The organism is Corynebacterium sp. BF-R-2, from assembly GCF_024586525.1.
GTDB classification, from domain to species: Bacteria; Actinomycetota; Actinomycetes; order Mycobacteriales; family Mycobacteriaceae; genus Corynebacterium; species Corynebacterium singulare.
The window spans coordinates 1-47,460 of sequence record NZ_JAMFTP010000019.1 but is presented as its reverse complement, the minus strand read 5'-3'; the positions used below and the strand labels follow the sequence as shown (position 1 = coordinate 47,460).

At 59.7% G+C, this 47,460-nt stretch carries 41 protein-coding genes and 1 pseudogene; 11 read left to right on the top strand and 31 right to left on the bottom strand.

From position 1 onward, the window contains the following. The first annotated feature begins 154 nt into the window (after positions 1-154). On the top strand, positions 155-598 hold the full coding sequence (locus M5J09_RS12800; protein ID WP_070536666.1) for a hypothetical protein: 444 nt from the start codon (positions 155-157) through the stop codon (positions 596-598). A 147-nt stretch (positions 599-745) separates the two neighbouring features. Here M5J09_RS12800 and M5J09_RS12795 read toward each other — a convergent pair whose 3' ends face one another. The 9 genes from M5J09_RS12795 to M5J09_RS12755 form a co-directional block, all read right to left on the bottom strand. Further along, on the bottom strand, positions 746-5,734 hold the full coding sequence (locus M5J09_RS12795) for a DEAD/DEAH box helicase (RefSeq protein ID WP_257158127.1): 4,989 nt from the start codon (positions 5,732-5,734) through the stop codon (positions 746-748). A 79-nt stretch (positions 5,735-5,813) separates the two neighbouring features. After that, a complete protein-coding gene (locus tag M5J09_RS12790; protein WP_070536670.1) occupies positions 5,814-6,428 on the bottom strand; it encodes an ATP-binding cassette domain-containing protein in 615 nt (204 codons plus the stop codon). Beyond that, positions 6,425-8,359: a hypothetical protein gene (locus tag M5J09_RS12785; protein WP_257158126.1), complete on the bottom strand. Its 1,935-nt coding sequence runs from the start codon at positions 8,357-8,359 to the stop codon at positions 6,425-6,427. Before M5J09_RS12785 ends, M5J09_RS12790 begins: the two co-directional genes overlap by 4 nt. 149 nt (positions 8,360-8,508) lie before the next feature. After that, positions 8,509-9,633: a cysteine desulfurase family protein gene (locus M5J09_RS12780; protein WP_257158125.1), complete on the bottom strand. Its 1,125-nt coding sequence runs from the start codon at positions 9,631-9,633 to the stop codon at positions 8,509-8,511. Further along, positions 9,633-10,592: an electron transfer flavoprotein subunit alpha/FixB family protein gene (locus tag M5J09_RS12775; protein WP_070536676.1), complete on the bottom strand. Its 960-nt coding sequence runs from the start codon at positions 10,590-10,592 to the stop codon at positions 9,633-9,635. The genes M5J09_RS12780 and M5J09_RS12775 overlap by 1 nt, the downstream gene beginning before the upstream one ends. A gap of 12 nt (positions 10,593-10,604) precedes the next feature. After that, positions 10,605-11,405 (bottom strand): electron transfer flavoprotein subunit beta/FixA family protein, encoded by an 801-nt coding sequence (locus tag M5J09_RS12770; protein ID WP_257158124.1) that lies wholly within the window; start codon positions 11,403-11,405, stop codon positions 10,605-10,607. 34 nt (positions 11,406-11,439) lie between these two features. Beyond that, positions 11,440-12,588: an SAM-dependent methyltransferase gene (locus M5J09_RS12765; RefSeq protein WP_257158123.1), complete on the bottom strand. Its 1,149-nt coding sequence runs from the start codon at positions 12,586-12,588 to the stop codon at positions 11,440-11,442. Between the two features lie 12 nt (positions 12,589-12,600). Continuing rightward, complete coding sequence (locus M5J09_RS12760) at positions 12,601-13,428, bottom strand: NUDIX domain-containing protein (protein ID WP_257158122.1); 828 nt, start codon at positions 13,426-13,428, stop codon at positions 12,601-12,603. A 55-nt stretch (positions 13,429-13,483) separates the two neighbouring features. After that, entirely contained in the window at positions 13,484-14,296 is an 813-nt protein-coding gene (locus tag M5J09_RS12755; RefSeq protein WP_239180744.1) for an ABC transporter ATP-binding protein, read from the bottom strand. Positions 14,297-14,389: 93 nt separating this feature from the next. Between M5J09_RS12755 and M5J09_RS12750 the strand changes: the two genes are divergently transcribed. From M5J09_RS12750 to M5J09_RS12730, 5 genes are all read left to right on the top strand, one after another. Beyond that, complete coding sequence (locus M5J09_RS12750) at positions 14,390-16,396, top strand: maltotransferase domain-containing protein (protein WP_257158121.1); 2,007 nt, start codon at positions 14,390-14,392, stop codon at positions 16,394-16,396. A 48-nt stretch (positions 16,397-16,444) separates the two neighbouring features. Then, positions 16,445-18,565: a 1,4-alpha-glucan branching protein GlgB gene (gene glgB / locus M5J09_RS12745; RefSeq protein WP_257158120.1), complete on the top strand. Its 2,121-nt coding sequence runs from the start codon at positions 16,445-16,447 to the stop codon at positions 18,563-18,565. Between the two features lie 648 nt (positions 18,566-19,213). Beyond that, on the top strand, positions 19,214-21,088 hold the full coding sequence (locus M5J09_RS12740; RefSeq protein WP_257158119.1) for an LGFP repeat-containing protein: 1,875 nt from the start codon (positions 19,214-19,216) through the stop codon (positions 21,086-21,088). A gap of 25 nt (positions 21,089-21,113) precedes the next feature. Continuing rightward, positions 21,114-21,797 (top strand): hypothetical protein, encoded by a 684-nt coding sequence (locus M5J09_RS12735; protein ID WP_257158118.1) that lies wholly within the window; start codon positions 21,114-21,116, stop codon positions 21,795-21,797. Between the two features lie 46 nt (positions 21,798-21,843). Beyond that, positions 21,844-22,275: an alpha amylase C-terminal domain-containing protein gene (locus M5J09_RS12730; RefSeq protein WP_374982128.1), complete on the top strand. Its 432-nt coding sequence runs from the start codon at positions 21,844-21,846 to the stop codon at positions 22,273-22,275. 91 nt (positions 22,276-22,366) lie between these two features. Here M5J09_RS12730 and M5J09_RS12725 read toward each other — a convergent pair whose 3' ends face one another. The 21 genes from M5J09_RS12725 to rho form a co-directional block, all read right to left on the bottom strand. Then, on the bottom strand, positions 22,367-22,765 hold the full coding sequence (locus tag M5J09_RS12725) for a low molecular weight phosphatase family protein (protein ID WP_257158117.1): 399 nt from the start codon (positions 22,763-22,765) through the stop codon (positions 22,367-22,369). 47 nt (positions 22,766-22,812) lie between these two features. Then, a complete protein-coding gene (locus M5J09_RS12720; RefSeq protein ID WP_257158116.1) occupies positions 22,813-24,390 on the bottom strand; it encodes an ABC transporter substrate-binding protein in 1,578 nt (525 codons plus the stop codon). 203 nt (positions 24,391-24,593) lie between these two features. Beyond that, positions 24,594-25,517, bottom strand: coding sequence for a tetratricopeptide repeat protein (locus M5J09_RS12715; protein WP_257158115.1), 924 nt, complete (start codon positions 25,515-25,517; stop codon positions 24,594-24,596). After that, complete coding sequence (locus M5J09_RS12710) at positions 25,514-25,822, bottom strand: MTH1187 family thiamine-binding protein (protein WP_042533203.1); 309 nt, start codon at positions 25,820-25,822, stop codon at positions 25,514-25,516. Before M5J09_RS12710 ends, M5J09_RS12715 begins: the two co-directional genes overlap by 4 nt. 10 nt (positions 25,823-25,832) lie before the next feature. Further along, positions 25,833-26,117, bottom strand: a complete 285-nt coding sequence (locus M5J09_RS12705) for a hypothetical protein (RefSeq protein ID WP_083280786.1) — start codon at positions 26,115-26,117, stop codon at positions 25,833-25,835. Next, positions 26,117-26,809 (bottom strand): endonuclease NucS, encoded by a 693-nt coding sequence (gene nucS, locus M5J09_RS12700; RefSeq protein ID WP_042530488.1) that lies wholly within the window; start codon positions 26,807-26,809, stop codon positions 26,117-26,119. The genes M5J09_RS12705 and nucS overlap by 1 nt, the downstream gene beginning before the upstream one ends. Before the next feature lie 24 nt (positions 26,810-26,833). After that, on the bottom strand, positions 26,834-27,310 hold the full coding sequence (locus tag M5J09_RS12695; RefSeq protein ID WP_042530486.1) for a DUF2550 domain-containing protein: 477 nt from the start codon (positions 27,308-27,310) through the stop codon (positions 26,834-26,836). 192 nt (positions 27,311-27,502) lie between these two features. Next, positions 27,503-27,871, bottom strand: coding sequence for a F0F1 ATP synthase subunit epsilon (locus tag M5J09_RS12690; protein ID WP_042530484.1), 369 nt, complete (start codon positions 27,869-27,871; stop codon positions 27,503-27,505). 10 nt (positions 27,872-27,881) lie between these two features. Beyond that, on the bottom strand, positions 27,882-29,330 hold the full coding sequence (gene atpD, locus M5J09_RS12685) for a F0F1 ATP synthase subunit beta (RefSeq protein WP_042530482.1): 1,449 nt from the start codon (positions 29,328-29,330) through the stop codon (positions 27,882-27,884). Between the two features lie 3 nt (positions 29,331-29,333). Next, entirely contained in the window at positions 29,334-30,317 is a 984-nt protein-coding gene (locus tag M5J09_RS12680; protein WP_257158114.1) for a F0F1 ATP synthase subunit gamma, read from the bottom strand. A gap of 55 nt (positions 30,318-30,372) precedes the next feature. Further along, positions 30,373-32,013: a F0F1 ATP synthase subunit alpha gene (gene atpA, locus M5J09_RS12675; protein WP_042530478.1), complete on the bottom strand. Its 1,641-nt coding sequence runs from the start codon at positions 32,011-32,013 to the stop codon at positions 30,373-30,375. A 60-nt stretch (positions 32,014-32,073) separates the two neighbouring features. Continuing rightward, a complete protein-coding gene (locus M5J09_RS12670; protein WP_042530476.1) occupies positions 32,074-32,889 on the bottom strand; it encodes a F0F1 ATP synthase subunit delta in 816 nt (271 codons plus the stop codon). Between the two features lie 6 nt (positions 32,890-32,895). Continuing rightward, positions 32,896-33,468, bottom strand: a complete 573-nt coding sequence (locus M5J09_RS12665) for a F0F1 ATP synthase subunit B (RefSeq protein WP_257158113.1) — start codon at positions 33,466-33,468, stop codon at positions 32,896-32,898. 45 nt (positions 33,469-33,513) lie between these two features. Continuing rightward, positions 33,514-33,756 (bottom strand): ATP synthase F0 subunit C, encoded by a 243-nt coding sequence (locus M5J09_RS12660; protein WP_257158112.1) that lies wholly within the window; start codon positions 33,754-33,756, stop codon positions 33,514-33,516. 104 nt (positions 33,757-33,860) lie between these two features. Beyond that, positions 33,861-34,673, bottom strand: a complete 813-nt coding sequence (atpB, locus tag M5J09_RS12655; protein WP_257158111.1) for a F0F1 ATP synthase subunit A — start codon at positions 34,671-34,673, stop codon at positions 33,861-33,863. Between the two features lie 455 nt (positions 34,674-35,128). Next, on the bottom strand, positions 35,129-35,563 hold the full coding sequence (locus tag M5J09_RS12650) for a hypothetical protein (protein WP_239180713.1): 435 nt from the start codon (positions 35,561-35,563) through the stop codon (positions 35,129-35,131). A gap of 16 nt (positions 35,564-35,579) precedes the next feature. Next, on the bottom strand, positions 35,580-36,755 hold the full coding sequence (locus M5J09_RS12645; RefSeq protein WP_239180711.1) for an MraY family glycosyltransferase: 1,176 nt from the start codon (positions 36,753-36,755) through the stop codon (positions 35,580-35,582). 13 nt (positions 36,756-36,768) lie between these two features. Then, entirely contained in the window at positions 36,769-37,443 is a 675-nt protein-coding gene (locus M5J09_RS12640) for an L-threonylcarbamoyladenylate synthase (protein WP_257158110.1), read from the bottom strand. Positions 37,444-37,503: 60 nt separating this feature from the next. Next, on the bottom strand, positions 37,504-38,379 hold the full coding sequence (gene prmC / locus M5J09_RS12635) for a peptide chain release factor N(5)-glutamine methyltransferase (RefSeq protein ID WP_257158109.1): 876 nt from the start codon (positions 38,377-38,379) through the stop codon (positions 37,504-37,506). A 9-nt stretch (positions 38,380-38,388) separates the two neighbouring features. Continuing rightward, positions 38,389-39,465 (bottom strand): peptide chain release factor 1, encoded by a 1,077-nt coding sequence (prfA, locus tag M5J09_RS12630; protein ID WP_042530460.1) that lies wholly within the window; start codon positions 39,463-39,465, stop codon positions 38,389-38,391. Then, positions 39,465-41,456 (bottom strand): transcription termination factor Rho, encoded by a 1,992-nt coding sequence (gene rho, locus M5J09_RS12625; protein WP_257158108.1) that lies wholly within the window; start codon positions 41,454-41,456, stop codon positions 39,465-39,467. The genes prfA and rho overlap by 1 nt, the downstream gene beginning before the upstream one ends. A 405-nt stretch (positions 41,457-41,861) precedes the next feature. On the opposite strand from rho, the gene M5J09_RS12620 reads away from it, so the two are divergent. The 5 genes from M5J09_RS12620 to M5J09_RS12600 are packed head-to-tail and all read left to right on the top strand — an operon-like array spanning position 41,862 to position 47,055. Next, on the top strand, positions 41,862-43,601 hold the full coding sequence (locus tag M5J09_RS12620; protein WP_257158107.1) for a long-chain fatty-acid--CoA ligase: 1,740 nt from the start codon (positions 41,862-41,864) through the stop codon (positions 43,599-43,601). A gap of 46 nt (positions 43,602-43,647) precedes the next feature. Continuing rightward, entirely contained in the window at positions 43,648-44,754 is a 1,107-nt protein-coding gene (moaA, locus tag M5J09_RS12615) for a GTP 3',8-cyclase MoaA (RefSeq protein WP_257158106.1), read from the top strand. A gap of 10 nt (positions 44,755-44,764) precedes the next feature. Further along, positions 44,765-45,967, top strand: a complete 1,203-nt coding sequence (locus tag M5J09_RS12610; RefSeq protein ID WP_257158105.1) for a molybdopterin molybdotransferase MoeA — start codon at positions 44,765-44,767, stop codon at positions 45,965-45,967. Positions 45,968-45,996: 29 nt separating this feature from the next. Then, positions 45,997-46,482: a cyclic pyranopterin monophosphate synthase MoaC gene (moaC, locus tag M5J09_RS12605; RefSeq protein ID WP_042530450.1), complete on the top strand. Its 486-nt coding sequence runs from the start codon at positions 45,997-45,999 to the stop codon at positions 46,480-46,482. Between the two features lie 3 nt (positions 46,483-46,485). Further along, positions 46,486-47,055, top strand: a complete 570-nt coding sequence (locus M5J09_RS12600; protein WP_070537100.1) for a molybdenum cofactor guanylyltransferase — start codon at positions 46,486-46,488, stop codon at positions 47,053-47,055. Here M5J09_RS12600 and M5J09_RS12595 read toward each other — a convergent pair. Further along, positions 47,042-47,329 (bottom strand): annotated as a pseudogene (locus M5J09_RS12595) (hypothetical protein); the annotation flags it as partial. The gene M5J09_RS12600 and the pseudogene M5J09_RS12595 sit on opposite strands and share 14 nt — an antisense overlap. Between the last annotated feature and the right edge of the window lie 131 nt (positions 47,330-47,460).

The window sequence follows — 47,460 nt, the reverse complement described above, 5'->3', positions numbered from 1 at the left end:
CGCGCCGACACAAGTTGTGCCAACGCCACCTATACAATGACCGAAAACAGAGAGCCCTACCACCTATCCGGAAAACCCCGACCAACTACGCGGATTGCCCCTACCAACTACGCCGAAACGGCAGGCGATAACGACGCCAAAGAAGGACAGCGCCATGGACCACCCCTCCATCGACCCACACCTTCCCAACGACCCACAGCAGCCCGCCGACCCCGACGCACCTCAAGAGTCCCAGGAAACGGAACTTCCCCCGCGCCGCGACTTCAAAAGATTCCTTAACGAGAACCTCGCACTGAGGGGCTCCGCAATTCTTCTGGGTGGGTGGGCGCTGGGGTTACTCTCCTTGATCTTTGCAGACAGCGTTGCATCGGGCGGCGATGATGCCGCGTCCTACTTCTTCGGCTTCCTCGGCATATTCATCCTTATCGGGATGAGTTTTGCAGCGCCTTTTCTCGCACCACTCTTTGCCTTCATCGCCATCGCGTCGCTCAACACTGACGCGCCTAAAAGCAAACGAAAAGCCATCATCGCAATCGTGCTTTCGGTAGCGTCGTTGATTCCCGTTGTCGCGTACTTCGGGCTGGACCTTTTGTCTTAGGTCCCAACGCTCGGCGCCAACTCCATAGCTCTGCCTACCACGCTGTGCTTGGCGACGCCCCACCCAAGCTTGCGGACTCAGTTCATCCAGGAATTCAGGGCAGGATGCGCCACAGCCACGAATACCGTGGCTCAGCTTATTGCATCGCTATTCAGAACCCAGCCCATCCACAATCCGTACCGTCTCCATCGCCACGCGCACCACTTTCCCAATGAGGTCCACGATGTAGCGCGGGTTGCCCACCTCGTCAGCCCAATCATTCGGGTCGTTGACGATGCCAGAGGCCTTATCTTTCTTGACCTGGTAACGGTCAATCAGCCAAGCGACAGCTGAGCGCGAACCCAGCATGTACTCATCCGCCTCGGCCGGAATGCCAGCAATGGTCACGCGCTTGTTGTAGATCAGCTTGGTCACGTCATTGACGTTCTTTCCCGTCTCCGGGTCCTTGCGCTTGGCCCACTTCATTTTGAGCACACGCCACGTCTCTCGGTCGGACTCATCACCCTTGACCTGAATGTCTAGTGACCACGGCTCCACGGATTCATAGCCCACGTGCAGGTCCATCAGTTCTTTACCAGCAGCGGCAAACTTGTCGAACTCCCCACGTGACGTTGGCGTCTCAATATGCGGCAGCATCTTCTTTAAGTCAGCCGCGTACTTCGTGCGGTAGACGGGGTCATGCAGCTTGCCGTAGACAAAGTGGAAGATGTCATCACCCGTGATGTCAGCACCCAGCGCATCGCGGTAGAGAGCCTTAATCTCATCAGTGATGTTGTCCACGCGCACGTACCCATCAACAACCTCACCAATCGAACCGTAGATGCTGGCTTCGCCCTGCTTGGCGACGCTCCCCTCACCAAACAACCCACCATCGTCGGCCGAAACGGCTGCCCAGGTGAAGCGGGGGAAGTATTGGCCCGGAACACCCCAGAAGTTCAGATCAATCAAATTTTCAGATGACAGCACTGCAAACTTTGCCCTATCAGCAGCAGCTGTTCCTATGATTCCTATATTCCGATGTTCCGGGGTTGGATACATCGAAGGGAGTTGATACGTCATATCGTTAAGTGACTGTTCGAAGTAGACCCGCTGCTCCATAAATGGGCGATAGAGCGAACGATATACCCGACTACGGCGTACCGGAATCTCCGTGTCCTTAGCTGCAAGGTTCTTCAGCGTCCGATTCCAGGAAACTTTAGTAGTGTCTGCAAAATGCTGATGCGTCTGTAGGAATGCAGTCACGTCCCTTTCCCGGGGTTTTGAGATTCCTTGTTCAGTGAGCCAATTGTGCAGCGCCGCGGTTGCTTCGGCATAAGTACCGGCCAGAACTCCGAGATTCGATAGCAGCCTGTTTTCTGTCTGAGCATACGCCCATGTGTCTCGTCCAGTCTTTAAACCCGCTGAAAACTGCTCAAAAAACGTTGTCGATGTGCCTCTTTTCTCGCCTATGACTGGCCAGGTCGAGAATTCCTCAGAGCGCTGGTTTAACCAGTCGCCGTCCCTATTCGGCGTGAGTTCTTGCCATTTCATGTGTTTAACAGTTGATCTTTCAACTATCTCAAGCTTCTCGTCACGCGTTGCACCATCAGGAGTTTGTATATAGTGCAAGCTGAAATTGGTCTTGTTCGGGTCCTTTACTCCGATGAACACTGCAATAGTGGTCTGCGATCCTGCACCGAAAATCTGACCTCCTTCCGCTCGCCAGTTGGAGTTACGCATATTGCCGCGAAGGTTGAACACATAGAGATCCGTGAAATCCTCAGCCATCGACAGACGTACTCCATCTCCGGTATTGCCGTCGATCCAGCCGCCGTTTGAGACGAACGCGACCACGCCTTGGTCGCCGATACGGTCAGTGGCCCAGCGGAAAGCTCTTAGGTAGGAGTCGTACAGCGAGTTCTTATTGGTCGCAGTGGACTTTGCGGCGTACGTTTCCGCAATGCGCTTATCCAAGCTCGGATACTTCAGATTAGCGTTGAGGTCGTTCGCGGACTTCTGCCCTGCTGAGTACGGCGGGTTACCAATCACCACGTTGATGGGCGCCTTCTTCTGACGCTCGATGGTCTCATTGTTCTCGCGGAAGATGTTGAGATCCGGGATGTCGCCTTCCTCGTGGATTTGGAAGGTATCCGCTAACGCGATGTTGGTGAATGGGACGTACTCGGGTGCGGGCTCGCCATTGCGGAGAGCTGCTTCTTCGCGCAGGGCGTTGAAAGTGGTCTCGATGTTCACCGCTGAGACGTAGTACGCAAGCAGCATGATCTCGGTGGCGAAGAGTTCGTTGGCGTACTTGCGGGCGAGGTCTTCCGGTTTGATGAGGCCGGACTGCAGGAGGCGAACCGTGAAGGTGGAGGTACCGGCGAAGGGGTCGAGGATGCACACGCCTTCGTCGGTAAGCCCCTTACTGAAGTGCTTCTTGGATACGTCGTCAGCAGCGCGCAGGATGAAGTCGACGATTTCGACTGGGGTGTAGACGATGCCAAGGGCTTCTGATTGCTTCTTGAAGGCCTTGCGGAAGAAGCGCTCGTACAGTTCCTTGATGACCTGCTGCTTACCGGAGGCAGAGTTCACCTCAGAGGCGCGAACACGAACGGACTCGTAGAACTTCTCCAGGGACTCGGTTTCGGTATCGAGGTTCGCCTTGGACAAAGCCTTAACCATCTTCTCCATGACTTGCGCCACCGGGTTGTGGGTGATGAAGTCATGGTTTTCAAAGAGCGCGTTAAAGACCGGTGCCGTAATGAGGTGCTGCGAGAGCATCGAGATGGCATCTTCGTCACTGATGCCATCGTTGAGGTTATTGCGCAGGCCTTCGACGAAGCTGTCGAACTCGGTGCGCAGGGTTCCATCGGCGCCGTCGAGAAGCGCCTTAATGCGGGTGATTTGGTTCTCCGCGATGGTGGCGACGTCGTCTGCCCAGTCCTCCCAGTAGGTGCGGGTGCCGACTTTGTCCACCAGCTTGGTGTAGATGGCTTCTTGCCACTGCTCCAGTGAGAACAAGGCAATCTGCTGGGTCACGGTTGAGTTATCAGCCAGTGCTTCTGGGGTTTTGGTTTCATCCGCTTCCCTGAGCTTCTCAGCGTCGCTTTTCTCGTCGTCCCCTGGGACGTGAACGACGTCAATCGGCAAGTCTTCCTGTCCGGCCGTGCCGTTGAGGGCGATGGAGTTAATCTTCGCGTTGAAGCGATCATCGTGAGCGCGCAGCGCGTTGAGGATCTGCCAGACAACCTTGAAGCGTTGGTTGTCGTTGAGTGCTTCAGCTGGGGAGACGTTGCTGGCCACAGCCACGGGCAGGATAATGTAGCCGTAGTCCTTGCCTTCAGACTTACGCATGACGCGGCCGACGGACTGGACCACGTCCACCATGGAATTGCGGGGGTTGAAGAAGATAACAGCGTCTAGCGCGGGGACGTCGACGCCTTCGGACAGGCAGCGCGCGTTGGTGAGCATGCGGGACTCGTGCTCCCCTGCTGGGGATTCCAGCCAGGACAGCCTTGTGCCGCGCTCCATGGCGTTCATGCCACCGTCGACGTGCTGGGCGGCGACGTTGAGGTCGATATTGGTCAGGGAGACGTCGTTCAGCACTGCCTTTTCTTTGAGCAGTTCCTGGTGGGTACCGATGAGTGAAGGATAGGTCTCCGCAATGAGTTGGGAGGTCTTGATGTCCTTGGCAAAGGCCACCGCGCGCTGCATGGGCTGGGCGTCCTCGTCGAAACCGCCCTTCTTGCCTTGCAATTCGCCGGAGCGCTTGGCCAAACCATTCCAGGCGCCAATCATGGCAGAAGCTAGGGAAAGGTTGACCTGGTTGTTCTCACTCTGTGCCATGGCTTGGGCAGCCACGGATTCATCCACGGTCATGACAAGCACCTTGTAGTCCGTCAGCAGACCCTTGTCCACGGCCTCACCGAAGCCAAGGCGGTAGAACTCCGGGCCGTAGATGGCTTCATCATCCATAGAAGCCAGCTCCGCCGAGTGTTCCTTGGCCTTGCCCTTGACGGCTTCGTCATAAAGGCGCGGGGTGGCTGTCATGTAGAGGCGCTTGGCGGTCTTGATGTAGTCGGCATCGTGAACGCGGACGAAGTTGCTGGCGTCCTCACCGGCAAGAGTAATACCGGTGGTGCGGTGTGCCTCGTCGCAGATGACAAGATCAAAATCATCGAGGCCAACCTGCTGAGCCTCATGCACTGCCTGGATGGACTGGTAGGTGGAGAAGACGATGTTAAGGCCCTTGGCACGCTTGCCGGATTCAAAGCGTGTGGTGATGTCCCTGCCCTCGGTAGAAACGGGAACCTCAAGGTCATAGACGGCGATGTCCTCAGCCTTCTTGGAGACCTTGCTATCGGAGCACACCGCGAAGGCGCGCATGTCGAGGCGGCCCTGAGCAGTCCACTCCTTCAGGGTTTGGGAGAGCAAGGAAATAGACGGCACGAGGAAGAGGATGCGGGCTTTACCGCCGTTGTCCTCAGCGACGCGCTCCGCTAGGCGCAGGGCGGTAAAGGTTTTGCCGGTACCGCACGCCATGATGAGCTTGCCGCGGTCATGGGTTGTGAATCCTTCGATGGCTTTGTCGATCGCCGCCTGCTGGTGCGGACGGGGCTCAAAAGTCTCGCGCTGGGAAAGGTTGATCTGGATAGTCTTATCCCGCACCTCCGAGCCAGGGAACGCCACGTCCCAGTTGATGGGTGACTCCGCAATGGCGGAGATGCCAATGCGGCTGGTCGGAATAATCTGGTTGGCCAGGGCATCCTCCGCGTGGGAGGACCAGTGATCCGTCGTCGAAATGATCAAGCGGCTGCCAAAGTGCTGGCGGCCTTCTTCAGTGTCAAAAGAATGTCCGGAAGCCTCGAAGAAGGAATCCAGGTGGGACTTCTGGATGCGCGCCTTGGAGTCGTAGAACTTGCACTGAATGGCAGTCCACGTGCCATCATCCACGCGGCGAGCTACCAGGTCAATGCCGGTATCTGACTTGCCTCCGTTGTAGCGCCAATCCGTCCAGCGGCAGACTTCATCGAATTGGTTCTTCAAGGTCGGGTCGGTCTTGAAATAGTTGACCATCAGCTTCTCAAAGGCGATGCCATACTTTGCCTTTGGTTGGTTTTCACGCAGCTGTTCTAGGACCTCAGAGAACTTCGACATGACAACATTGTGCCTGACGGACCCTAGCCGCTGTGGCGCAACACCGAAGCAATTCTTGCCAGCTGCATTCCCCGCTAGGTCAGAGCTTCACCACCGTATCGGCATTTTCAGCAATATACGCAGAGTGCGTGGCCACGACAACCACGGCACCATTCTGCGCGAACTGACGCAGTTTCATGAGGACGAGGTGCGAATTCTCCTCATCAAGAGCGCCCGTGGGTTCATCAGCCAGGACAATCTTCGGCTCTGCGAGAATCAATCTGGCTAAAGCAATGCGTTGTTGCTCACCGCCCGACAGTTCACTGACCGTTCGCTTTTCTGTTCCACCAAGCCCAACATCAGCCAATACTGCGCCTACTGCTTCGCTGGAGACACGGGGAACAGCAATCTTGATGTTGTCCTCCACCGTCAGGTCTGAGACCAATCCATAGTCCTGAAACAGATATCCAACATTCGCCCGACGAAACTTACGGCGTTCACGCGAACTCATCGCCGCAAGGTCCTGGCCTTCGAACTCAATACTTCCTGAATCCGGAACTATAAGTCCGCCCAGCATATTGAGAAGAGTAGTCTTGCCGCTACCCGAGGCACCCGTCAGCGCGCTCAGTCGCCCCGCGTCAAAGTGTGCAGTGAAGTCCTGGATAATCGCTCGAGCTCCAAAAGCACACGATAGGTTTCGTACATAAATCGTCATTGCGGTTGTGTTCCTTCCCGTGCATCCCACCGCGATGCTGCCCGAAGCGTCAACAGCACGGAAGTTGCCAGCCATACTGAACCGAAACCGACAACCGCTGCGATAGTCAACGATGACCATTGATTCTCAAATCCGATATTCCATGTCGATGGCACGCGCAACTCGGCTTGCTGCTTGTGCTCGCGGATCTTGAATAACAGCCAGCCGATCGTCGCCACGAAAAAGGCTATCTCCATGGCTACCACCTGCTTCGACACCCACCAGGGGCTTCGACCGCAGATATATGCCACATGAATCTTGCGCCGATAGGCTATGCAAAACGTCATCACGGTGGCACCGACCAAGATTGTCACCAGCAGTACTGCGACCAAGGTATTCAATCCCCACAAAACCACGTTGTGTTCGGCCTTGCGAACGCTAGCCTGCCACGAGTCCTCGCGCGGTCTAGAAAAAGACAGCGTCGTGCCCGCACTCCCCGTCAAAAGTTGCTCTGGGACTTCAGCAGACGACGATAAGAGGACTTGTTGAGAAACCTTGGACATCAGATTATGGTCCCCCAACGGCGCTAAGCCGGGAGGGAGAATGACGAGAATCGGGTCATCGACCACTGGGCGCAGCTCCACATCGTAGGTGAACGCTGTTCCTACGCTACAAGGAGCATGCCACTCGATAGCGGGGGCAGAATTTTCGGTGTAGCTAGCCTCAAAGTCCAGCGTGTCCTCGATAGTTCTCATGGAACTCTGCGACAGTTCTTTCGGTGAGCAGACTGTTACGTTTGTGCCGTTGAGCTCGGTGACCCCGGCCCGCCGCGCGTATTCTTGGTTTACCAGCAGAACGGGTGCTTCTAATTCGATGGGCCACGTCAACCAAAAAGGGTCTACGAGTAGTAGCTTTCCTGACTCGTCGGCGGCTCGGAACGGTGCCGCAGTGTCAGAACTCGCCCATTCTTCGAAAGCAGTATTCGTATTCAACGCGAACTCTTGCGGACCGCGATGGTGATCCCAGGCCTCCTGCAAGCGGTGGCGCTCGTCGATTTCCGCGGCGAACCCCACCAACGTCGCAACTGCGCTCAAAGCTGCAATAAGGGTTATACACCGGACGGCTAACAAGGAATAAAGAATTGGCCTCGCATGGATTCTTCCCTTAATTGATTGGGGAATGGAGGTCAGGCGAACGAGGAGTTGGCCGCCGAGGTATCCAGAGAGCAGAACGACGAACAGTGTGAGGCAGACGAGGCAAAAAATACCCCAGAAGACTCCGGCCATTGCCCAACCGTTATATGCGTAGAGCAACCCAGCGGCGACCAACGGGCCACAGAGAAATGCCTTTAAAAGAACTCCTTTCTGGCGCTGAGCTTCAATGCCAACTGTTCTCAAGAGGCTCAGCCCCAGCAAGCGGTGAATACCGATCTCCCGGGATCGGGACAGAGCGTGGCCTGCTCCAAGAACGAGACACAAAAGCATGGCCAAGATAATGAGCACGGGAATTGTTGACGAAGCGAATATCTGAACCATCCGATTCTTTAGTGGAACTACGTCAAGTCCCTGGGATTCTAGCCACCGTATCAGCGCTTCTTCGTCCGCGGCAGAACCCTTGATAAAGATGTTTTGCCGTGGATCACGGTGGGGGAAGTCTTCAAGCGGATAAACCACGTCAACGCCTCCGCGCTCGAAACGCGGTCGTTCCAGCCGTTCGCTGTCTGGAGAAAGTGTGGACGAATAAACCCGGTACTCTCCACCGGAAACGGCCAGAGAGGAATAGTTTATGGCAACCTCAAAACCATTCTCGCGGGCAAAAGCACCCAAATCTCTAAAGAAATCTTCACGTCCTGTAGCGCGACTATCGGATTCGACTTCAACCCCGTATCCACCTAGGTGACCGTCGACCGAAGAGTACAGCGTTGCTGCAAGAAAAGCCACGACGGCAGCCATAATAACCGTGGTATAAACGCCCACGGCGACCAAGCCCGTGCCCAACCTACGCATGTGCTAGGCCGGTGTGATTTGTCTAACAAACTGCAACATGTCTGCTAAGAGTACACCGAAACTTCCGATGCGGTTACGTGAAAGCCGTATAGCCCCTACACCGACCGCGCGCGGCGGATAATCTCCGGAAGTTCGTTGATAACCACGTCGATGTCCTCTTCAGTGGTCATTCGTCCCAAGCTGAAGCGCAGGCTGCCGCGGCCGTGTTCCTCGTCGATGCCCATGGCTTCGAGTACATGGGACATGCGGTTAACGCCCGCGTGGCAGGCGGAGCCGGCGGAGGCTTCGATGCCGGCGGCGTCGAGAAGCATGATGAGGCTGTCGCCGTCCGTGCCAGGGAAGGACACGTGCAGGTGGGAAGCCAAGGTGGGCTCGGCGGAATTGATGATGACGTTCTCAATGCTGGATTCAATGCCAGCCTTGAGCTTGTCGCGCAGAGCGCTCAGACGTGCAGTCTCCTGCTCCATCTCATCGACGGATTCGCGCAGGGCTGCAGCAAGTGCGCTCGCGCTGGCCACATCAACGGTGCCGGGACGGATGCCGCGCTCTTGGCCGCCGCCGAAGGCCAGTGGCAGTGGCGCCGGGGTACGGCGTGCTAGCAGCAGGCCGATACCGCGCGGGCCGCCGAACTTGTGGGCGCTGGCCGCGAGTGTGGTGGCACCCAGCTCGTGGAAGTTGATGGGCAGCTTGCCGGCGACCTGCACGGCGTCGATGTGAACCGGGGTGTTCTGCGCAGCGGCGCGCTGGGTGATGTCCGCGACCGGCTGAATGGCACCGGTCTCATTGTTGGCCCACATGCAGGTAGCCAGGGCAGCCGGGGTATCCAGGGCGCTTAAGTCGCTGACGTGGCCGGTGGAATCGACCGGCAGGAGCTCCACGGTGGCTCCGTGCTCAGCGTGGAGCTTCTCCACGGTCTCGAGCACAGCTGGGTGCTCGATGGGGGTCGAAACGATGCGCGGCGTCGTGTCCGACGCCGCACGGAAAAGGCCTTGAATGGCGATGTTGTCAGCCTCCGTGCCGGAGGAGGTGAAGATGACCTCGATGGGTTCGCAGCCGAGTAGATCGGCGACGGTTTCGCGGGCGTCGTCCAGCACGGAGCGCGCCTTGCGCCCGGAGGCATAGGACGCGCCCGGGTTGAGGGAGCCCGCCGCCTGCGTCCATGCGTCAATGGCGCACTGACGCATAGGCTGGGTGGCTGCGTAATCGAGGTAGCGTGGCATTAGTTGCCGGCCTCCTTGCGCTTGGTCAGCTCCGCAGCCAGGGCCGGGGCGATCTCGTGGAGGTCACCCACCACACCGAGGTCAGCGATCTGGAAGAAGGGCTCGTCTTGGTCTTGGTTGACCACGACGATGGTCTCCGAGGTTTGCATGCCGGAGGTGTGCTGAATAGCACCGGAAATGCCCAGGCCAATGTAGAGCTTCGGGGATACGGTTGCGCCGGTCTGGCCAATCTGGTGGGCGGGGTCGTAGAAGCCCTCGTCCACGGCGTCGCGGGTGGCACCGACGGCGCCACCGAGGGAATCGGCAAGCGGCTCGACGACATCGGCGAACTTGTCGCCCACGCCGCGGCCACCGGCAACGACGACCTTGGCGGAGGTTAGCTCCGGACGAGCGGTCTTCTCCGCCGGGGTGAAGGAGGTGACAGTGACATCCTTCGCGGTGGCGGCAGGCAGCTCGAAGGGTGCAGGTGCTGCGGTGACCGGCTGCGGCTCCGCAGTAACGGTGCCGGGACGCAGGGTGTAGATGACAGAACCCGTAGCCGTCGAGGAGGTTTCGTAGGAACCACCGAAGATGGTGTGGTGCGCGGTGCCATCAGCATTGATGCCGTCGACGTTGACGAGGGCGCCAGAGCCCAAGCGAGCCGCAAGGCGGCCAGCAATCTCGTTGTTGGTCGGGGTGGCGGCCAGCACGATGGGCGCCGGGTTATTGGCGGCCAGCGCGTGGAGGGCGTCAACCTCTGGGGTGACGATGCGCTGTTCATAGTCCGCGGCGGTGGCCTGAACAACCTGGGCGGCGCCGAGGTTGCCCAGCTCGGCGTCAAAGGAGGAGGCGGTGGCCGCATCCTTGGCCACGACCACGGCGGAAACGGTGCCGAGAGCGCGGGCGGCAGTAATGAGCTCGCCCGTGACGGGGCTGAGCTGGTCTTCTTCGTGCTCAACTAGGACATAAACGTGAGACATGTGCTTTCTCCTTTAACCCTCGATGAGATTCTTGGCGGCCAGGAAATCTGCGACCTTGGCGGCAGCCACGGCCGGATCCGGATCGGTGATGACCTCACCGGCGGTACGAGCTGGGCGCTGCGCGGAGGCGGTGACCGTGGTGGTGGACGGCACGCCATCAATGCCGAGGTCGGCCACAGCGAACGTGGTCACCTCGGCCTTCTTGGCGGCCATGAGACCCTTGAAGTTGGGGAAGCGCGGCTTATCGGCCTTGTCGGTAAAGGACAGGATGGCCGGGAGATTGGTCTCAAGCTCCCAGTGGCCGTGGGCATCCTCGCGGGTGGCGGTAGCGGTAGCACCGGCCAGGGAGGCGGCTTTGAGCTCAGTGAGCGCGGGCAGCTGGCGGTACTCGGCCAGCAGACCGGCAACAAGGCCAGTGGAGGCATCCGAAGAGTTATTACCCAGGGTGATGACCTGGACCTCGCCGAACTTCTCCGCCACCTGGTTGATGGCGGCGTTGAGTACCCAGGCGGTAGCCAGGGCGTCGGCGCCGGCGAGGGCGTCGTCGACAACGTGCACGGCGTGGTCCGCGCCCATGGCCAGGGCCTTGCGCAGGGCTTCGTCGGCAGTGGCCGGTCCCATGGTGAGGGCGACGACCTCATAGCCGGCATCGGCGTTGTCGTCACGCAGGCGCAGTGCCTGTTCGACGGAGTACTCATTAACCTCGTCGATGACGTTATCCACCGACGTGCGGTCCAAAGTGTGGTCCGCCTCGAGGGTCTTTGTTGACCACGTATCCGGTACGTGCTTAACCAGAGCCACAATGACTGGCATGTGGGCACTTCCCCTTCCGTAAATTTTGAAACTATTAGGGTGCGTAATTACCTTCGGACGATACTACTCGCGGTCCGCACAGCACCGCGACTCCCTTGGCCCCAATGCGGGTGACCACGAGTGTCTTGGCCGTGGAGCCCTTGAGTTTGAGCTTCTTGCGCAGCTGGTCCGGGTCCACGTCTTGCCCGCGTACCAGGATCTCCAGGGAGCCCACATCGTGTGCAGCCATGGCCGCCTTGAGCTTCTTCATGGGGACCAACTCAATGAATTCAAATCCTGAAGTCCCCTCCGGCAGGTGGTCGCCGGTGAGATACGCGATGCGCGGGTCCAACTGGTGCAGCCCTTCCCGGGCGGCGTAATGGCGCACCAGTCCGGCGCGCACGATGGCGCCGTCGGGATCGATGAGAAAGCGTCCGATGGGGCCGGCATCGGGAAGCTCGTGTTCTGGAATGTCGTCCTCGATGACGTCTGGGGCAACCGCCGGGGACGTGGAGAGAATCACCGCACGCTTTCCCGTGCCCAGGCCGGGTGTGTATAGGCAGGTCTCTTTTACGCCGCCGTCAAGGCTCACAACACAGGCGAGGCCTTCCCACTCGGAGTGGTCGATACCTGGGGCACATTTGATAGCCATCTCGCCGTGCGTGTCTAGGAGAGCCTGCGGAGGCGGCAGGAGTTGGTCTAGGCGGGTGATGCGGGTGCCGCCTTGGCGCCGTGCGGGGTCGGCGATGCACACCTGCGCCGAGGTTGTCGTCGTGAGCGCATCGGCGCGGAAGACTGGGTGCGCGATGTTGTGCTGCGCCATGGCGACGCGCGGGGCGTCAAGGTCACTTCCCACGTAGGTGCCGGGCGCATAAGCCTGACCTTCGGTACCGATGGAACAGGTGAGGTCGTGGACAAGGTCGACGCCGCGTTCACGCAGGAACTGCGCACGGTAGGCGGCGACGGCTGGGGGCGTGGCCTGCTGTGCGGAGTCGTGGTCCATGAGCCACTCCCCCGGCAGTTTCCCTGAGCGACGGGAGTTCAGCAGCTCGGCCACCGCGCGCCCGTATTCGCCGAACTGGGCCTGGAGCTTGGCGACGTCCCTCAGCTGCGCCTTCTTTGTCCCCTCCAGGTCCGCGGCGGCTGCGTCAATAGCGCTCGTGTTTTCGCGCAGGAAGGCGACCTCGTCGAGGGTATAGCTCATGGTGTGGTGTTTCTAGATGCGGTCGATGGGGGACGTGGTGAAGTATTCACGGTAGCGCTCGTCGTCTTCGGGGTCACCGATGATGGGGCGAAGGTCGGAAAAGGAGGCGTCATCAAGAACTTCCTTGACCGTGGCATAGGAGGTCAGGCGCTTGAGCTGTGCCCAGGTGGGGATGGCTAGGCGCACGAGCCCGGCGCGCCAACCGTCAAGGACGAGCTGGGGGTCGAACCAGCCGGCATCGTCGGCTTCCCCGGTTTCGCCGTCGGGTTCTTGGCCTTCGGGGAGCACCCCGATGAAGAAAAAGGTGTCAAACCAGTGGTTCTTGAATTCCCCCGCCCAGCGAGACCACGGAAGGAGCATGTCGGCGTCGACGCGCATGCCGTTGTGGGCCAAGAACTCGGTGAAAGAGATCTCGTGGGTTTCGAGAAGCTCACGCTCTCGGTGGTAGCGCGAGGCATCGGAGACGATGCCGTCCTCGCGGATCGCCAGCAGAGTGCCGGCTTCCTCGAAGAGCTCGCGGGCGGCGGCGAAGACGAGGGCGTGGGCCTTGTACTTGGTCACTCCCATGCGTCGGGCCATCGAGATGACGGACTGCCCGGCCCAGAGCTCGCCAGAATCCCAGGATCGGGGCGGGAAATCACGAGGGTCGACTCCCCCGCCGGGAAAAACGACGTGTCCGGGGTAAGTGCGCATGGTGTGCACGCGTTCTTGAATCCACACCCGGATCCCCTCGGGACTATCGCGCAGAAGGAGAACCGTTGCGGCCAAGCGGGCACCGTTGAAGCCGGTGGTGTCGCCACTATCAATGGCGTCCAGGGCGTCGTGGTAGGGCTGGCTCATGCAACTTTCCATGTCATTGATACCGCTACTGCGCTATCAAGCGGGGGCGTGCGAACTAACGAATACGGCGGGCGAAGTACCTGTCCCCGATGCGGTCCACCTGGATGGGCTGGTGGAAAGCCGTGGAAAGGTTCTTCGATGTGAGCACCGTATTGATGAGTCCTTTGGCCACGACTTTACCCTCATCAAGGATCATCGCATGTGTAAATCCGTAAGGGATTTCCTCCACGTGGTGGGTAATCATGACGATGGCGGGGGCATCCGGGTCCATGGCCAAATCTCCCAGGTAGCCCACGAGGTCCTCGCGGCCGCCCAGATCCATGCCGGCGGAGGGCTCGTCGAGGATGAGCAGCTCGGGATTGGCCATGAGCGCGCGGGCGAGAATGACGCGCTTCTTTTCGCCTTCAGACAGCGTGCCCCATGTGCGCTTGGCCAGGTGGTAGGCGCCCACCTGCTTGAGGATGTCATCGGCGCGGGAGAAGTCCATATCCTGGTAATCCTCGCGCCAGCGGCCCAGCACGGCGTAGCCGGCAGAGATCACAAGGTCATCGACTCGCTCGCCGTCCGGGATGCGGTGTTGCACGGCGGCGGAAGAAATACCGATGGCTGCGCGCAGATCGCGCATATCGGTCTTGCCTAGGCGCTCGCCCATGAGATAAGCCACGCCGGCAGAGGGGAATTCCTCGGCCGAGGCCATACGCACGAGCGAGGTCTTGCCTGCGCCGTTGGGCCCGATGATGACCCAGCGTTCGTCGAGCTCGACCTGCCAGTCCACGGGGCCAACCAGGGTATTTCCCCCACGGCGCAGCTCGACGCCGCGGAAGTCAATCAGCCAATCCTCATCGGTGGGCTGGTTCTCAAGGTTCATGTCACCATTTTGCTCAGGAGTGTTCACAGGAACCATTGTGGCTGAATTTCTCCTTCCCCGGTGAAACTGACACAGCTGCATTATTCTATGGGCATGACTCAACGCCTTGGTATCGACGATGTCCGCCCTTCTCTCTCCGGCACAGTAGCCTCGAAAGCCGTGGTCGGTGAGGTTGTTCCTGTCACCGCACTGGTGTGGCGCGAGGGCCACGACGCCGTCGCCGCAACCCTGTCGGTATGGAACAACGACTCCCCCGCTACATCTGCCTCCACCATGACGGTGGACCCGAATGACCAAGACCGCGTCCACGGCGTTTTCACCCCAGCTACCCCCGGCCGCTGGTTCTTCCGCATCGATGCCTGGTCGGATCCCATGGCCACGTGGCGCAATGCCGTCACCAAGAAGATGGAGGCCGGCCAATCTGCCCAAGAGCTCAGCAACGATCTCCTCCACGGCGCAGAACTCTTTGAGGAGGCCGCAATTCAGTGCCCGAGCGAGAAGGCAGACCTGCTCTTCGCCGCGTCGAAGGAGTTGCGGGATGAGCAGGGGGACGTCGACAAGCGCGTGCGCACCGCACTGTCCCCCGAGGTGGCCGAGATTCTGCACCACCATCCTCTACGCCACCTGCTGGTGGAAGGTGAGATTCACGAGGTACTGGTCGAACGCCGAGATGCCCTCTTCAATTCCTGGTATGAGCTCTTCCCGCGTTCCACCGGTGGCTGGGACGCAGACGGCAATCCCGTACACGGCACGTTCGACACCACAGCGCAGGCCCTTGAGCGCGTCGCCGGGATGGGTTTCGACACCGTGTACTTCCCACCTATCCACCCCATCGGTGAGGTGCACCGCAAGGGCAAAAACAATTCCGTTGTAGCAGAGCCGGGCGATGTCGGCTCCCCGTGGGCTATCCAGGACCACTCCACCACTCACCCAGAGCTGGGTACGATGGAGGACTTCAAGAAGCTGGTGACCAAGGCCGAGGAACTGGGCCTCGAGGTGGCGCTGGACCTAGCGCTGCAGGCTTCCCCCGACCACCCGTGGGCGGAGAGCAACCCGGAGTTTTTCACCGTGCTCGCTGACGGCACCATTGCCTACGCCGAGAACCCACCCAAGAAATACCAGGACATCTACCCGCTGAACTTCGACAACGACCCAGACGGCATCTACGCGGAAATCTACCGCATCGTCATGATTTGGGTAGAGGCCGGTGTTACCACGTTCCGCGTGGATAACCCGCACACCAAGCCGGCGAACTTCTGGAATTGGCTGATTTCCAAGGTGCACGTGACCCACCCGGAGGTCATCTTCCTCTCCGAGGCCTTTACCCGCGCGCCGCGCCTGTTTGGCCTGGCCAAGGCTGGCTTTACCCAGTCCTACACCTACTTCACGTGGCAGACCTCCAAGTATGACCTGACCACGTTCGCCGAGATGCACGTGGAGCAGGCCGATGTCTGCCGCCCCAACCTCTTTGTCAATACCCCGGATATCCTCCACGAATCCCTGCAGACCGGTGGACGTGCCATGTTTGCCATCCGCGCAACCCTGGCCGCCACGCTCTCCCCGCTGTGGGGCGTCTACTCTGGCTTCGAGCTCTACGAGCACCAGGCCGTGGCGCCTGGCAGCGAGGAGTACCTCGACTCGGAGAAGTATGAGCTGCGCCCGCGTGACTTCCAGGCAGCCCTGAAATCTGGGGACTCCTTGGAATCCTACATCCGCCTTCTCAACGTCATTCGCCGCGAAAACCCGGCCCTCCAGCAGCTGCGTACCCTGCGCTTCCACAACACCGACAATGACGCCATCATCGCCTACTCCAAGGCAGATGCGGCGACTGGCAACGTCGTGCTCGTGGTGGTCAACCTTGATCCGCGCAACGCCCAGGAAGCAACGGTCTACCTAGACCTTAAGGCCGTGGGCCGCCAACCGGGCGACCACTTCACCGTCCAAGACGCCATCAGTGGCTCGGCATATGAGTGGTCTGACCGTAACTTTGTGCGCCTAGAGCCGCTTCGCGACGTCGCCCACATCTTCATCTTGCCCCCTGCCGACCACGACCTGCAGGAGCAGCTGGCGTGGCGCCGTGTCGAGGACTACCGCGCCTAGTTTCCTTTTGGCCCGCGCGGACGGTCAGAGTTAGGTAATTTGGTCATTATGAACATCCCGGCCTCTGATCTTGAACGCCTCAATAACTGCCGCCACCATGCTCCCCATGATTTCTATGGGTGGCATGAGGGAACCGTCCGTACTCGTCGCCCCGGTGCCGAAGCCGTCGAGCTCGTCACCGCAGCGGAAACCGTCGCCATGACCGCTGTGGGCGACGATATCTGGGAGGCTCCGCTGGCGGAGGAATCGGACTACCGTCTGCGGATCACCTACCCAGACCAGCCTTCAATCGAAGTCGCCGATGGCTACCACTTCCTGCCTACCTTGGGCACCCTGGACCAGCACCTCATCGGTGAAGGGCGCCATGAGCGCCTCTGGGACGTACTCGGCGCAAACCTCAAGACCTACACCACCGACATGGGTGAGGTCACCGGCACCGCCTTCGCCGTGTGGGCCCCAAATGCAGAAGGTGTTGCCGTGGTTGGTGACTTCTGCGGTTGGAACCCAACCCAGTACCCCATGCGCTGCCTGGGTTCCACCGGTATCTGGGAACTTTTCATCCCCGGCGTCGGTGAGGGCGAGCGCTACAAGTTCGCCGTCCACGGAAAGAACGCCCCGCGCGTCGACAAGGCTGATCCCTTGGCCAAGCGCACCATCGCTCCGCCGGAGACCGCGTCCGTGGTGACGAAGTCCGAGTTCGCGTGGTCCGATGACGAGTGGATGACCCAGCGCAACGACGACCTCGATGTACCCATGAGCGTCTATGAACTGCACGTGGGTTCCTGGAAGGTCGGCGCCAACTACAACAGCCTGCGCGAGGAGCTCATCCCCTACCTGGTTGAACACGGCTTTACCCACGTGGAGATGCTGCCCGTGGCCGAGCACCCCTTCGGCGGCTCCTGGGGCTACCAGGTCTCCGGCTACTACGCGCCGTCTGCTCGCTGGGGTACCCCGGATGAGCTGCGCGCGCTCATTAATGACCTGCACAAGGCCGGCATCGGCGTGTTCATCGACTGGGTACCGGCCCACTTCCCCAAAGACGAATGGGCACTGGGCCGCTTCGACGGCCAGGCCCTCTACGAGCACCCGGACCCGCGCCGCGGCGAGCAGGCCGACTGGGGAACCTACGTCTTCGACTTTGGCCGCAACGAGGTCCGCAACTTCCTCGTCGCTAACGCCCTCTATTGGGCTGAGGAATTCCACGTCGATGGCCTGCGCGTCGACGCCGTTGCGTCCATGCTCTACCTGGACTACTCCCGCGACGAGTGGCTGCCCAACCAGTACGGTGGCCGCGAAAACCTTGAGGCAGTCCAGTTCCTCCAGGAGACCAACGCGACGCTGAACCGCACCCACCCGGGTGTTCTCACCATCGCTGAGGAGTCCACCTCCTGGCCGGGTGTGACTGCCCCGACGCACGAGGGTGGCCTGGGCTTCAACCTGAAGTGGAACATGGGCTGGATGAATGACACGCTCGAATACTTCAAGCACGAGCCCATTCACCGCAGCTACCACCACGGCGAGCTGACCTTCTCCATGATTTACGCCTACTCGGAGCGCTACGTTCTGCCGTTCAGTCACGACGAGGTTGTGCACGGCAAGGGCTCGCTGTGGGAGCGCATGCCTGGCGACGACTGGAATAAGGCCGCCGGCCTCCGCGCCCTCTACGGCTACATGTTCTCCCACCCCGGCAAGCAGCTGATGTTCATGGGCCAAGAGTTCGGCCAGACCACCGAGTGGTCTGAGGGAAACTCCGTGGACTGGGCCAACCTTGAAGGCTGGGGCAATGAGTGGCACCACGGCATCAAGCGCCTCGTGCGTGACCTCAACGTGGTGTACAAGCAGCACCCGGCGCTGTGGTCGCAGGATTACACCCAGGACGGCTTCCAGTGGGTCAAGGCCGATGACGCGAATAACAACATGCTGGGCTATGTCCGCTACGGCAAGGACGGCTCTACACTACTCGCGGTGTGCAACTTCTCTGGCAGCTCCGTCCCGAACTACGACCTGTGGGTGCCGCGCGACGGTGAGTGGGAGCTAGTCATCAACACAGACGACGCCGTCTACCAGGGCGCCGGCAACGACCTGCCGCACCACGTGCGCTCGGAGGGCAACAACCTTCACTTGCACCTGCCGGCAAACTCGGTGCAGTGGTACGCCTTCCGCGGCTAAGCTGAGTGACGCGCCGTTGACAAGACCGTTGAAACACCACTGCCGGAATTGCCAAAATGGTTGCTTGGGGCGAACCCGCCGATGAGTTCATCGGCTATGCTCCTGTCAGATCGGCTTGAACGCCGACAACCAATGGTTCAATTGCAAGAGCGAAGGCAGTGGAGTTAATTCCTTTATCACCTTTGATAGGCGCAATACTCAGCCGAAGGTTTCATATCGATAGCGGCGATGCCTACCACTTCCCCGTCTTACGGACGAAAAGGATCCATACATAATAGGTGAATTTGCGGCTTCTGATTCGCAGTCAATCAAAAATCATTCCCTAAATATTCTGCTGTGCAGTAGCATTGACTGCGGTCATCTTCAGTGTCATCTAGGCTCGGAATCACGGGACATAAAGCAAAAATTCGTTCAACAACTACCGGAACTGACCTGCTTGCAGAGTAGCTAAATCGCTATCATCGCCTTCAGTTCCGACGGCAGGTGAGCCTAGCACGACACACGCGCAAGCTAACGATATAAGGCTGAGCGTGACACTTTCATGACTAGCCCTGTAAATTGAGAGGTTTTTCACATTAATAACGCGGACTTTCACCTCCCTTTAGGGTAGCTTAACAAGTACTCTCTTACTCCCGCCCAAGGATCATCATGAATGTTCTCCCACGTAAAGTAATCGCGGCTATCTCAACAAGTATTCTGATTAGTAGTTTGTCGAGCACCGCAGTAGCTCAATCATCCTTTTCCGGTTCAACTCAAAATTCCCAGTCGCAGCCGACGCTCGAGGCATCTCAAGAACCAGGCATTAAAAGTGATGCGGTACCGGCGCCAACAATCGATGGACCATTTGCCCAGTGGGGCATTCCGACGCCTCCGGGAGCTGAAGATTATGTGGTTAATCAGGCTACGGAGGAAGAGCTTAACCCACAAGGACTCGAAGAATGGCACCCAACCTCCAATCCCAACAGCGAAGTTATACCTGGCCAGATGCGCTCTGACCGTGAAGAGATTCCTGCCAAAGTTGAGAAGTCAGAAGCTGATCAAGCAGAAACCCGGGAAGCACAGCTTGCAGCCCCGGATAGTCCGGCTTTGTATGCTCGTCGAGGTTGTAGCGTCTACTGGCCGATAAGCTTTGAAGTTTGCGGCCTGATTAAGGAGAAATACGACAGCATCGGTGGACCTACCAGCTTTCTCCTTTTACCCAAGTCCAATGAGTTAACTAATCCTGATGGGGTCGGGAAGCGCTCTGAATTCGTCAACGGATTTATCTATTGGCACCCTACAACTGGAGCACATACTGTTAGCCTTCCCGTATCAAAAGTTTGGGAGCGCCACGGATGGGAAGGAGGTTTCCTCGGGTACCCCACTACCAGTGATATTACTCTGGGAAATGCTTGGTATAAGCAGGACTTCCAAGGCGGGCATGTCTACACACACAATACACTTCCCCTATCACAAGCCAGCATCCAGGGCGCAATCTATGACAAGTGGCAATCCATGGGCGCCCAAAACAGTGAACTTGGTTACCCAATAAGTGATGAATTAACAACTCCTGATGGGATTGGACGCTACAACGTATTCGAAGGCGGAATGATCTACTGGACACCGAAACACGGAGCACATTCAGTCAGCGGTGGCATACTTTTTTCTTGGGCAACACAAGGTTACGAAAGAAGTGCTTATGGATATCCGATTGGTGACGTATTCATCAATAACCAAGGAAGACAGGAACAGAACTTCGAGGGTGGAGTCCTCTACGGGGATCCTAACGTTTTCTGGCAGCCGTTTTCATGTCTACATGCAGTTTCTCGAATCTCACAGGAAATGGGAATTCTAGACAGAATGCAGTTTATGTGTTCAAACCGCGGGGTTTCCATTACAGCTAATGGCCTTGACTACTTTGGGATGCCCACAGTAGAGGACGTGGCCAAAAATATACCTATCCCCGAATTATGGTCCGCGAGAGATTCGACGGGCATGACTGGAGTCGAATGCGATTTTTACGAGTCTGGGTCGATGAGCGGCCCGTTCAGAAAATCGGATTACAAGGCTGTTAAAAAGATTAGTTTCTGCTTTGGAGAAACTGATCCGCCTTCTCCCTTCGAGAATATAGAACCCAGATGGTCTCGAGAATTTGCTTGGACTGTCTCTGACAGCTTGATTCAGCGCGCTTATGGAGATCTAGCTGTGAGCGTCGAAAACTTGGATTTGCCTAGCTTCACTTTCCAGGTGAATAGCCGACTTAGAAAAGATATTTCCCGCAGGTTTGACTATACGACTACTAAGTCAACCAATACGGTAACTGCGCCGGGCTTAAGCAACGCAGATAAGGTGACCTACGATATTCTTAAAGAGCCGGGAACCTATTTTACCGAAATAGATGGTATTTCGCTTCAAGTTCCTGAATGGGGCTACAACCAGAGCTTTGGTGGGTACAGGTTCGCTATCGGGCGTTACGACTGTCCCGAGTATTCCCATCATGCTGATTTGTGTAAGTTTACCAATCCTATTGATGATCATACGTAAACCCCGTTGAGGGGAGGAGTCAAATATGCACAGCTTTCTGTGGGATGATTTTTGCGAAAACCAAGGAGTGATTGAATGCGAAGAAATAGTAGATTTGTGTTCCTCTGGTGTGCTGAAGCAGCTCATGACACATAACCTCACAAGAAATGTCTCGTACGATTGCATCTATTATCCCGACGGTACTGCTGATGAAGACGGACCGTTCATTGATTACACCACCTATCACGTTGATGCTTATCCTGCTCAATCGGAACTAATTACCTTCAGAAACGGCATGGAGATCAGTCACGACGGTCCAGATGCTTGTAATAATCAGTTAATCCACCGAGGTGCTCCACCTTCTGGCGCTGGAGGACCTAGCGTATTTCTCTACTACAATCGGTATCCGGAATTTTGGGGTAACACGTTTAAAAATCCACCGTGGTTACACTATCCGCGGTCTATTACGCGGGCGTCCAAAGCAGGGTTTGAACATTATATTCGCGTGGTGAGCTACTCCGACGATGAGATGAAAAGACACCAGATGTGGAAAGAGATCATCATCGACACGGAAATCTCGATGGCCGTTCTTTTTGCCCGTCATATTGGATCGGATGTTGACAACGTGTGGACAATGGTTCATCTGGAGGAGCGAAATGACTGGCGCCAACCAGAGCTTAAAACCTTTGATTATCACTGGAGTATCGGAGGCCAGCAGCCGCTGACTTAGCGTTCGATTGGGCGCATCACCGCTTCTTGGGCCCGCAATTACACTTTTGGGCCGCCCATTCGCGGACTGGTCCAACTTGGAAGGCTGGGGCAACGAGTGGCACCACGGCATCAAGCGCCTAGTGCGCGACCTCAACGCGGTGTACAAGCAGCACCCGGCCTTGTGGACCCAGGACTTTACCCAGGACGGCTTCCAGTGGGTCAAGGCTGACGACGCCAACAACAACATGCTCGGCTACGTCCGCTACGGCAAGGACGGCTCCGCGCTGCTGGCGGTGTGCAACTTCTCCGGCAGTTCCGTGCCCAACTATGACCTCTGGGTGCCGCGCGATGGCGAATGGGAGCTAGTCATCAACACAGACGACGCTGTCTACCAGGGTGCTGGCAACGACCTTGCCCACCGCGTGCGCTCCGAAGGCAACCACGTCCATCTACACCTGCCGGCCAACTCGGTGCAGTGGTATACCTTCCGCGGCTAGTTTCTCAAAGCACAACTGCCTGATCTGCCAAAGATCACCGCTGAGATCGAATTCCAGCCCCTAGTTTTGGCAACTCGGGCAGTTTTAGTTTTCAGTCCTGCGCGTGACCATCAAGGAAAGCTCGTACGCGAGCATCGATGTCATCGCGAAGCGCATCCATTCGCTCATCTCCCTCTAGGCCGCGTACGGACGGGTCCTCAATCTCCCAACGCTCAGCCACTCCGTCATAGTCGGCATCACCGACGATGATGACGTGGTCCACCGAAGATGCGAGGTCGGAATCAATCAAGGTCGGCGTACCTGCCATGTCGGCGCCGACCTTTGCAAGGGAGGCCTGCGCCTCAGCATTAACGCCCTGCTCACGATGCTGTTCAGTGGTCTTTACTCCTGCGGAGTGAATCTCCCAGTCGGGCGCATGCTTCCTGGCTAAGGCAGCCGCCATCTGGGACTTACCGCGGTTGGTATTACAAAGAAAAAGTACGGAGGTCATGCCACCCTACTGTAATCGTGTTGCGGTGTGCCAGTAGGACCAGAGCGCTAGTTCTTCTTCACCGCGTAGTACACCGGCAGGGACTTCCAGTTGAAGGTCACGTCCTGGACGTTCTCGGACCAGCCGCCGACCACGTTCGGGTAGAACAGCGGGATCGAAGGAAGGTCACGCAACAACAGCTCCTGTGCCTGGTTGTAGAGCTTTGCGGCTTCCTCCTCATTTGCGGCGCCGTTGGCCTTGACGATGAGCTCATCAAACTCCGGGTTGGAGTACTTCGAGTCATTAGAGGCGACACCCGTGGTGAAGTTTGGCCCGAGGAAGTTGCCCATGGAAGGATAGTCGGCGAACCACGCCGTGCGGTAGGCGCCGTCCATGCGCTCACTGCGGTAGGCATCGCGGAAGGACTTGAAGTCCGGGTAGGGGTTCCCCACGGCTTGAATTCCCAGCGTGTTGCTGATGTTGTTGGCTACGGCATCGGCCCAATCTTTGTTGTCGCCATCGGTGTTGTAGTTAATGGGGAACGAGCCTTCAAAAGCACCGTACTTCTTATCGGCCTCCGCCCAGAGCTTCTTCGCCTCCTCCGGGTTATAGTCCAGGTTCTCCGAACCGGGCAGGCTGTCGTTGTAGCCATTCAGGACCGGTGAGGTGAACTCGCGGGCCGGTGTGCGGGTGCCGTGGAAGATGGTCTCCGCGATTTCCTCGCGGTTGATAGCCATCGAGATTGCCTTGCGGCGCAGCGCGCCTTCTTCCCCACTGAAATGCGGGGTCTCCATATGGATGGACATCTCCAGGTAGGTGGCAGCAGGCTTGGTTTCTTGGCGGTCCCCCAAGTCCTGTTCATAGCTTCCGAAGGCAGAGGACGGGATGGCTTCGAGGACATCGAGGTTATTCGCCAACAGGTCCATGTACGCGGCGTTGGAATCAGCGTAGAAGGTGAACTCAATGCCGTCGTTTTGTGCAGCACGGTCGCCCTTGTATTCCGGGTTGGGCTCGATGATCAGGTTCTGGTTGTGATTCCATTCCTTGATCTTGTACGGGCCGTTCGATACCGGGGTCTCGCCGAAAGACTTCGGGGCCTCCAGTGCGGCTGCGGGGACTGGGAAGTAGGCGTTGTAGCCTAAGCGGCTCGGAAAGTCGCTTTCCGGCTGGGTGAGCTCGATGGTGAAGGTGTGCTCATCGATGACCTTGAGGCCCTCCATCTCCTTGACGCCTTCCCCGTATCCCTTGATGGAGGAGAAGAAGCTCTCGTTGAGCTGTTCGTTGGCCACCGCGTAATTCCACGTATCGACGAAGGTATCCGCAGTTACGGCAGAACCGTCGGAAAATTTCAGGTCGGGCTTGAGCGTGACCTTGTAGGTCTTCTCCCCTTCCTTGTCGATGGACTCCGCCATCTCGTTGTGCACGTTGCCCTCGGCGTCGTAGTACACCAACCCGGAATACAACATGTCGACGATGCGTCCGCCACCATTCTCATTCGTCATTGCGGGGATCAGGCCCTGCTGCGGCTCGGTACCGGGCACGCGAACGTAGTTCGCGCCACCGGCGCTATCGGAGCTATCGCTTCCGCAGGCGGTCAGGGTAAAAGCAAGAGAGGCGGCGCCGATGACGCCGAGGAGCTTGCGCATGAGAGTCCTCCTGAAAGAGCTAAAAACAAAGTGTGCGTTATGACACCAAAATGAATTTAGCATGAGGCACCTCACACACCAGCGTCGACACAAAAAGACCCTCAGGAGAGGACTTAATCAGTCAATCCTGAGGGTTGAGTGTGAGGTGCAACAAGCGCCCGTGAAGGCTGCAGCTGCTCGTGGAACTCCACAAGGAAGGGAAATTAATACAATGCACTAGCCAGCTTCGTGCGTGCGGCGAGCACGCGCGGATCGCCGGAATCAAAGAGCCCGAAGAGCTCCAGCAGACGGATCTTGAGCTGTTCCTTATCGTCCCCGGCGGTGCGTTTCATGGCCTCGATGAGGCGCTCGAAGGCGCGGTCGGGAGCACCGGCGGCAACCTCGGCGTCGGCGGCATCGAGCTGCTTGGACACGTCCTCCGGAGCGGCATCCGCCGCGGCGATAGGATCCTCGCTGCGATTCGCCGGGTCCAGGCGCTTGAGCAGCAGCGTGGTATCGCGGGCCTGCTTGATTTCCACGTTGTCTGGCTCGGCAGCCAGGATCTCCTCGTAGGTGGCAATAGCGGAATCGAAATCACCGCGGTTGAGAGCTTCTTCCGCCAGGCTGAGGCGTGGATCCGCTACTTCCTCTGCGGGGCCCTCCCCAGCCTCCTCTTGCTCGGGCAGGCCCTTGAGCTGTGGTCCGAGCTTCTCCACTATCGCCGCGATCCACTGCTCCAAGTTCGCGCGCGGCTGGCTGCCCTCAAAATTAGTAACAGGCTGGCCGGCGGCGATAGCCACGGTAGTCGGCAAGTTCTGCACGCCGAAAACCTGGGCCACCTGCGGTACAACATCGGCGTTGATGTAGCCCACGATGAACTTCAAGCCACCGGCGGCAGCCATCTCCTCGAAGTCCTTCTTCAGCTGCTCAGAGGCGGGCGAACGCGGGGAACCAATCAACGCGATGACCGGAACCTCCGCCGAGCGGCGGACAAGGTCATTTTCAAAGTTCTCTTCAGTGACTTCGAAGAACGGCTGAATGCCGGCTGGCGCACCTGCGTTCCCCTGCTCCTGCGCCTTGGCCTTGGCTTCTGCCTGCTGCTTGATGGCACCTAGGTCCAGGGCACCTCCTACGTACGGTCCGGTCACTGATTCTCCTCCAAGTAACGGTTAACGGATTCTACTTTCTGAGTTATCTGCCCAGTCACGCCTTCACGGATATCAGCCTTGATAACCAGGCTTGTGCGCGGAGAAACTGCACGGACAGCGTCGGTGGCCTCCTTGATCACCGCAAAGACTTCGTCCCACTCGCCCTCGATGAGGGTGAACATGGCGTTGGTCTCGTTGGGCAAGCCAGAGGCGCGGACGACCCGTACGGCTTCCGCCACGGCGTCAGACATCTCGGCGCTCTCATCGCCCACGACGGACGGCGCTACAGAAAAGGCAACAATCATGCCCGCTAGTCTACCGCCGGTCCCAGCAGTGGCGGTGCCAGTGTCGGCGGTCATCGCCCTGCCCGCCGGTATCGCGAGGCCACGCGACGATATGTGCCACCCCGGGCGGAATGTTCTGGTTACAGCCTGGGCAGACGTAGAACTTGGTTGCGGCGGAGCTGCCGATATGCCGCATGACATAGGGCTCGCCATGTGCCCAGCTTGGGCCCGGGACGGTCTGCGAGCCAAGGAAGGAACTGCCATCGCGCGGCAGAAAGCGTGGCTCCTCGCGGATTCGACGATTGCGGCGTGGCATTAGAACAACCGCAGCTCGTTGGATTCAATGCCGCGCAGTTCTTGGTAGTCAAGCACGACGCAACGGATACCACGGTCTTCCGCCAAAGTACGGGCCTGCGGTTTGATTTCCTGGGCGGCGAACACACCGTGGACCGGGGCTAGGAGATCGTCGCGGTTGAGCAACTCAAGGTAGCGCGTGAGCTGCTCGACGCCGTCAATGCCTCCCCTACGCTTAACCTCCACGGCGACGAACTCATTCTTAGCGTTCTTCGCCATGATGTCCACCGGGCCAATCGCCGTGGGGTATTCGCGGCGTACTAGGGAGTACTTCTCCCCCAAAGTTTCGATGTGTTCAGCAAGCAGCTCCTGCAGGTGCGCCTCGACGCCGTCCTTCACCAGGCCGGGATCCTCACCGAGCTCCATCTCAATGTCCTGGTGGACCTCGGCGATTGTGATACGCAGCTGCTCACCTTTGGGGTTCTCAACGAGCCACAGTTTTTCTCCGGTGTCCTCACCGTCGATATCGGTGATGTCAGACTCGTCGAGCGTGCAGGGAGGCGTCATCCAATTCAAAGGCTTGTAGGCACGGTCGTCCGCGTGAACGGAGACTGAGCCGTCAGCCTTAATAAGGATGAGGCGGTCCGCCAAGGGCAGGTGGGCGTCGAGGCGGCCGACGTAATCTACAGAGCAACGGGCGATGACAACACGCATGCACTCTACCCTAACGGGTACGGCCTACTTCTTAGGAAAGCGGGTGGCACGCTGGCGCATCTGGTGGTAATCCAGCTTCTCTTTGCGCTTCGAGGGAGCTGCCTCCACCCACGCGTTGAGTGCCATGATTCCCTGTGCATCGGCGGCAATCTCATAGTCCTTGCCGTGCACACTCATACGCATAATCTGCTCACCTGCGGGCATAAAAGAAGCCTCGTCATCATCGAGCGGGCGAGTGCCATTGAGGGTGATGTCGAGGCGATTAAAGCGCATATTAGCGCTGGGGAGAACGGAACGGAGTTTGAAGTACTCCATATGCTCTCCGTTATAGCGCACCAGGCCATGGCGCCACGAGTGCGAGTCTTTAGCCGGCAGCAGACGCAACAACACCGAAGTTCCCCGAGAGCGGAGGGTGAAAAAGCGCACCGCTGCAAGAACGATGACAGCCAGAACAATCAGGGCGAGCAGAAAAAGCAGCCATTGCAGCACCTGAGTATTCATGGCAAACGGTCCTTTACGGAAATGCGAATTGTTTCATCGATTGTACCGCTTAGCAACAGCTCAATGCCAGTTGTTTCGCAGAAGACTAAGCCCCCTGATGCTCCTTCGATAAGGAGCACCAGGGGGCTGTCTTTAGGTCAGAGTGGGAAGGGCGGTCATTGCTGCCCGTTCTCTCCCCTCTCCGCTAATCCGTTAGCTGTTGAAGCGGCGAACGGCGCGCAGTGCGGCGTCACCACGAGACCTCGTCAGCTCGCGCTCAGACTTCAGGTCTTCCTGAGCCTGGGCCTCATCGACCTCACTGGCCCAGACGGCCCAGTCTGCGAGGACGGTGATCTTGTTCTCGGATACGGAGAGGAAGCCACCCTGGACAGCAGCGACGCGGCGCTCGCCGTCCACCGGGTGGATGGTCACGACACCATTATCGATCAACTGACCGACCATGGGCTCGTGGCCAGGAAGCACGCCGATCTCACCCTCGGTGGTCTCAGCCGTCACCATGGTGGCCTTGCCGGTCCACAGCAGGCGTTCGACGGAAACCAATTCGGCGGTGATGTCAGCCATGTGCCTCTCCCTACTTCTTCTCGCTCAGCTTCTGGTACGCAGCTTCGACGTCGTCCAAGCCACCCAGGCCGTTGAAGGCCTGCTCTGGGTAGTGGTCGAATTCGCCGTTGCAGATGCGCTCGAAGGCGTCGATGGTGTCAGCCAGCGGCACGTAGGAGCCCGGCAGGCCGGTGAACTTCTCTGCGACGAAGAAGTTCTGGCCCAGGAAGCGCTCGATACGACGTGCACGCTGAACGGTGACCTTGTCCTCCTCGGACAGCTCGTCCATACCAAGGATGGCGATGATGTCCTGGAGTTCCTTGTTCTTCTGCAGAATACCGATGACACGCTGTGCCACCTCGTAGTGGCGCTCGCCCACGATGGCCGGCTCCAAAATACGAGAGGTAGAGGTCAGCGGGTTCACTGCCGGGTAAATACCCTTCGACGCAATGGAACGGTCCAGCTCGGTGGTGGCATCGAGGTGGGCGAAGGTGGTGGCCGGAGCCGGGTCGGTGTAGTCATCGGCCGGCACGTAGACGGCCTGCAGGGAGGTAATGGACTTACCCTTGGTGGAGGTAATACGCTCCTGCAGAACACCCATCTCATCAGCCAGAGTCGGCTGGTAACCCACAGCAGAAGGCATACGGCCCAGAAGGGTCGAAACCTCAGAACCTGCCTGGGTGAAGCGGAAGATGTTGTCGATGAACAGCAGCACGTCCTGGTTCTGAACATCGCGGAAGTACTCCGCCATGGTCAGGCCGGACAGAGCCACGCGCATACGAACTCCCGGCGGCTCATCCATCTGGCCGAACACGAGGGCGGTGTCCTGGAGAACGCCCATCTCTTCCATCTCGAGGAAGAGGTCAGTGCCCTCACGGGTGCGCTCGCCGACGCCGGCGAAGACGGAGGTACCGGAGAACTCGCGTGCAATACGAGTAATCATCTCCTGGATAAGAACGGTCTTACCCACACCTGCACCACCGAAGAGGCCAATCTTGCCACCCTTGACGTACGGGGTGAGAAGGTCGATGACCTTAATACCGGTCTCGAGGATCTCGGTCTTGCCCTCCAGCTGGTCGAATGCCGGCGGCTCGCGGTGGATGCCCCACTGCTCGCCATCGCGGCCCAGACCCGGCTGGTCGAGGCAGTCACCGAGGGCGTTGAAGACGTGGCCCTTGACCACATCACCCACGGGGACGGAAATCGGCTTGCCGGTGTCGGTCACGGCTGCACCGCGGACGAGGCCGTCGGTCGGAGCCATGGACACGGCACGGACGAGGTTGTCACCGAGGTGCTGAGCGACCTCAAGGGTGACGGTCTTTGCAACAGCCTCGAGGGTCACCTCGACGGTCAGTGCGTTGTACAGTGCCGGCAGCCCGCCACGCGGAAACTCCACGTCGACGACCGGACCGATGACACGCACCACACGGCCGGCGGTAGCCGACGACTGTGTGTTCTGCTCTTGCAGAGCTGTAGTCATAATCTAGTCACTTTCTGCGCTTTCGGCGAGCGCCCCAGCGCCACCGACGATCTCTGTGATTTCTTGGGTAATCTGCGCCTGACGTGCCTGGTTGGCCACGCGGGAGAGGTCCTTGACCAGCTCGCTCGCGTTGTCAGTTGCAGACTTCATTGCGGTACGGCGTGCGGCGGACTCGGAGGCCGAGGACTCCAAGAACATCGCAAACAGGAGGCGGGACACGTACTGCGGAAGCAGTGCGTCCATGAGGGTGTCCGCATCCGGCTCGAACTCGTAATCAGGGTTGATCTGAGTGTTCGGTTCGGCGTCGGAAAGCGCGGACTCACCCATGTGGTAGTCCTTTTCCTCAATAACCGGTACCACCGGCAGCAGCTGCTGCACACGCGCCGTCTGGGTCAGCATGGACTCAAACTCGGTGTACACAACGTGCACCTGGTCGAAACCGCGAACGGTCTCACCTTCGAGGTTGATGCCCTCGCGGGTCTTGGCCTGGCCCTTCGAACCGGCAACGAAGCCGTCGATGATGTGGCGGCGCACGTTGTGCGTCGACTCCCAGGTCGGATCCTGCGAGAATCCGGTCCAGCTGCCTGCGACCTCAGCTTCACGGAACTTGTAGAAGCCAACACCTTTGTTACCCGTGACGTAACGGACGGTCTCGAAACCTTCGCTCTTGAGCAGGGCTTCGAGCTCGGCCGCCTTCTTGAAGATGTTGTTGTTGTAGCCGCCGCACATACCGCGGTCAGACGAGACCACGAGAATAGCGGCAACCTTGCCATCTTCACGTTCACGGAGCATGGGGTGATCCAGGGACGTATGCGCGGCAAGCTTATTCAACACGTTGGACAGCTCGCGCGCATATGGCTGGGACGCCTCGACCCTGGCCTGAGCCTTGGTAATGCGCGAGGTAGCAATGAGCTCCTGTGCCTTGGTGATCTTCTTGGTGGAATTGACGGACCTGATGCGGTCACGCAGTTCACGAAGATTAGCCATGGTTTTCGCTCCTCCCTTCTTTTTCTAGACGGTTAATTCTTAGAGTGTGCGGACTCTATTTGGCCGTCTTGCGGGAGACGTTGAGCTCGGTCTTCTTGACGTCCTCAGCGGCGAGCGGGTCAACCGGCGCCTCGGAGCCGAGGTTGTGGCCCTCGGTGGTGCGGAAGGACGGGGTGAAGTCCTTGGCTGCTGCAACAAGTGCATCCTTGGACTCGTCGGTCAGAGCGGTGCCACCCTGAATCTGCTCGAACACCTGCGGGGTTGCAGAGTTGAGGTGATCGTGCAGCTCCTTCTCGAAGCGGCGTACGTCCTCGACGGGAACGACGTCGAAGATGCCCTGGTCTGCGAGGAAGATGGACACCATCTGGTACTCGACAGGCTGCGGAGAGGACTCGGACTGCTTCAGCAGCTCAACGAGGCGCTCACCGCGCTCCAGCTGAGCCTTGGAGGCAGAGTCAAGGTCGGACGCAAAGGCAGCGAAGGCCTGCAGGTCACGGTAGGCGGCCAGCTCCAGACGGAGGTTACCGGCAACCTTCTTCATACCCTTGGTCTGTGCGGCACCACCAACACGGGAGACAGACACACCGACGTTAATTGCCGGACGGACGCCCTGGTTGAACAGGTCGGACTCCAGGAAGACCTGGCCGTCGGTAATGGAAATAACGTTGGTCGGAATGAAGGCGGAGACGTCGTTCGCCTTGGTCTCAATAATCGGCAGTGCGGTCATGGAACCTGCACCCATGTCGTCGGAGAGCTTTGCAGCACGCTCCAGCAGACGGGAGTGGAGGTAGAAAACGTCACCCGGGTATGCCTCGCGGCCCGGCGGGCGGCGCAGCAGAAGGGAAATCGCACGGTAGGCCTCAGCCTGCTTGGTCAGATCATCGTAGATGATCAGGACGTGGTTGCCCTGGTACATCCAGTGCTGCCCCAGAGCAGCACCGGAGAACGGTGCCAGCCACTTGAAGCCGGCGGCGTCGGACGCCGGTGCTGCCACGATGGTGGTGTAATCCAGCGCGCCGTGCTCCTCAAGGGTGCGGCGCACACCAGCAATGGTGGAGCCCTTCTGGCCGATGGCGACGTAGATACAGCGAACCTGCTTGTTCTTGTCGCCAGACTCCCAGTTAGCCTTCTGGTTCAGAATGGTGTCGATACAGACGGCGGTCTTACCCGTCTTACGGTCACCAATGATCAACTGACGCTGACCACGACCAATCGGGGTCATGGCGTCAATTGCCTTGATGCCGGTCTGCATCGGCTCTTCCACCGGCTGACGCTGCAGCACGGACGGTGCCTGCAGCTCGAGGACGCGGTCCTCTTCAGCGGTGATCGGGCCCAGGCCGTCAATCGGCTGGCCCAAGGGGTTAATTACGCGGCCGAGGAAGTCCTCGCCCACAGGGATGGAGAGGACTTCGCCAGTCCTCTTGACCTCGTCGCCTTCTTTAAGCGACTCGAAGTTGCCCAAGACCACGACACCGATGGAGTTGGTGTCAAGGTTCTGTGCGACGCCAATAACGCCGCCCGGGAACTCGAGCAGCTCATTCGCCATGACGGACGGCAGGCCCGAAACCTGCGCAATACCGTCAGCTGCCGAAATGACCACGCCGACCTCCTCACGGGAGGCCTCCGCGGAGTAGCTCGAGGTGTAGTTCGCAATCGCGCTACGGATCTCGTCGGAGGAGATCGTCAGCTCCGCCATGTTCTTCCTGCTCTCGGTAGTATCTTCCAGCAATTACTTAATCGTTTCTGTCGTTTCGGCTTATGCCATCGCGGCGCGAAGGCGAGCAATCTTGCCTGCCGTCGAGCCATCAATAACTTCGTCGCCGACGCGGATGGTCATGCCACCGAGGAGGCTGGTGTCAACCTCAGAGTGGATGGACATCGCACGACCATAAATTTTGCCCAGCTTTTCAGCGAGTGCTGCCCGCTGGCTATCGTTCAGCTCACCCGCAGTGGTGACGCGCGCGATAGAGCGGCCCTGCAGCTCAGCTGCAGTGTCCGCCAGACCGGCGAGATCATCAATCGGGTTCTGCTCCGGGCGGCCAATGGCCTGCAGCGCGAGCGCTTCAGTGACCATGGTGACCTTGCCGTAGAGCACGCTTGCCAGCAGTCCAACCTTGCGGTCGGACGTCGCAGTACGGTCTGAAAGCAGCTGGGTCAGTTCGCCTTCGCGGTCAAGCACGCGTGACAGGGAGAAGAGCTCGTCTTCAACCTGGCCCAGTTTGCCCTCAGACTCAGCGCCACGCAGAAGTGCGCGACGGCCAAGCTTGATGAGGCCACGGGCAATATCACGCGGCGTGGACCACTGTGCAGCGGCGGCTTCCTCGAGCACCTGCTGTGCTACCGGGGAAATCTTGCCGCCAAAAAGCTTCTGGACCAGGGTCTTACGGTCCTCGGAAGTTGCTGCATCATCCGTCAGGGCAACGCGCAGTTCGCGGTCGCCATCGAGGACGCGGACAACCTCGAAGAGGTCCTGGCCTGCCTGGGTAGCAGTAGCTACCGAGTTGTCGCCGGACAGAAATCCGTCCAGCTTGGACTCGACGGTAGCGAGTGCTTCGCGGCTAGCTGCCTTCATCGTTGCCTACTTTCCGGCCGGTGCCACAGTGTCGAGCTCGGACAGGAAGCTATCAATGGTGGAGGACTGCTTCGTGGCGTCGGAAAGTTCGCCACCGAGAAGCTTCTCTGCCAGGTTGATGGAGTTCTGTCCGATGTCGGAACGCAGCTCAGACACGACCTGTGCGCGAGAAGCTTCAAGCTGCTTCTCACCGGCGGTCAGGATGCGACGAGACTCTTCCTCTGCAGCTTCCTTGGCCTCGGCCTCAATCAACTTGCCGCGCTCGCGCGCCTGCTCGCGGATTTCTGCAGCCTCGGCTCGGGCATCAGCGAGCTGAGCGTTGTACTTTTCCAAAGCAGCCTTAGCTTCGGCCTGCTGAGCCTCCGCACGCTTAAGGCCACCTTCGATCCGGTCTTCGCGCTCCTGCAGCATCTTGTTGTATGCCGGAAGAACGAACTTCCAGAAAATCAACAGGATGATGATGAACGGAATGAGAGACCAGACCAAGTCGTACATCTTGGGCGAAAGGATGGAGTTACCGCTTTCCAGCGGCAGGGACTCACTTCCTTCCGCTGCAAGGTAGTAAATGACGTTGTTCATGGGGCTCCGTTCTTAAAGTTCGATTTACTTTGTGTAAAGCGCTCTTTAGAACAGGAAGCCTGCAACGAGGCCGATAAGTGCCAGGGCCTCAACGAAGGCGATACCCAGGAACATGGTGGTACGCAGCTGACCAGCCATCTCCGGCTGGCGAGCCATGCCCTCGACGGTCTTGCCAACGAGAATACCGATGCCCAAGCCCGGGCCGATGGTGGCGATGCCGTAGCCGATAGCACCGAGACCGGTGATGGTGGACTCAGCAGCGTCCTGAGCAAGAATGATGTCGTTCATGATGAAAGTCGTTCCCTTTCAAAGTTTCTCCCGCGGGCTAGTCCGCGGGGGCAGTGATGATGATTTCTGGGGGTATTTAGTTAACCGCGAGGTTCGCGTTGTTGTTAGTGCGAGTCTGCATGCAGCGACAGTTCGATGTATACCGCCGTCAGCAGGGCAAAGATGTAGGCCTGCAGGAAGATGACGATAATTTCGTACAGCGTGAACAGAACCGCTGCGACCAGCGTCAGGCCACTCAGGGCGGTCCAGGCGTTGAACTGGAAGAAGAAGAAGTTCGTAGCCGAGTACAACAGGACCAAAATGAGGTGGCCAGCCAGGAAGTTCGCCATGAGACGAAGTGCCAGCGTGACTGGGCGCATAACGAACGTGGAAAATGCCTCAATCGGCACAACAAGAACGTGCAGCAGCGGCGGCAGATTAGGAATAACCACCGAGGACTTCACGAACTTGCCAAAGCCGAAACGTTTTGCACCGGCGTAAATCATGGCGATGTATGCCACGACAGCCAGCACGATTGGCATACCAATACGGGCGTTCGGAGAAATGTTCAGGCCCGGAACAATAGTTGCTACGTTCCAGAACAAAACGCCGAAGAAGATAGTGGCCAAGATGGGAAGGAAACGGCGTCCTTCCTTCTTGCCCAAAATATCTTCTGCGATGTGAATTCGCACGAAGTCAATCGCGTGCTCGCCCACGTTCTGCAATCCTTTAGGAACCAACTTGGGGTTCCGGAAGGCGACAACAAAAAGGAGCACCAAAATGGCCGCCATAAACAGGCGAACCAGCATGATGCGATCCAAAGCGAACCAACCGTTGGCGAAGTCAGCGAACAAAAGATCGACGACTTCACCGTCATCGGTTACGTGCCCCGGGAAAAGTTCTGGATCCAGTTCGGGTGCATGAAACTCACCCTTCATGGCCAATGTCGTAACGCTCAGCGTTCTCTCCCGTGTTCGGGCCACACAGCTTGTCGAAGGCTATGTGGTGCGATGGACGTCTTCAGCTCTTTGCCTTGCTCACGGACTCCGTCGCACATCAGCGTAAGCAAGACAAGGATAAACCGCACTGTATCGGGCCGGCATGACGCCAACCCGCGGTAACCCGAAGTGAATGGTATCAGTTTGATGACAAGTTTTCGCACGTGGGGGCACCGTGCCGTAGCCGATGGGCTACCCCTCCCCCGTGGATAGACCTAAAACGCCCACATTCTGCCGAAACCCCTGCGAGTGTACTTGGTCACACGCCATGATTTGCCCACCTTGACGGGGGTAACTACGGGCATCGACACTGTCACCTCACGACACGAAAAAGCCACCCTACTGGGGCAACCAGTAAAGGTGGCAGTGCATATAGTCAGCGGACGCCTCACATGCTAGGAGACGTATGTCACGTTGGATGTCACCACGCCCCAGACCTCTGTGCCGAGCGTAACCGCCAGCGCACAGATGACGGTGACGAAGAGCGCCATAGTGTCATAGAACTCCAGGTCCTTGATGAGCAAAAGGACCATGATAAGAATGACGACCTTGAGCAGCCAGCCGCCCAAGACAACAGCCATAGTCGTCGATGGCGTTGTGCGTGCGGTCAGGAGCACTGAAGCCGCCGTAAACAGAACGAAGCCTCCGCCAATGGCTGCGCCAACGAGCACACCCAGCAGACCAGGCGTTCCGCGGACACCGCCCCAGATGGCGAGGGAGGCGATAGTCACCACGACCAGGCCCATCGCGCCAAGGCGCAAAGCACGCTTGAGTGGGCGGCGGTGATCGTCATAAGGCGACAGCTCTTCAGGAGTCGTTGATTCAGTCACAGCCCCATACCCTACCTCAGGAGGGATCAGATTCTAGCACCACACTGGTGGGTCGCGGCGCGCGGCCAATCTTGCCCTGGCGCAGCGGGATAAGCGTGACGCCGAAGGCTACGACGAGTGCGAGGACGGCAAGAACCACTGCGACAGGCGCCGGCACGATGGAGAAAGACACGGCACCAAAGGCTACTGCAGAGACCCATAAGTACAACACGAGCACCGTTCGTCGATGCGTGTGACCCAAGGACAGGAGACGGTGGTGGATGTGGGCCTTGTCGGCCGCAAACGGCGATCGCCCCTGTGAGACGCGGCGAATAACCGCCCAGACAAGGTCCAGGACTGGAACGAAGACCGCGGCAATGACCACGATAACCGGGGACATGAGCGCAACCATGTCTACCGTGCCATAAAGCGACATGTTGATTTTGCCTGAAGCCGAGGTCGAGGCCGCCGCAAGCAACAATCCAATCAGCATCGCTCCACTATCACCCATAAAGATGCGCGAAGGTTCGAAATTATGAGGCAGGAAACCCGCACACATGCCCACAAGAGCAGCCGCAATAATCGCCGGCGGATACGCTGAGACAGCCCCGCCCTGGTCATGGAGCACCGTGAGGGAGAAAATAAGGATGGCGCCGCCAGCGATCATGCCCAGACCCGCAGCTAATCCATCGAGACCATCGACGAAATTGATGGCATTGATGAGCAACACCGTAAAGAAGGTTGTCAAGAGGGTGGACTGGACTTGGTCGAGGATCACGGTCGTCCCATCACCAAAAGGCAGGAAGAGTAGCGTCCATGTCAAGCCCAAACCGCTCATGAGTGCTGCTGAGACGAGCTGCCCGATGAGCTTGACAAGAGCGCTGAGCTCTATGAGATCATCCACCACGCCCACGAGAACAATCGCGGCCGCTGACCACAGCACCGCAGTCATTTCTGGCGTCACCGGCATAAAGCCGCGAGTCAAGGCTGGAAGCTGGCCGGCAAGGTACACCGCCGCGGCGAAACCGGTGAACATAGCCACGCCGCCCAACTGCGGGGTGGGCTGCGAGTGACTATCGCGCAGGCGAATCTCTGCCACACGGCCGGTACGCACAAGGAAGGTGCGCACCAACCCGGTAGAGAGATACGTAAATGCTGCTGCAACGAAAATGACCAAGGCCAATTCGCGCAGCGGCACGCCAGTTCCAGCCACGGTGAAGGGCTCCTTAGTTAGTAGCACTCGGGCGCGTGCGCAGGGACTCCGCGCTCACGCCGATGACCTCAGCGATTTCTTCGGCACTCAAAGCACCTTCACGCAACAGGTAAGGGTGTTCGCCGGATAGATCAATAATCGTCGAGGGTTTTCCTACCTCTGCTTCCCCACCATCCAAATACACGGTGACTGCCTTACCCAATTGCTGTTTGGCAGCAATGGCAGTTGTCGGAGGCTGGTGGCCGGAAATGTTTGCGGAGGACACGGCCATTGGTCCGACCTCGCGCAGCAATTCGATCGCGATGGGGTGAAGAGGCATGCGGAGCATCACCGTGCCCCGGGTATCCCCCAGATTCCATGGCAAGGACGGCGCCTGCGGGACTACGATGGACAAACCACCTGGCCAGAAGGCCTCAATGAGATTCTGTGCGGTGTCATCCAGGCGGGCCACCAATCCCTTGACGGTGTCCCACGAGCCCACGAGGACCGGCACCGGCATGTCGGGGCCACGGTGTTTAGTGGCAAGAAGGCTCGCCACGGCGTCGTTGTCAAAGGCATCGCAGCCCAGACCATAGAGGGTATCGGTAGGCATAACGACGAGGCGGCCGGATTTGGCGGCCTTGACCGCCAGGTCCATGCCTTCCTCGCGCTCAGCAGCATCCGCGCAGTTGAAAATCTGCCCCTGCATCGGTCTCTCCTTCATGCCGCGGTCGCGCGGCGTCGGCTAGTTGGCCAATCCTTGACCAATTTACTGTACTCCCCACACCGCCGTCACAAACCGCGCGGTCCCGGTGAGGTCTTGTAAGACGTCCACCTGCTCGAAGCCACCGTGGCTGAGCAGAGCATCCTGCACTTTTTCGGAGGTCTCATCGTCGTGCTCGATACCCACTCGTCCGCCCGGGCGAAGCAGCCGTGCAATCGTGGGGATCATAGCGGTGATTGTCTCCATCCCATCGGCTCCACCAAAGACGGCCTCGTGTGGGTCGTGGTAGACCTCTGGGTCTAGGAACGGATTTTCCGGGACGTAGGGTGGGTTCGTGAGCACCAGGTCCACGGTGCCGTCGAGTTCGGCGAGCACGTGAGAGTCCGTCACATCGCCCTTGACCAGGTGTACGTGACTGCTGGCGTCCCCTGCGGTGTTGCGGGCATTGCGCTGGGTATAGGCCAGGGCGGCGTCGGAAAGCTCCACGGCCCACACCTGCGCCTGCGGCACAAAGTGTGCAATGTAGAGAGCCAGCGCCCCCGACCCGGTGCAGAGATCCACGACGCACGGAGACTCCTGGCCCAGGATAGATTCCTTCAAGGCTCTAACTCCCCACTCGGCGAGCACCTCCGTCTCCGGTCGCGGGATGAACACGCCGGGGCCGACGTCGAGCTCGAGGGGGCCAAACCAGGCCGTGCCCAGGATGTGTTGGAGGGGCTCGCGTGCTTCTCGACGCCCCACCAACGCCCCAAAAGCCACGTCAAAGCCCGGCATCGGCTCGTGGCTTAGCGGGATGTCCATGTGGCCGCAGTGGATGAGATGGGCCGCAAGCACACGGGCATCCCACTCAGGTGAGGGGACCCCGGCAGCGCGAAGGCGCCCCGTGGCATCACGAAGCGCCTCCTGATAGGTGTGAAACATCACCGTAGTTTAGCCGTCCGCTTCGAGGCGCTCGGCGCGCTCTTGGGCCTGCAGGGCCTCGATGAGCTCCTGCATATCACCGTTGAGCACCGAGTCAAGGTTGTTGGCCTTGTAGCCAATGCGGTGGTCAGTAATACGGTTCTCCGGCCAGTTGTAGGTGCGGATGCGCTCCGAGCGGTCCATCGTGCGCACCTGGGAAGCGCGCTGCTCACCGGCCTCCGCCTCGCGGGCCTCGCGCTCCATCTGGTCCAGGCGGGCTTGCAGCACCTGCAGGGCACGCGCCTTGTTCTGGATCTGGGAACGCTCCTTCTGACAGGTCACCACCAGGCCGGTCGGCAAGTGAGTAATACGCACCGCGGAGTCGGTGGTGTTCACACCCTGGCCGCCCTTACCAGAGGAACGGTAGACGTCAACGCGGATGTCCTTGTCATCGATGTTGACGGCTTCCACTTCTTCTGGTTCCGGGTAAACCAACACACCGGCAGCCGAGGTCTGGATGCGTCCCTGGGATTCTGTCACCGGAACGCGCTGCACGCGGTGCACTCCGCCCTCGAACTTGAACACGCTCCACGCGCCGTCGCGGGATGGGGTCTTGGACTTGAAGGAGATGGACATGTCCTTGACACCGCCGAGATCGGACTCGTTGAGGCCCAAAACCTCCCACTGGAAGCCAGCCTTGTCCGCAAAACGCTCGTACATGCGGGCCAAGTCTCCGGCAAAGAGAGCCGCCTCTTCGCCACCAGCGCCGGCCTTGATCTCCATGATGATGTCTTCGGAGTCCTGCTCATCGCGCGGGGCGAGCAGGTCAGCGAGCTTCTCCTCCAGCTCGACGACGAGCGGCTCGAGGCGGTCAACCTCGGGCTGGAACTCGTGGTCTTCGTAGGCCATCTCTTTGGCGTCGGCCAGATCCTGGCGAGCCTGGACCAGCTCATCATTCACAGCGACGATCGGGCGCAGCTCGGCATAACGCTTGGACAGCTTGCGGAACTGAGACTGATCACCGGCTACCTCCGGGTCAGCCATCTGCATTTCGATGCCCTGGTACTCGGAGACAATATCGTCAACGAGGGAAACCTGATTCGACATTACTTGTAGTCCTCCTCATCGGTATCTGCGGCCATGGGCGCAGAGGAGGCCACCTGCATGAGGAATTCGCCGTTGGAGCGGGTCTTCTTGAGCTGCTTGATGAGCAGGTCGATGGCGGCAAAGGAATCCAGGCCGGAAAGGATACGGCGCAGCTTGGTCATGATGCGCGCCTCTTCCGGAACCAACAGGAGCTCGTCCTTGCGGGTGCCGGACGGGTTAACGTCCACAGCCGGGAAGATGCGGCGCTCAGAGATGGCACGGTCGAGCTTGAGCTCGGCGTTACCGGTGCCCTTGAACTCCTCGAAGATGACGGTGTCACCAGTGGAGCCGGTCTCCACCATCGCGGTGGCGATAATCGTCAGCGAACCACCATTCTCGATGTTGCGGGCAGCACCGAGGAAACGCTTCGGCGGGTAGAGGGCATTGGAGTCCACACCACCGGAGAGGATGCGGCCGGATGCCGGGGAGGAATTGTTGTAGGCACGGCCAAGGCGGGTAATGGAGTCCAGCAGGACGACAACGTCCTTGCCCTGCTCCACTAGGCGCTTAGCGCGCTCAATGGCCAGCTCCGCCACGGAGGTGTGCTCTGACGGCGGGCGGTCGAAGGTGGAGGCGATAACCTCGCCCTTGACGCTGCGCTGCATGTCGGTGACCTCCTCAGGGCGCTCGTCAACGAGGACGACCATGAGGTAGCACTCCGGGTTGTTGGCAGCAATCGCATTAGCGATGTTCTGCAGGATGGTCGTCTTACCGGCCTTCGGCGGGGAGACGATGAGCGCGCGCTGGCCCTTACCAATCGGCATGATGAGGTCGATAACGCGGGTGGTGAGGATCTTTGGATCCGTCTCCAGGCGCAGGCGCTGGTTCGGGTAGAGCGGGGTGAGCTTGGAGAACTCCGGACGCTCCTTAGCGGTTGACGGCTCGAGGCCGTTAACCGTGTCGACCTGGACCAGCTGGTTGTACTTGCGGCGGTTGCGGCCGTTGCCGTGCGTGTGCGTCGGGCCAGACACCTTGACCTGGCCGGTCACGGCGTCGCCGGAGCGCAAGCCCAGGCGACGGACAAGGTTGTTGTTGACGAAGACATCGGAGCTTGCGGCACGGTAGCCCGTGGTGCGCAGGAAGGCCACGTTGTTGTCCACGACCTCGAGGATGCCGCCAACTGCCTGGACCTCATCGCCTTCACGAATCTGCAGGTCATTGCCACCATTGCCGCCGCCATCGCGGTCACGGCCGCGGCGGTTGCGGCGGTTGCGGCGGTTGCGACGTCCGCCGCCACCGTTGTTGTCGTCGTGGCGGTTGTGGTTATCACGGCGGTTGTTGCCACCACCGTTGTTCTGGCCGTTGTTGCGGCCGTGGTTGTCATCCGATGTGCCCTGGCCGCCGTCATTGTTGTTGCCGCCCTGGTTACCAGGGTTGTCATGACCAGACTCGGTGTCCCCAGAGTTGTCGCCGCCGGAGTTGTTGTACTGGCCACCGTTGTTCTGGCCACCGTTGTTCTGGCCACCGTTGTTCTCTTCGCGGGCCTCGCGCTCTTGGCGGCGGGCACGGTTGCGGCGAGCGCGGCGGGCCTGCGAACGCGACTCATAGCGCTGCTCGTCAGTGCCCCCGTCGTGCTTGGAATCGTTCTTGTCGCCCTTGTTCTCAGAACCCTGCTCAGAGTTTTTCTCTGAGCCGTGATCCTTGTCTGAGCCGTGACCCTTGACAGCCTGCTGGTCATCGGCGGAGCCTGCCGGGCGTGAGGCCTTGCGGGTAGCACGGCGCTGCTTAGTGTCCTTCTCCTCTGCCTTCGGGGCATCGGCCGGGGAGCCATCGGCAGCCTTCGCGGCCTTGGCAGCGCGCGGGGGAACATGGCCGGTGGTTAGGGCGGTAATGAGGTCCCCCTTGCGCAGTCCGGAGACACCGCGGAGCCCGCGCTCCGCAGCAAGCTTGCGCAGTTCCGGCAGCTTCAGGGATGCGAGATCCTGTGCTGCGGTCTTGTCCGTATCGCTCACGGATATCCTTTCGTCGCTTCACCAACGGGCGCCATCATGACTGGGCCGCACCGTGTGCGGGACAGCCCACGTGGGGCGTTGGAAGCCAATGTGTAATTAATCTGGTCCACCGCCGCCAGCGAGTTCACGCGACCGCGATCCCCGTGGGCGGTGGGTATGTGTGGCTCTCCCTGTAAAGAAGCCCCCGCGGCGCGGAAAAGATTACACAGCCGTGGGTCACTGATGGGAGATGTTTTAAGAGGCGACTGCGAGCGTATCTCTACTCCCCTTCACCGCCGCGCGCCAACACCGCGTGCGTACCGTGGAGGATGCTCGGAAGGTGCGGGGAAGGCCTCCCCGCCAGTCGCAAGCAACTATACCGCATCCATCGACCGCGATCACACTGACACGGCTAAAGTAGTGGCCATGCTCTCCACAATGCAGGATATCCCCCTGTCCCTGACCCGCATCCTGGAGTACGGTTCCTCCGTTCACAGCCAGACCCAAGTCATCACCTGGCACAGTGCCGATCCGGGCAATGAGAGGGAGGAAACCACCTTCGCGGATATCGGCGCGCGCGCCGCAGCCTTCGCTCATGCGTTGCATGACACATTGGGCGTCACCGGGGATGAACGCGTGGGAACCCTCATGTGGAACTGTGCAGAACACCTCGAGGTTCTCTTCGGCACTGCGTGCAAGGGCGCGGTATTTACCCCGCTCAACAAGCAGCTGATGAATGACCAAATCCGGCACATCGTCAATCACGCAGAAGTCCAGGTCATTGTCGCCGATGGCCGCTTGGGGCAGCAGCTGGCGAACGTCCTCAAGGGCGTGGAGTGCGTGCGTGCAGTGGTGTTCACGGACGTCGATAAGCTCACGGCCCCTATGCCGGAGGGCGTGGAGGTCTACAGCTACGAGGAGCTGCTCGATGGCCGCTCGACGGTCTATGACTGGCCCGTGCTGGATGAGCACACGGCCGCCGCTCTGTGTTATTCCACGGGCACCACCGGCGCGCCGAAGGGCGTGCTTTATTCGCACCGCGCGCTGTATCTCGAGGGTATGCAGCTGCGCTCTTCCGATTCGCTGTGCGTCACGCACGGTGAGACTTTCCTGTGTTGCATTCCCATCTACCACGTACTGAGCTGGGGTGTTCCTTTTGCGGCGTGGATGACGGGTACGCCGCTGGTGCTTCCCGACGCCGACGTGTCCCCCGCCACCCTGGCCAAAGTCATTGCCGCCACATCCCCACGCGTGGCACATGGCGTTCCCACCATTTGGATTCAGCTCTTCGTCCACTACCTCAAGCACCCACCGGAGCGCATGACGCTCACGGAAATTTTCGCGGGCGGCTCCCCCGTCCCGCCGCAGCTCATCAAAATGTGGGAGGAACGCTACGGCGTGGATGTCGTGCACGTCTGGGGAATGGCGGAAACCACCACTGTCGGTACCGTTGCGCGCCCGCCCTCAGGCGCCTCGGGTGAAGCGCGCTGGGCCTACCGCGTCTCCCAAGGACGCTTCCCCGCCTCACTGCAGTACCGCGTGGTCAACGATGGTCACGTGGTCAACACCACCGACCTCAACGCCGGCGAGATTCAGGTGCGTGGAAACCTCGTGACCGGCTCCTACTACCACTCGCCCACCTCGGAAGACGGAGGGGCCGCTCACGAGTTCCGCGGCAAAGATGTCGAGGATGCCGAATCTAAATTTACCGCCGATGGCTGGCTGCGCACGGGCGACGTCGGCTTCGTCAACGAGGAGGGCTTCCTCACCGTGGAAGACCGCGCTCGCGATGTCATCCGCTCCGGTGGCGAGTGGATTTACTCGGTGCAGCTAGAAAACCTCATCATGAGTAACCCGGACGTGCTTGAGTGCGCCGTCATTGGATACCCCGATAAGCAGTGGGTCGAGCGTCCCCTCGCCGTGACCGTGCTGGCAGCAGGTATTTCCCCCACCATCGAGACTGCCGAGCGCCTGCGCGACGGCATGCGCTCGGAGCTGCCCTCGTGGATGCTGCCGGAGTACTGGACTTTCGTAAAGACCATCGACAAGACCTCCGTGGGTAAGTTCGACAAGAAGGACCTGCGTGCCCACTTGGCCGAGGGCGAGTACAACATCATCCGGTTGAAGGGCCCAGGCGAGTCCCAGCGCCTCGACGCCGCAGATTAACCCCCACTCTATTAATTCGGATTTCTTCGGGTTAAACTATCGAGCAATGTCCGATTCCATCTCCCTACCACTGCCCCGTGTCCCGGGTTCTGCCGATCATCCCGCCGATCTCCCGCAACCCGGCGCACATGGTGAACGCGCACTCCTGGACCGGTACGGCCGGCAAGCTCGAGATCTGCGCGTCTCTCTCACGGATCGCTGCAATCTGCGCTGCACGTATTGCATGCCGGCGGACGGCGTGGAGTGGATGCCCACCGCGCAGACGTTGAGTGATGAGGAAACGATCCGCCTTATCCGCTTGGGCGTGGAAAGGCTCGGTATACGCCAGGTGCGCTTCACCGGTGGTGAGCCGCTCCTACGCAACTCCCTAGAAGAGATCATCGCCGCCACCAAGGATGTACGCACCGACGAAGGTGTGGCGCCCTCCACAGCGCTAACCACCAACGGCTTGGGCTTGGACAAGCGGCTTCCTGGACTACAGCGCGCCGGGCTGGACCGCGTCAATATCTCCCTCGACACCCTCGACCGCGAGCTGTATGCCCGCTTGACCCGGCGCGATCGCCTTCCCGATGTGCTGCGGTCTATCGATGCGGCCCTCGACGCTGGGATGGATCCAGTGAAGATCAACGCGGTCATTATGCCTGGAATCAATGAGTCTGCCATCGTTCCCCTGGCTCGTTTCTGCCTGGAACGTGGCGCCCAGCTGCGCTTTATTGAACAGATGCCGTTAGGCCCGCGGGAGGAGTGGAACCGCTCCCACATGGTGACGGCTGATGATATCCTCGCTCGCCTGCGTGAGGGATTAGAGCTGCGCCCTGCCGAGGAGCCCCGCGGCTCCGCACCCGCTGCCCTGTGGGAGGTTAAGGCTCACGATGGCTCCCTGCCACCGGGGCGCATTGGCGTTATTGCCTCGGTCACTCGTCCCTTCTGCGGACACTGCGACCGCACGCGCTTGACCACTGATGGCGCGGTGCGCAACTGCTTGTTCGGCAATTCAGAGACCTCTCTGCGCGATCTGATGCGCGAAGGCGCCAGCGATGATGAGCTTGCCGCCGCATGGGCCGGTGAGATGTGGCGCAAGCTGCCCGGCCACGGTGTGAATGACGAGGGGTTCCTCCAGCCCGATCGCCCGATGTCCGCCATCGGCGGCTAGATTGGGTGCAATGACAACGACTGGGCAGACAACGAGCATCGAAGACTATTTCGCACGCCTTCAGGCTCTCATCCGTCCCGTGCCGGTCGAGACCGTCCCAGTGCAGGCAGGCCGCGTCCTGGCAGAGGCTGCCACGGCACACAGTGCAGTGCCACCGCAGGATAATTCCGCCATGGATGGCTTCCTGACCCCGCCCCTCGATGCGCCCTGCTCGCTGCAGGTCATCGGCGATGTCCCCGCCGGCGCTCCCCCGCTCAGCCCTGCTCCCGGTACGGCCGTGCGCATTATGACGGGCGCTGCGGTGCCCGAGGGTTTTAAGGGCCTCATCATCCCGGTGGAGGATACCAACGTCGCCCCTGGGCCCGGCCCCGTGCCGGAGACCGTCACCATCCACCGTCTGCCATCCCGTGACCACATTCGCCGCCGTGGCTCCCACATCGCGCCGGGAGAGGAGGTGGCATCTGCTGCCACGCTTATCGACGCCCCACTGCTCGCCACTCTCCTTTCCTCCGGCATCAACACGGCTAAGCTGCGCCGCATCCCGCGCATCGCCGTCATTGCCACGGGTGAGGAACTGGTCAGCGGCCATCTGCCCGATTCCAATGGCCCGATGCTTGAGGCACTCGTGACCGCCACGGGCCCCGCGAGTATCACCCGCCTGCGCTGCGGCGATGACCCCGCGGAGCTGCGCCGCGTTCTCGACTCTGTGGTGCAGGCAGAAGGCGGCTGCGACCTCATCGTCACCACCGGCGGTGTTTCCGCCGGTGCCTTCGACGTGGTGCACGCTGTGCTGAGCCAGCAGGCAGACTGCGCCTGGTTTGGTCACGTTGAACAACGCCCCGGCGCGCCGCAGGGTCACGCGTTGTGGGCGGGTGTGCCCGTCGTGTGCTTGCCGGGTAACCCTGTGGCGGCCTTTGTGTCCGCGCATCTCTATCTCACCCCGTTGCTGCGCTCCTTGCGGGGCCTGCCGCGCCCGGCAGGCCCGCTGGACCGGCCGGCACTTCGCGCCGTGGCGGGTGCCGACTTCCCAGGCGCGCGGTATCCGTTCATCCAGCCCTGCCTGATCGAATTCGACGGCACGGTGACTGCTACCCCGCCGCCGGGCCCGCGGATGCGCAGCCATCACGTCGGCGCACTGCCCGGCACGCGAGGCTTCGCGCTCATTACTGAGCCCCGTGCCGCCGGTGACGAGCTCACCGTTTATCCGTACTGACTCTCTACTGCTCAAAGGAACCTGACACTATGAAATTCACTCACCTCAATGACTCCGGCTCTGCCTACATGGTGGACGTCACCGAGAAGAACCCCACCGTGCGCAGCGCCACGGCCCAGGGCGAGGTGGCCTGCTCCCCGGAGATTCTCACCGCTCTGCGCGATGGCACAGTCCCCAAGGGCGATGTCCTCGCCGTGGCCCGCGTGGCGGGCATCGCTGCCGCCAAGAAGGTGCCGGATCTGCTGCCGCTGGCCCACACAATTGGCGTGCATGGCTGCGCGGTGGACATTGAGTTGCGCGAGGACCACGTCTTCATCGAGGCCACGGTCCGCACGGCGGATCGAACAGGCGTTGAAATGGAGGCGCTCACCGCCGTCAACGTCGCAGCTCTGGCCCTCATTGACATGGTCAAGGGCGTCGATCGCTCCGCCTATATCCGTCGTTGCGGAATCACCGCGAAATCCGGCGGGCGCTCCGGAGAGTGGTCTCGCGAGCTGCCCGGCGCGGAGAGCTAGCCAATGCTCGGCGTCATCATCCTGGCGGGCGGGCGCGGCACGCGCATGGGGGGTGCCGATAAGGCTAGCGTCACTCTGGGTGGCGAGAGGCTCATTGATCGTCTTCTTCGCCAGCTGCCCTACGGCGTCCCCGCCTCAGTAGTCTCGCCCTACCACCTGGGTATGCCGCAGGTGTGTGAAAGCCCCCTTTTCGGCGGACCGGTGGCGGGCATAGCCGCAGGCCATGCTGCACTGAATGGAGGTGGCTTGACTACCACAGCGATCCTGGCTGTTGACGCCCCCGATTCCCCACAGATGCTTCCTGTGCTTGAACGCACTCTCGTCTGCTCCGGGGCCGATGTAGCCGTAGCAACCCTTGAGGGGCGCATCCAGCCGCTCTGCGCGCTGTGGCGCACCGCAGCGCTAGCGCATGCGCTTAGCGAATTAGGAGATCCACGCAACCAGCCTGTCATGCGGCTGCTGCGCCAAGCCCGCACAGTAGTGCACGTCCAGGGCGATGATTCTGTGCGGGACATCGATACCGTCGATGAGCTGCACGAGCGCAGGAAAGCCCGGCAGACTACTCGACGATAATCTGGCCGTGCTGGCCCTTCTCCGCATTCGTCATGATGTGGTTGACAAAGGAGTAGGTTCCCGGCTCGTTGAAGGTCATCTCCACAAAACCACCCTGGGCCGGTAAGAGATCTACCGCCTGGGATCCAGACTCTTCTGCCCCCTTGATGAGGTAGCTGCCTTCCTTGTAGACGGTGTCAAAGATTTCGCCCACGACGTGAAAACTCAGCGGCAGGTCAGGACCTAGGTTCACCAGCCAGATGCGCACCGTATCGCCCACCTTCGCGTGCAGCGGGGCGAGGCTGACCGGGTTCGGTTTTTAGTACCGGTCGGGCGGGTATCGGGTACTGGGTGTGCGTGTATCGGGTACCGGGGGTAGTTGGGTTGGCAGTCTGTGGTTGACGGCCCTGCGCAGTGTGTACGCGC

Excerpts from the sequence above, each read along its gene's own strand:
- M5J09_RS12800 (WP_070536666.1), top strand. The coding sequence starts at position 155 with ATGGACCACCCCTCCATCGACCCACACCTTCCCAACGACCCACAGCAG.
- M5J09_RS12795 (WP_257158127.1), bottom strand. The coding sequence starts at position 5,734 with ATGTCGAAGTTCTCTGAGGTCCTAGAACAGCTGCGTGAAAACCAACCA.
- M5J09_RS12790 (WP_070536670.1), bottom strand. The coding sequence starts at position 6,428 with ATGACGATTTATGTACGAAACCTATCGTGTGCTTTTGGAGCTCGAGCG.
- M5J09_RS12785 (WP_257158126.1), bottom strand. The coding sequence starts at position 8,359 with ATGGCTGCCGTCGTGGCTTTTCTTGCAGCAACGCTGTACTCTTCGGTC.
- M5J09_RS12780 (WP_257158125.1), bottom strand. The coding sequence starts at position 9,633 with ATGCCACGCTACCTCGATTACGCAGCCACCCAGCCTATGCGTCAGTGC.
- M5J09_RS12775 (WP_070536676.1), bottom strand. The coding sequence starts at position 10,592 with ATGTCTCACGTTTATGTCCTAGTTGAGCACGAAGAAGACCAGCTCAGC.
- M5J09_RS12770 (WP_257158124.1), bottom strand. The coding sequence starts at position 11,405 with ATGCCAGTCATTGTGGCTCTGGTTAAGCACGTACCGGATACGTGGTCA.
- M5J09_RS12765 (WP_257158123.1), bottom strand. The coding sequence starts at position 12,588 with ATGAGCTATACCCTCGACGAGGTCGCCTTCCTGCGCGAAAACACGAGC.
- M5J09_RS12760 (WP_257158122.1), bottom strand. The coding sequence starts at position 13,428 with ATGAGCCAGCCCTACCACGACGCCCTGGACGCCATTGATAGTGGCGAC.
- M5J09_RS12755 (WP_239180744.1), bottom strand. The coding sequence starts at position 14,296 with ATGAACCTTGAGAACCAGCCCACCGATGAGGATTGGCTGATTGACTTC.
- M5J09_RS12750 (WP_257158121.1), top strand. The coding sequence starts at position 14,390 with ATGACTCAACGCCTTGGTATCGACGATGTCCGCCCTTCTCTCTCCGGC.
- glgB (WP_257158120.1), top strand. The coding sequence starts at position 16,445 with ATGAACATCCCGGCCTCTGATCTTGAACGCCTCAATAACTGCCGCCAC.
- M5J09_RS12740 (WP_257158119.1), top strand. The coding sequence starts at position 19,214 with ATGAATGTTCTCCCACGTAAAGTAATCGCGGCTATCTCAACAAGTATT.
- M5J09_RS12735 (WP_257158118.1), top strand. The coding sequence starts at position 21,114 with ATGCACAGCTTTCTGTGGGATGATTTTTGCGAAAACCAAGGAGTGATT.
- M5J09_RS12725 (WP_257158117.1), bottom strand. The coding sequence starts at position 22,765 with ATGACCTCCGTACTTTTTCTTTGTAATACCAACCGCGGTAAGTCCCAG.
- M5J09_RS12720 (WP_257158116.1), bottom strand. The coding sequence starts at position 24,390 with ATGCGCAAGCTCCTCGGCGTCATCGGCGCCGCCTCTCTTGCTTTTACC.
- M5J09_RS12710 (WP_042533203.1), bottom strand. The coding sequence starts at position 25,822 with ATGATTGTTGCCTTTTCTGTAGCGCCGTCCGTCGTGGGCGATGAGAGC.
- M5J09_RS12705 (WP_083280786.1), bottom strand. The coding sequence starts at position 26,117 with ATGCCACGCCGCAATCGTCGAATCCGCGAGGAGCCACGCTTTCTGCCG.
- nucS (WP_042530488.1), bottom strand. The coding sequence starts at position 26,809 with ATGCGTGTTGTCATCGCCCGTTGCTCTGTAGATTACGTCGGCCGCCTC.
- M5J09_RS12695 (WP_042530486.1), bottom strand. The coding sequence starts at position 27,310 with ATGAATACTCAGGTGCTGCAATGGCTGCTTTTTCTGCTCGCCCTGATT.
- M5J09_RS12690 (WP_042530484.1), bottom strand. The coding sequence starts at position 27,871 with ATGGCTGACATCACCGCCGAATTGGTTTCCGTCGAACGCCTGCTGTGG.
- atpD (WP_042530482.1), bottom strand. The coding sequence starts at position 29,330 with ATGACTACAGCTCTGCAAGAGCAGAACACACAGTCGTCGGCTACCGCC.
- M5J09_RS12680 (WP_257158114.1), bottom strand. The coding sequence starts at position 30,317 with ATGGCTAATCTTCGTGAACTGCGTGACCGCATCAGGTCCGTCAATTCC.
- atpA (WP_042530478.1), bottom strand. The coding sequence starts at position 32,013 with ATGGCGGAGCTGACGATCTCCTCCGACGAGATCCGTAGCGCGATTGCG.
- M5J09_RS12670 (WP_042530476.1), bottom strand. The coding sequence starts at position 32,889 with ATGAAGGCAGCTAGCCGCGAAGCACTCGCTACCGTCGAGTCCAAGCTG.
- M5J09_RS12665 (WP_257158113.1), bottom strand. The coding sequence starts at position 33,468 with ATGAACAACGTCATTTACTACCTTGCAGCGGAAGGAAGTGAGTCCCTG.
- M5J09_RS12660 (WP_257158112.1), bottom strand. The coding sequence starts at position 33,756 with ATGAACGACATCATTCTTGCTCAGGACGCTGCTGAGTCCACCATCACC.
- atpB (WP_257158111.1), bottom strand. The coding sequence starts at position 34,673 with ATGAAGGGTGAGTTTCATGCACCCGAACTGGATCCAGAACTTTTCCCG.
- M5J09_RS12640 (WP_257158110.1), bottom strand. The coding sequence starts at position 37,443 with ATGCAGGGGCAGATTTTCAACTGCGCGGATGCTGCTGAGCGCGAGGAA.
- prmC (WP_257158109.1), bottom strand. The coding sequence starts at position 38,379 with ATGTTTCACACCTATCAGGAGGCGCTTCGTGATGCCACGGGGCGCCTT.
- prfA (WP_042530460.1), bottom strand. The coding sequence starts at position 39,465 with ATGTCGAATCAGGTTTCCCTCGTTGACGATATTGTCTCCGAGTACCAG.
- M5J09_RS12620 (WP_257158107.1), top strand. The coding sequence starts at position 41,862 with ATGCTCTCCACAATGCAGGATATCCCCCTGTCCCTGACCCGCATCCTG.
- moaA (WP_257158106.1), top strand. The coding sequence starts at position 43,648 with ATGTCCGATTCCATCTCCCTACCACTGCCCCGTGTCCCGGGTTCTGCC.
- M5J09_RS12610 (WP_257158105.1), top strand. The coding sequence starts at position 44,765 with ATGACAACGACTGGGCAGACAACGAGCATCGAAGACTATTTCGCACGC.
- moaC (WP_042530450.1), top strand. The coding sequence starts at position 45,997 with ATGAAATTCACTCACCTCAATGACTCCGGCTCTGCCTACATGGTGGAC.
- M5J09_RS12600 (WP_070537100.1), top strand. The coding sequence starts at position 46,486 with ATGCTCGGCGTCATCATCCTGGCGGGCGGGCGCGGCACGCGCATGGGG.